Below are 54,688 nucleotides of genomic sequence, written 5' to 3'. Positions count from 1 at the left end.
GTCGTCGACCCCGAGCGCGCCGTGCTGACCGACCTGTTCACCTCCGGGCTCACCGAGGCCGAGAAGGCCGCGATCCCCCACCTGCCCGACGGCCGCTCCGGCCTGCTCGGTGCCCTGATCACCGATCCGCGCCCGCTCGTGCTGGAGGACCTCTCCCAGGACCCCCGCGCGGCCGGCTTCCCGCCCGGACACCCTCCGATGCGCAGCTTCCTCGGCGTCCCGATCCGGGTCCACACCGAGGTCTTCGGCAACCTCTACCTCACCGAGAAGCGCGGCGGCGGCCCCTTCACGGACGAGGACCTCGCGCTGGTGCGCGTACTGGCCTCGCAGGCGGGCATAGCGATCGGCAACTCCCGGCTGTACGAGACCGCGCGCCGCCGGGAGCGCTGGATCGAGGGCGCCGCCGCCGTGACCACCACCCTGCTCGCGGGCCGGCCCGCGGCCGACGCGCTGATGTGCGTGGCCGAACGGGCCCGGCTGCTGGCGGACGCGGCGGCCGGGGTCGTCCTGCAGCCGACCCCCGAGGGCGGCATGGAGATCGTGGCCGCCTCGACGCACGGGGACCCCGGGGACCTGGTGGGCACGGCCATCGCGCCGGGCTCGGCGGTGCTGGAACAACTCCTGGGCGGCGAACCGGTCTTCATAGAGGACTCGGCGACGGACCCCCGGATGACCACGCACGTGCGCGAGCGCTTCGGCCCGAGCATGATGCTGCCGCTGCAGAGCGGCGGTCAGCTGATCGGCACCCTCGCCCTGCCCCGCGCCCGCGGCGGGCCCCCGTACGACGCGGTCGACCGGCTGCTGGCCTCGCAGTTCGCCTCCCAGGCCGCGCTGGCGCTCGTCCTGGCGGACGCGCAGCACGACCGCGAGCAGCTGGCCGTCTACGAGGACCGCGACCGCATCGCCCGGGACCTGCACGACCTGGTGGTGCAGCGGCTGTTCGCGACGGAGATGATGCTGGAGAGCACCCGGCGCCGCTCCTCCAACGCGCCCAGCGGGGACACCGTCGGCGAGGAACTGAGCCGGGCGGTCGACGAGCTCGACTCCACCATCCAGGAGGTCCGCACGGCGATCTTCGCCCTCCAGCAGCCGCCGACGGACGCCCCGACGACCTTCCGCGGCCGGGTCCTGCGGGAGACCGGCGGGGCGGCGGTCCTGTTCGGCTTCCAGCCTTCGGTCCACTTCGCGGGAACGGTGGACGCGCTGCTGTCGGAGCCGGTCGCCGCCGATCTCCTCGCCACGCTGCGCGGGGCACTGGCGGCCGCGCACCGCCGCCCGGAGGTCACCTCCATCGACGTCGAAGTCGACGCCGTCCCCTCGCGCGTCCGCCTCACCGTCTCCGACGACGGCCGCACGGAAGCGGGCACCCGGGGCACGACCCTGACGTGGGAGTCCCCGCTCTAGGAGACGCCGGGAGGGGCCCGGCAACCGTGCCGCAAGGAGGCCGCGAGCGCGGGGGCCCTAGGCTGGCCGCGTGACGAACCGCCTCTCGGCCCGCGCGGCCATCGCCTCCGTGACCGACTCCGGCAGCTTCGCCGAACTCTCCGCCCCGTCAAGGGAATCCGGCCCCGACGGCCCCCTCGGCTGGGCGGGTTACGACGAGTCCCGCGCCCGCGCCGCGCAGCGGACCGGCGAGGAGGAGTCCGTCGTCGCCGGCACCGCCCTCATCGGCGGCCGGCCGGCCGTGGTGATCGCCTTCGAGTTCGGCTTCCTCGGCGGTTCCCTGGGGCAGCGCACCGGCGACCGGCTCGAATCCGCCTACTCCCACGCCCGCGACCACGGCCTCCCCCTGGTCTCGCTCATCGCCACCGGCGGCTCCCGCATGCAGGAGGGCATGCTCGCGCTGACCCAACTCCAGCGCGTGGCCCGCCAGTCCGCCCTCACCCGCGCCGCCGGGCTGCCGCAGATCGCCGTCCTGCGCGATCCCACCACCGGCGGCGGCTGGGCCACGCTCGGAGCGGGGGCCGACGTGATCCTCGCGCTGCCCGGGGCGCAGGTCGGTTTCGCCGGGTCCCGGGTGCGGCCGGCGGACGCGGACCCGGCCGCCTACACCGCCGAGGGGCAGTACGCCGCCGGGCACGTCGACGCGGTCGTCCCCGCCGGGGAGCTGCCCGCGGCCCTCGCCGCCTGGCTCCGGGTGCTCGCCGCGCCCCGCTCCCCCGAGCCCGAAGCGCCCCCCGCCGCGCTGGCCTCCGTACCGCTTCCGGACACCGGCTGGGACGCCGTCCGTCAGGCCCGGGACCCCGGCCGGCCGCGCGCGGAGCGGTACCTGGACGCGTACTTCGAGCTCCGGCTGCCCCTGTCCGGCGACCGGGCCGGCGCCGCCGACCCCGGGATGCTGTGCGGTTTCGGGCTCCGGGAGGGCCGGGCCGTGGCCTACGCCGCCCAGTGCGGCACCGCCACCCGCCCGGCGGGCTACCGCACCGCGGCGCGTGTCGTACGGCTCGCGGACCGGCTCGGCGTGCCGGTGCTCACCCTGGTGGACACCCCGGGCGCCGCCAACGACGCCGCCGCCGAACACGCGGGCGCCGGCGCGGCCATCGCGGACGCCTTCGCGGCGCTCGCCTCGGCGACGGTCCCCGTCACCACCCTGCTGATCGGCGAGGGCGGCTCGGGCGGCGCGCTGGCCCTCGCGGCCCCGGGCAACACCTGGGTCACTCCGGACAGCTACTTCTCGGTGATCGCCCCGGAGCTGGCGGCGGCCATCCTCAAGCGCCCCGCGGAGTCGGCCCCGGCGACGGCGGACCAACTGCGGGTCCGCCCCCAGGACCTGGTGGCCCTGGGGGTCGCCCGCGGCATCGTCGCCCCGGCTGATCCGAAAGACAGGCCCTAGCGGCGCCGACCCCGGCCACGGCGGTGGGGAAGAGAGGCCGCGGCTCAGGCCTGGGGATCGCGCGCGTCGTAGCGGGCGAAGCCCGGCCACCGCAGGGCCAGCAGCCCCAGTACGAGGACGCACCCGAGCCCGCCGCCGGTGATCGCGACGGTCGGGGAGCTGAGGTCGGCGACGGTTCCGGCGAGGAAGTCCCCGAGCCGGGGCCCGCCCGCGACGACCACGATGAAGACGCCCTGGAGACGGCCCCGCATGTCGTCGGGGGTGGCCGCCTGGAGCATGGTGGTGCGGAACACCATCGAGATGGTGTCGGCGCAGCCTGCCAGGGCGAGGAAGAACAGCCCGAGCCAGAGGTTGCGCGTCAGCCCGAAGACGGCGATGGCCAGCCCCCACGCGGCGACGGAGAGCAGGATCGCCACCCCGTGCCGGCGGATGCGCCCCTGCCAGCCGGAGAACAGCCCGCCGAGCAGCGCGCCCACGGCGGGGGCGGACACCATCAGTCCGACCGTCTTGGCGTCGCCCGCGAACCAGAGCACGGCCACGGCCGGGAACAGCGCCTTCGGCTGGGCCAGCACCATGGCGGCCATGTCGGAGAAGAAGGTCATCCGGATGTTGGGCCGGGTCCCGAGGAAGCGCAGGCCGTCGGTGACGGAGGCCCGCCCCTTCCCGCCCTCTTCCCGTTCGGGCTTCATCGACGGCAGCCGCCACACCGAGTAGATGGCGGCGCTGAAGGTGACCGCGTCGATCAGGTAGGCGGCCTGGTAGCCCCACCAGCCGACGATGACCCCGCCCAGCATCGGGCCGGCCGTCATGCCGAAGGTCATGGTCACGGAGTTCAGGGCGTTGGCGGCGGGCAGCTGCTCGACGGGCAGCAGCCGCGGGATCATCGCTGAGCGGGCCGGCCCGTTGAGCGCCCCGCAGAGGGACTGCAGTGCGACGACGGCGTACAGCAGCCAGACCCGGTGGTAGTCGAGCAGCGCGGCGCCGGCCAGCGCGATCGACAGGGCGGCCAGCCCCAGCGAGCTGTAGAGCCCGAGCTTGCGGCGGTCGACGGTGTCGGCGATGGCACCGCCGTAGAGCCCGAAGGCGACCAGCGGGACCAGCGAGCAGAGGCCGACCAGTCCGACGGAGAAGCTGGACCGGGTGATCTCGTAGACCTGGAGCGAGATCGCGAGTGCGGTCATCGCCTGGCCCAGCCAGGAAATGGTCCCGCCGATCCAGAGCCGGCGGTAGTCCGGGGAGGTCTTCAGCGGGGTGAGGTCGGCGAATATCCGGCGCCTCGGACGGGTGGGAGGCCGGGAAGCGGCGGTACGGGTCACAACGGATATTAACCAGCCTCCCGGCCGCGGCCCGGTGGACCGGACTCCCTTCACGCACCCGCAACAGTCGCCCCACGCCGATCCGGCGCCCCAGCTCGGGAGGGCTCCTTACCGGTAACCCGCCACTATCACCGGACATTTGACCGAATAGACGTGCGCTCCTCGCCCAGGGTTCAGCTCATGATGAAAAGACTCGTATGTCCAGGGAGGCGCAGTGATCGAACCTGGCACCAGCACCACGAGCACCGGCACCCCGAGCGCGATCGACGAGCTGTTCCCGCTCACCGTGGGCGTCGAGGAGGAGTTCCTCCTGATCGACGCCAGAACCCTGCGGGTGGTCCCGGCCGCCCCTCTCGTCCTGTCGACCGCCGCCGGGCTCCCCCACGAACTGCACGCGGAGGGCACCCGCTACCAGGTGGAGATCTCCACCCCCGTCGCCGATTCGGCCGTGACCCTGCGCAGGGAGCTGGCCGGACTGCGGCGCACCCTCGCGCGGGCGGCCCGCGCCCACGGCTGCCGGCTGCTGGCCGCGCCCTCACCGGTGATCGCCGTGGAGGGCCCGCTCCATCTGACCGACGACGAACCGCGCCAGCGCGAGCAGCACCGGCGGTTCGGCGCGCTCACCGACACCCTCGTCAGCTGCGGCCGGCACATCCACATCGGCACCCTCGACGTGGACACGGCGGTGGCGGTGTCCAACCGGGTCAGGCCCTGGCTGCCCACGCTGATCGCGCTGGCGGCCAACTCCCCCTTCTGGGGCGGCCGCGATACCGGGCACGCCAGTTGGCGGGCGATGGCCTGGTCGGGCTGGCCCTCGGCCGGCCCGCCCCCGCACTTCACCTCGACGGCGCACTTCCGGCGCTCGGTGCAGACCCTGCTCGGCTCCGGGGCCGCCCTGGACACCAAGATGGTCTACTGGGACCTGCGCCCCTCGGGGAACTGGCCGACGCTCGAATTCCGGGCGCCCGACATGTCCCCGGACATCGACACGGCCGTTCTGCAGGCCGAGCTGGCCCGCGCCCTCGTGGCGACGGCCCTGCGCGAGATCTCCGAGCACCGGCCCGACCCGCCCGTACGGGACGACGTACTGCGCCTCGCGCGCTGGCGGGCGGCCCACGACGGCCTGGAGGGGTTCGGCCTGGACCCGTACACCGGCGCCGAACTCCCGGCGGCGGACCTGGCGGAGGCCCTGCTCGACCTGGTGGCCCCCGAACTGGCCGCCTCCGGCGACCTCGACCACGCGGCCAAGACCATGGCGGGCCTGCTCCGCGACGGTTCGGGCGCCCACCGCCAGCGGGCGGCCTTCGCCCGCCGCGGGGACCTGATGGACGTCCTGCGCCACCTGGCGGACGAGACGGAGGCCTTCTGAACGGCGGGAGCCGCGGGAAGACGGCCCGGCCGTCACGTGCGAAGCCCGGCCGGTGTCCACCGGCCGGGCTTCGTACGTACGTCGGCTGCTGCCGGTCCCGTCAGCCTCCGGACCTCGTCAGCAGGAACCCGCCGCACGGATCATCGGGTTCGATGTACACGCAGAGGGAGAGCTTCCCCTCCTCCGTGTGGGAGACGAGGTCGATCGGTATCGGTTCGAGTTCGCCTTCCGGCTCGTCGAACCTCAGCTTCAGACCGGTGTGCCCGGCGTTGCCGTTGCCGTTCAGCTCCCAGCGTCCGCCGCGCGCCGCGTCACCCGTGATGAGGGCTCCGGAGGCGGGGACGGCGTTCGTCGAGAACCTGCCGTCCGCCTCCACCGAGAGGGACACCTTGCCGGTGGCCTCCCACGTTCCCGCGACGCTCTCGGCCGTCAGCTCGGGACCGCTGCGCGGCAGGTTTCCCGCGCAGGAGGTGCAGAGCAGCGCGGCCGGTACCGCGAGCAGGGCCGCGAGCCTGTGCTTCATCGTTCTCATCAGCGGCCGAAGGTCCTGTTCATGTCGTAGACCTGTGTGAAGTACACGTGTTGCGTGATGGACGCACCGCGGCCGGTCGTCGTGTCGGACAGCGGGATGTTCTTCCCCGGGATGTTGTCACAGAGGGTGTCGTGGCAGAACGAGGTCCATCCGGTGACGTTCTTCACGTGGAAGTTGACCATCAGCTTCTTGTCGACCCGGTCGGCCTTCACCACCTGGTACTCGAGGTTGTAGCTGCCGAACACGGCATCGACGCGGCTCGCCCCGTCACTGCCCCACAGTCCCCCCGCCAGGCCGCTCGCGTCGAAGGGGCCGTACTTCAGTCCCTTCAGGTCGACTCCCTCCAGCCCGAACGCTCCGATGGCATCGAGGGGGCCGTTGTCGGCGGGCCCCCCGGACCGGTTCTCCGTGACCCACTCCCCTTCCGGGGAGAGCCCGCCGTGCTTGAAGGCGTAGTTCAGCTCCTTCTGGATCTCCTTCAGGTGGTTGTCGCTCGAGAGCATCGCCGCGATCTGGGAGTCGGACCCGAACAGCAGCGTCGGGGTCTGCTCGCCCGCACCGGCCCACCACATGTTGACGATGTCCTCGGGCGTGAGCGCCTTCGTGGCGTCCCCGGCGAGGTACGGGGTGACGACGGCTTCCACGACACCCTGGTAGGAGGCCGCCGGCGCGCAGTCGTACCCGATGGTCTTCACCTTGGTGTAAGTGTTGCCGCTGCACGCCTTGTTGCTGATGTGGTTCTTGTTGCGCCGGGCGAAGTAGCGCTCCGTCTCCTCGTTCGCCGCGTCGATGATGGCGATGTTCTGGGCCACGCACGCGGCGTCGCAGTTGTCGGGACCGTCGTCGGTACGCAGGCCCGTCGGGTCCGAGTTGCCCACCGGGTTGCTGCTGGCATAGGTGTAACCACCGAGCTGCTGCGGGTCGTTGGGATCGAAGACCGGGTCGGCGCTGATGAACCGGCCGAGCGCCGGGTCGTACTTGCGCGCGCCGACGTCGGTGTAGCCGGTCGTGGGGCTGACCGGCATGCCGAGGAACCCCCGGGTGGGGTCGGGCCAGCCGGTACTGGTTCCGCGTTCCTGGCCGTAGGGGGTGTACTGCTTGCGGACCGCCTTCTGGGTGCCGGTCTCCATGGTCAGGCTCAGGGTGTTGTGCGGGTCCACGACCATGTAGTTGACGCCGCCGCCCGGCATCGACGAGGCCATCGCGACGGCCTTGCCGCCCAGCGTGTAGGTACGGGTCGCACCGAGCAGGACGTTCGGGGTGACCGAGGTGTTGACCACGATCTGGGTGTCGCCCACGAACAGGGTGGTGCGTCCCTGGCCGACGTCCCGCCGGATCAGCTGGGTGCCGTCCGCGTCGTAGACGTACTTGGTGACGTTCGTCCCCTCGGTGATCGTGGCGAGCCGGCCCTCGGAGTCCCAGGTCAGCGACTGCGCGGCCCCGCTGCTCGGCTTGCGGTCGGTCGTGGCGCCGGTCTTGCCGAAGGTGTAGGAGGTGCTGCCGCTCCCCGACGGGCCGGTGGTGGCGGTCTTGGTCAGGGTGTGCGGCTGCGCCCCGCCCGGGCACTGGGTGGCGTTGCCGGTGCAGCCGTTGGTGTAGGTGGTGGTCGTGTCTCCGGCCTGGCCGTTGACCGCGTGCTCCACCGACCCGACGCGGTTGCCGATCACGTCGTAGGAGAAGGACTGCCAGTACGCGGCCGGACCCGTCGCCACCGTGGCGGCGGTCGGGTTGACTCCGGCTGCCGGGCAGGCTCCCTTGGCGGTCCACGCCTGGGCCAGACGGCGCATCGCGTCGTACTGGTAGCACTGCGTGTCGGTGGTCGTCGCACCCGTCTCGGACTGCTTGTCCACCGTCGAGACCGGATTGCCCGAGGCGTCGTAGGTGTAGGTGATGTCGTCGACCACCGGGCCGGGCGACTGGTAGCGGCTGGTCTGCACCCGGTTGAGCTGACGCGTCTGGTCGTCGTAACTGTAGGTCGACCAGGCCGGGTTGTTCGACGGCCCGTAGGTCAGCTGCGCGACCTCCCCGTAGTTGGTGTAGGCGATGGGGCCGACGTACGCGTTGACGCTCTGCGCGCTGAGCGGCCTGCCGAGGACGTTGTAGCCGTAGGTGATGTCCTCGGTCAGCAGCCCGGCCACACCCGGGTCCCGCTGGGAGATCAGCTGCTGCGTCGTCGGCGAGTACGCGAGCGACGTGGTGTAGGTGGTCGGCAGCGGCGCCTCGGAGGCGGGCAGCGTGATCTTCGTTCCCGTGGGGTTGCCCAGGCTGGTGTAGCCCGTCACCTGGTTCACGTACGCGCCGGTGACGCCCGGCACGTAGCGGGCCGAGTAGGTGAGCTTGCCCGCCTGGAGCGTGTCGTACTTCCACACGCCGAACTTGAAGTTCCCGTTGGTCTTGTCCACCGCGGTGAGCTTGCGGCCCAGCAGGTCGTACGTGAAGTTCAGCTCGGTCCCCCGGGCGTCGGTGGACGTGACCTGGTTGCCGGCGTCGTCGAAGGTGTACGTGCTGGTGCCGGCGTCCGGGTCGCTCTGGCCGACCTTGCGGTCCAGCAGGTCGTAGGTCGAGGTCCAGACCGTGTTGTCCGCGGCCGTGACCGTGCTGGGCTTGCCCGTCCCGGTGTATCCGTACTTGGTGACGGCGCTGGTGCCGCCGGTCGCCGTCCAGCCGGCCGTCGCCGAGCCGGTGAGCGTCGGCGGCGTCGCGTACTGGTGCACCTCGGTCTTCTGCCCGCGGGCGTTGGTCACCTCCCGGCTGACGATGCCGCCGGACATGGGCACCGTGAGGACGCTGTCACCGGTGTGGACGGTCGCCGTGGTCATCCCGGGCGTCGTGACGCCGTTGTGCTCCTCCTGGGTGGAGGTCGCCCGGCCCATCGCGTCGTGATCGGTCACCGTGGTGGCCGGCACGTTGATCTGGGCCACCGACACCAGGCCGGTGCCGGGCGCGCCCGCCACGTTGTACGCGTTGTTGGTGAGCACCGTCCAGCCGTGCGAGTCGTACTGGGTGTCCGAGACCGTCATGGACGAGTTCTCGGCGGTCACCTGCGTCTGGCGGGACCGCAGGAGCGCGTCGTACAGCGTCACGGACGAGGAGTACGAGCCGTTCTCCAGCAGCTTCAGCGAGGTGATCGAGGACGGTCCGGTGGCGGACACCGCGTAGGAGTACTTCATGGTCGGCTGCTGGCCGGCGGCCTTCGACTGCGTCGGCAGCCAGACGGCCAGCGACCGGCCCAGGCTGTCGTAGGTGAGCGAAGTCCTCAGGTTCGCCGGGTCGGTCTTCTCCAGGGGCAGACCGCGGGCCGCGGACAGCGTCGCGGTCGAGGTGTGGAAGGTGGGCGTGGCGCCCGCCGTCACCTGGTACTTGGTCTCCACGCCCGTGGGCAGCGCACCGGCCGCGGGCGTGTAGGTCGTGGTCGTGCTCTGGGCGAGGCTGCTGCCGTCGGGCGCCGTCGAATCGGGCGTCCGGACCGTCGTGACGGCACGACCGTACGAGTCGTAGCTCGTCCTGCTCACCGCGACGAAGGCGGAGGCGGTGGCGCCGGAGGCGGCGGAGGCGACCTCGCTCAGCGTCGGCTCGCCCTTCGTGGGGGCGGTGCCGCCGCCGGAGCCGTACCAGGTGAAGGCGTTGCCGTCGTAGGAGGTACGGGAGTCCGTGATCACCGCGCCGCTCTGGGTGGCACCCGCGGTCGGGCAGTCCTGGGCATTGGTCCGGATCTCGGCCGGCAGCGCCATCGCCTTGGCCTCGTTGACCGCGTACCTGGTCCACGTGCACGTGGCGAGGTTGCCCGCCGCCGTCGGCTCACCGCGGTCGGCGGCCTGGACCGGCATACCGGTGGTGGGCTGGCCGAGCGTCGTGTTGTAGAAGGTGGCGTTCTCGGTCTCGCGCCAGCCGTAGGACACGGCCTCGCGCTTGTGGACCGCACCGTCGCGGATCATCTGCGCGTTCAGCGGCCGCAGACCCGTACGGGCGCGGGTGGCCGTCGGGCCGATGACCGTGGGCTCCGTGACGGTCGCGCTGCTGATCGTGCCGCCGTCCCGGGTGTAGGTGTCCGACTCGAAGACCCGTCCCGCGAACTCGTTCCTGTCCTCGACGCTGTACTTGCCGTCCTGCGAGGTCAGGTTGACGACCGTGCCGCCCGTACCGTCCAGCGTGTTGCGGGACATGCCGCGGAAGAACCGGCTGACCGTCAGGGACAGCTGGTCGTTGACCTTGGCCCCGTTGGTCGTGTGGAACACGGAGGTGTCACCGCTGCGGGTCTCCACTGCCCCGTAGCCGCGGAACTGCGAGTACGTCCGGTCCTCCGACTTGGTGAACTCGCCGTCGTCGTAGTGCCATGCGGCTCCGCCGACGTACTTGTAGCTGGTCAGCTGCGTGGGATAGGTGCCGTCCTGGTTGGCGTTGCGCAGGTCGTCCGTGCGCACGCTGGCGACGGTGTACTTGTGGAACCAGTCCTTCTGCTGCGTCGAGTAGCCCGGCGGGATCCACAGCACCGGGAAACAGGCCTTCGTGTTGGCGGCCGGATCCGACGGCACGTTCGCCGGGGTGCACTCCGCCGGGTTGTAGGTGACCGTGATCTGCGCGCCCGTCTCGGTGACGATGTTCTGGATCCGGTCGTGGTACATCACGGCCTGGTTGGTGATCGTCCCGACCCGGTTGGGCTTCTGGGCCGGCGGGTCGAAGCTGGTCACCGGCAGCGACAGGAGCTCGTCGCCGCCGCCGGCGCTCGTGTCCAGGCCCGTCCGCTTGATGTTGCTCAGCCACAGGGTCGGCGCGTGGTCGCCCCCGTCGGGGAAGGACTGCGCGAAGGAGTACTTGTCGACCTGCTGGGTGGCGCCGCCGACCTGCACCTGCGTGGTGATCGAGGCCAGCCGCTTGCGCGACCAGAAGGACGGGCCGTGGCTCGTGCAGGACGCGCCCTGGGCGCAGTTCTGGTCCAGGGGCACGTCCGGCCACCACGACGCGTTCGCCGCCGTGAAGTGCGCGTCGTCGCAGACCGCGCCCGCCGGGCTCCCCGGAACGCACCGCTCGGTCACCTCGAAGACGATCTGCTCCGGCGCCGTTCCCGCGTAGACGGTGGACGCGGTCATCCCGTAGTCGATGCGCGAGAGGTGACCGCCGCGCGTGTAGGCCACGCCCGTGTTCTGGCCGTTGGCCCCGTAGTAGTTCGTCTCGGGCGCGTAGTAGTAGGCGATGGCGTTGTCGTGGGTGTCGACCACGTAGTCGAGGTTCCACCGGTAGCCCTGCACGCACGACGAGGCGGCGTACGTCGCCGCGTGGCACGGGTCGCCGGTGTGCGCGCCGTACACCGGCACCGTGAAGACGGAGTTCGTCTCCTGCTTGCCCGAGGTGAAGCCGGGCAGCCGGTTCAGGCCGAAGTAGTACTGGACGCCGTTCTCGGTGACACGGAAGTACTCGCCGTTGTACGTGCCGTTCGCCGCGCCGCCCGACAGGAAGAGCCGCTCGACCTTCTCCGTGGCCGAGTCCGCCGCGGGGCGGAACGTGGTCCCGTCGTAGACGATCTGCGTCGAGGACCCGTTGAGGGAGAGCGTCAGGACCTGGCCCGCCCAGCAGCGGTCCAGCGCTCCGACGGGCGCGCCGGAGGTCTTGTCGTCCGCGCAGCCCTTGTACGTCCGCTCGATGAAGGACTCGTTCGAGGACCAGCCGTCACCCACCCAGGAGGACTGGTTGTTCGTCCCCGAGGTCCGGCCGTCCTGCGAGGAGGAGTCGTAGCCGAGGGACACGTCGGGCGTCGAACCGCCGATCGCGGTGGGCACCTTCACGGGGTAGGAGTAGTTCAACGCGCCCGTGCTGCCGCCGCCCGACCAGGTTCCGGCCGGGGAGAGCGAAGTCGCCGAGTACGATCCCGCCGCGCCGTCCGGCGCCGAGGTCGCCGCCAGTACCGTCGCGCCCGAGGAGCCGGAGGGCGGGGCCGCCATCGGCGCGGCCGCCGGGGAGTTCGTCAGGGAGGACTTCGCCGAGGAGCCCTCGGCCGGCGCGGAGCCCGTGGCCTTCGCGGAGCCCTCGGCCCGCGCGGGAGCCGTGGCCAGGCTCACCTCGGCCGAGAGCGCCGAGCCCTCCACCGTCTCCACGGGCGTCTGGACCTGGCATGCGGGCAGCGCGGGAGTGGTCAGCGCACAGGCCGGCAGCCGGACCAGGCGCAGGCGTGCGGCGTAGTCGCCGCCGAACGCGGAACCGAAGGACGACGGGTCCACGGTCACCACCGTGGACCCGCCCGGGCCCGCGTCCGCGCCCCCGGCGCCCTCCGCTCCGACGGAGAAGAGCACGCCGTGCACGCCGGCGGCCTGGGCCGTCTTCTGATCCGCCACGGACACCCGGACCTTGGAGGGCGCACCCGCCGAAGGCCCACCCGCCGCGGACGCGGCCGGCCCCTTGGAACCGGCGGCCGGCTTCAGCAGCACCGGGAGGTCCCCGGCCCGTACCGGCTTCGGCTCGGTGCGCACGAGCACGGACTTCGCCGCGTCGGCGGAGGCCGGCACCGAGGACGCCGGCGAGGAGGCGGACGTCAGGTCGACGACGGCCGATCCCGCCCCGGGCAGCTTGGAGGCCACCCTCGGGTCGTACTTGGCGAAGGGGACCTCTGCCCTGCCCTTCCCGGGGGTCGCCCGGGTGAAGGGGATCTTCTTCTCCTTCGTGACGGCCGGCGCCTTCGGCTTCGGCTTCCCCGCCGCCGCGGCCTGCGCGATGTCGGGTATCGCCCCGCCCATCAGAAGGCTGCCTACGAGGACCGCCACGCCGTAGCGGGACAACCTCCCCGAAGATCTGGATCTCGCTCTGTGGAACAGTCCTGCCCGCACTGAAACCCCATCCTTGACACGGTAGACGCACGTGTGTGCGACGTCATCGTGACGGGCGGACGGTCCGGAACGAGCCAACTTCCGATCACCTAGGGGTTGGTCAACAGCCCCCCTACTCAAGGGAATTCAAGCCTTCAGAATGCTCCCGAACGGCATCCGATCGCGGTGCCCTCAGGGGATGAGGACTCGGCCAGATGGCCCTCTTTTCGCATGCCCGCGGCCACACGTCGCGAGGCTCAAGACCGGCACGCGCGTGGGCGGCCACCGCGACGGCGTTCGCCCTGGCCGCAGGGCTCGTCACCGGAATCGCCCTCCCGGCCCAAGCGGCCTCCGCGCCGGCCGTACCGGCCGATCTGAAGCAGGCGCCGCAGGTGGACGTCGCGCTGCTCCGGGCCCAGCAGGCCGCCGCGACCCAGGCGAAGAAGAACGGGAAGGCCGTCGTCGTCGACGCGCTGACCACGGAGAACGCGCAGACCGTCGCCAATCCGGACGGCACGTTCACCCTCAGCCAGGACGCCGGTCCCGTGCGCGCCCGCAAGAACGACGCGTGGGTGCCGGTGGACACGAAGCTGGCCCGGCGCGCCGACGGCACCTTCGCCCCCGGGGCCACCGACGCCGACGTCGCGTTCTCGGGCGGCGGCACCGGCCCGCTGGTCACCATGGTCCGCGAGGGCAAGGCCGTCTCCCTCACCTGGCCCACCGCGCTGCCCGAGCCCACCGTGAGCGGCAACACCGCGACCTACCCGGCGGTGCTGCCCGACGTCGACCTCACCGTCAGCGCGCACGCGGACGGTTTCAGCCAGGTCCTCGTCGTCAAGACCCCCGAGGCCGCCGCCAACCCGGCCCTCACCAGTCTGAAACTGGCCACCAGGACCGACGGCCTGACACTGGGCCAGTCGGGCTCCGGCGACGCCGAGGCCAAGGACGCCTCCGGCAGGACCGTCTTCCGCGCCGACCCGCCGCTCGTCTGGGACTCGGCCGACAACGCCGCGCCCGCCGCTTCGGCCGCCCCCAAGGCCAAGGACCCCAAGGACGCGAAGGCCGGCAGGGCCCCGTCCGTCCTGCTGCGCGAGGCCCCCGCCTCCGCCCTCGCCCCCGCACCCGCCCCCTCCGTCCCCGCTCCTACGCCCGGCACCAAGGCCGCCGACCCGAAGAGGTCCAGCACCGCGGGTCCCGGTGCCGGCGCCCACACCACCCGCATGGGCATGACGGTGGGCAAGGGCGACATCACCATCACCCCCGACAAGGAGGTCCTGACCGGCAAGGACACGGTCTACCCGCTCTACATCGACCCCGCCTGGTCGGGCAATCCCAGCGTGGTCGCCTGGGCCTCCATCAACAGCGGCGGCTGGAAGGCCACCACCGGCAACGAGGCCCGCGTCGGTTACCTCGGCAACTGGAGCGGCTGCGGCAGCTACTGCTACACCACCGCGCGCTCCTACTTCGAGATGAACGCCGACGGGTTCCGCGGGGCGAACGTCACCAACGCCACCTTCCGGCCCTACTTCACCTGGGCCGCCGACTCCGCGCAGCAGCCGACCGAGATCTGGGTCGACCCCGACTTCCCCGGCGACCTCAACTGGAACAACAAGCCCTCCAGCGGTTCGTCGAACTACGTCACCGCCGTGTCCTCCTGCATCGGCCACTACACCGCCTCGGGCTGCGACCAGGGCACCGTCGACTTCAACGTCACCTCGGCGGCTCAGGGTGCGGCGAACTGGGGCTGGCGCAACTTCGAGGTCGACGCGAAGGACGAGTCCAACCAGTACCAGTGGAAGAAGATCGACCCCACCAGGACCTCCTGGACGGTCACCTACTACCGCGCCCCGTACCTGGACGGCCAGGACGCCACCACGCCGACCGTGACCGGCCCCGGCGGCACCTTCGTCAACTCGCACGACGTGACCATGAAGGCCACCGGCGGCAACACCGCCGGCGAGCAGGTCCAGAGCGGCTACGAGATCTGGAACTGGGCCAACGGCACGAACGGCTCCGCGGTCGTCGGCGGCCTGTTCTCCCCGTACACCGCGACCGGCGGCGCGTACACCTACTCCGGTCTGCCCGACGGCAGTTACGCCTGGCGCGGGGTCACCCACAGCCAGGAGGGCGGGCTGTGGTCCGGCTGGAGCGCGTGGCACCCGTTCACCGTCGACACCACCGCCCCGCCGACCCCCAACGTCAGCTCCCCGGAGTTCCCGGCCGGCCAGTTCGGCGCCGCCTACTTCGACCAGGGCACCTTCGGCTTCACCACCAACGGCCGTGACAACGTCGCGGGTTACCTCTTCGCCCTCGACGCGGACCTCGGCTCCACCGTCTGGAGCCAGCAGTCCCCGCCCCCGGCCTGGACCCCCGGCCAGGCGATCGTCCGGGGCCGGCAGTACTGGACGCCGTCCACCAACACGCTGGCCAGCGTCCGCTTCGCCCCGGACCTGGTCGGTCCGCACCGCCTGTACGTCAAGGCCGTCGACCAGGCGGGCCTCGCCTCCGCCCAGGCCACGCATGCGTTCTGGGCCGGCCTGACCGAACCGGCGTACGTGCCCGGCGGCTCACTGTTCGAGGGCTACACGGCCGTCAACGACGACTCCAGCAAGACCGTGCTCCCGGCCGCCACCGCCTCCACCACCGGCAGCCTGGGCATCCAGAACTCCTGCTGCTACGTGAAGTGGATGGGTGACCGGCAGGCCATGCTCGCCAACGGCCCCAACCCGATCACGGTCAACGACTCGGCGAAGTTCAACTTCGCGGTACCGCACTCCGGTTACTGGAACCTGGGCGCCAGCCTCACCACCTCGTACGACTACGGCCGGCTCCGCTTCGTCCTCGACGCCGGCACGCCGTCCGCGATCACCCTTCCCGGTCCGACGCCCACGACCGACTGGGACACGTACTCCGCCAACGTCAACCTGATGTACGCGGACTTCGGCCTGCCGAAGAACGCCTCCGGCACCCCCGTGGAGCTGTCCCAGGGCGCCCACACCCTGACCGTGACCGTGGTGGGCAAGAACGCCTCCTCCGCCGGCCTCCAGTTCGGCATCGACGCCCTGCGGCTGGCCCCGGCGAGCGCCACCTGCAAGCTCAGCAACCTCACCGACTGCCGCAACAACATCGCGATCAGCTCGGACGCCAACCACGACGCCGCCGACGCCGACGGCAGCACCAGCAGCTTCTCCGCGGGGCAGCTCGCGGCGGCCGGCTGGACCCCGGGCGCGAAGATCACCGTCAACGGCGCTCCCATGACCGTGCCCGACTACGCGGTGGGCAAGGCCGACAACATCCTCTCCAGCGGCCAGACCGTCACCGTGGACGCCACGGGTACGGCCAACAGCCCCAACTCGGTGGTCTTCCTGGCCTTCGCCACCGGCGGCGACGCCTTCAACGCCACCGGCACCATCACCTATCCGAAGAAGGCGGACGGCACCACCACCTGCGGCAGCGGCACCAACACCACCTACCCGTACGCGCTCGACAGCGTGCCGAGCTGGATCAGCACCGCCGCCGCCCCGGCACCGTCCATCACTTTCCCCGGCCGCAACCGACCCGGCACCACCACCGACACCAAGGCGCCGCAGGCCTACGCGATCTCCGTCCCGGTGCCGTGCCCCGGCGTCCCGATCGCCTCCATCAGCCTCCCGGTCGTGACGGCCAAGGCGCTCCCCGGCAACCACGCCGTCCACGTCCTCGGAGTCGGCCTGCGCCAGTCCTCGTACGAGAACGGCAGCACCAGCCCCAACTGGACCGGCACCTGGGCCGCGCGCCAGGACTCCAACCTGGGTACCTGGACCGACCAGACCGTCCGGATCCCCGCGAAGGTCACCATCGGCAACACCCCGGGCGGCAAGGTCCGCATCCGGCTCTCCAACGCCCTCGGCACGACGCCGGCCACCTTCCCGCACGTCTCCGTCGCCCCGCAGGCGGCCGCGGGCGGCGCCACCGCGGCCTCCGCGCCGCTGCCGCTGACCTTCGGCGGCTCGGCCTCGGTCACCATCCCGGCGGGCGGTGAGGTCCTCAGCGACCCAGTCGCCCTCACGGTGCCGGAGAAGTCCACCCTGCTGGTCAGCATCCAGCTCGCCGGCGCGATCCCCAACGTCTCCGCCCACGGAGCCCCGCAGGCCTCGATCTGGGCCACCCCGCAGGGCACCGGCAACCACACCGCGGACACGGCCTCCACCGGGTTCACCGTGAGCGTCCCCGGCATCCCCTACCTGGCCGGTGTGGACGTCACCCCGGCCGCCCACAGCACCGGCGCCCTGGTGCTCTACGGCGACCAGACGGTCAACAGCGACACCACCACGGGCGACAACGCCCACCACCTGTCGGACCTCATCTACGAGCGCGTGGCCGCCGACCACGCGGCCGACGAGATCACCAACCCCGCCCCCGGCGGAGTCCTCAACGCGGGCCGCAACAGCTGGACCCCCGCCAACAACTACCTGGCGCCGATCTCCGCAAGCAGCACCCCGCTGAGCCCCACCAGCGCGGGCAACCCGGTCGACCGGGCCGTGCTCGACAACAGCAACGTCCGCACCGTCCTGGTCTCCACGGGAGCCGCCGACATCCAGAACAACGTCGGCGCCACGGACGTCCAGAACCGGCTGACGGCCCTGGTCCAGCAGATGCGCAAGTTCCGCACCGACGAGGACCCGACCGGCTGGACCTTCATCAAGGTCCACGTCGCGACCGTCCCGGCCTGGCCCGGCATGACCGCCGCCCAGGACACCGTCCGCAAGACCGTCAACAACTACATCCGCTGCGGAGCGTCCAACCCCGCCGACAACTCCTGCCCGAACGGGAACAACAACCCGCTGAACGGCAGCGCCGACCTGGCCGTGGACTTCGCCGCGGCGGTATCGGTGGGCAACACCACGGGCGGCGCCCTCGACCTGGCCGCCTACACCTACACGGACACCAACGGAAAGGTCCTCCCGAACCAGTCCTACTACCAGGCCCTGGCCAACCGCTACGCGTCCACGGCGCGCTGACGCCCGCCCGCCCTACCCGGACGGCCGGCCCCCACCCGGGAGCCGGCCGTCCGCCGTGTCCCACGGCACCCGGGCATGAAAGAACCCGGGCCAGACCCAGGAACCGGTGGGGCGGGTGGGAATCGAACCCACCGAAGTGACCGGCCTCACCTGCGGTTTCCAAAGGACCCGGATAGATGGTCGTTCTCTATCCTGCTGGACCCTGCTGGATTCGACTTTGCGAGGCGATCACCTCACCGTCTTCTGCCCCCCATGGAGCCAAGGACGTGAAGGACTCTCGCCGCCGTGCCCAGCGGGCGGCCCTCGCCCAAGCAGAGACTGCCAGGGAGCGAAGCGACGACCTCTACAAAGCCTTCCTCGGCCTCGCCTCCTGCCCCATCACTCGCCGTCGCGCCTTTGTTGGGGCCGAACACCCACCGCGACTGCGACTTCGACGCACGGCAGGCCGACCCGCCCCGCGAGCTCTCAGCCGCGGAGGTAGGCGTGGATCGCCGATGCTATGGCCGTCCCCAGCGGGATCGGAACGGCGTTCCCGATCTGGGTTGCGATCTCGGTCTTCGATCCACACCAACGGAATTCGTTCGGGAATCCCTGAATTCTGGCGGCTTCGTAGTGGGTGATCGGGCGGGGCAGGGTCGGATGGAGGTAGCGACCCTTCTCCGGCTTGAAGAATTCCGTCCGGATGGTGACGGACGGCTCACCCTCGCGGAGCCGACCCATGACATCACCGCTCCCGTTGTTGTGCCTGTCCCAGCTCGCCGTCGAGAGGTAGGAGACCGGCGTGCTCACGCCCGGAGGGTTCGGAACGGAGAAGAATTCGAATTTCCCGGTCGCATTGACCGTGTACCACGTGTCACGCAGGTTCTTGCGGTTCCCGCCCGGCGGGATGGCCTCGTAACGGGCTTTGGAAAGCTCTTCAGGATTGCGCCCGAAATGAAGATCCTTGGTCTTGAAGAATCCGGGGATCATGGCATCGATCTCGGCGACGTGTTCCTTGCCGTCCGGCAGCTCGGTTCCGCGGAGCGCGATTCGGGAGGACTCCTCGAATACGCTGTCGACGGGCAGCCAGTGAAGAGCCCCCTCGTCGATTCCGTCAAGCGGCTGCATGGAGGTCTTCTTCGAGCTGTTCGTACCCTTCGGCGCCCGCGTCCGGGTCGCGATCGGGTAGGCCATCTCCCGATCATTCGACTCGCTGCGCAGGACTCCGATGACGATGGCCCGTCTACGCGCCTGAACGGCGCCGTAGTTGGCGGCGTTCAGGAGGTACCGCTTGTTGCGCTCCTCCGGCGTGTCGGAGGGCAGGAAGCCGGGAGGGTCGACGAGGCGGTAGTCCTCCAGCAGCCCACCCTCCTGCACCTCACCGAGCAGATTGGCGAATTCGTCCGACTTCAGAAAGCGGTCGACGTTCTCGATCACGAAGACCTTCGGCCGAACACGCCTGACGATGCGAACGTACTCTTCCCAGAGCCGGTTTCGGTGGCTTCCCTTCTTCGTGCGATTCAGGGCCGAGAATCCCTGACACGGAGGACCTCCGACCACCACGTCCGCGTGGAGTGCCTCCGGCGTCGGATGCCATTCTTCGATGTCCCCCACGTATACGCGGGCCGGCAAGACATCCGCCTCCAGCCGTGCGCTGCCGAAGTTCGCGGCATACGTCGCAGCCGCGGCCTTGTTGTGCTCGACCGCCGCGATGCTGCGGAAGACGGGCCCCCCGTCGGATCCGCCCTCGGGACGGAACTCGTGGAACCCCTGGGTGAAGCCGCCACAGCCGGAAAACAGATCGACGACGGTGATGGGCTCGGAGGTCTTGGGGCTGCGCGCGTGCATGAGCTGATCCTATCCGTGCAGGGCCGCTGCGATCGCCCGTCCGACCGCCTCCGCGAGGGGCGGAGGCATCGCGTGTCCGATCTGCCGATATCTGGAGGTCTTGCCACCGAAGAACCTCCACTGCTCCGGGATGGCCTGGATCAGCGCGGCCTGGTCCACGGTCAGCCTCGGTACGGCATCGACAGGGAACTGCGCGTCCGGCGCGCTGTCTCCCAGACTGATGCCATTGACACCGAGCGCGGCCCACGCATTCTTGCTGCCGGTGGGACCGAGGTCCGCGCCACCCCGACGGTCGGACCCTCCGACCACCGCGGGTGCGATGCGATCGGCACCCTTGATCCAGCGTTCGACCCCTGGCCAACCGTGTGCGGCCATGGACGGGCCGAGAACCTCGCCCACGGTCGGAGGGGGAAGCTCGTGCGGTTCCGGCCAGTGGAATCCGGGGAAATCCGCTTCTCTCAACGCGACGAGAAATCCGCTGCTGCGATTCTGCGGCACCCCGAAATCTGCGGCGTTCAGCACACGCCAAGCCGTTCGATAGCCCAGAGCCCCGAGATCGGCCTCGATCTCTTTTCTGTCCTCCTCGAAGTTCTGCCCCTCGACGAGTTCGGGAAGATTCTCCAGCAGCACGGCTCTGGGCTTGATCTCTCGCGCCAACGCGATCGCGGCCTTGAGTACGTGACGTTCCTCGTTGTCCTCCGGACGGCTGACGGCAGCCTGGGCCTTCACCCGGGGAAGACCCCCACTGAGCAGATCGACCCCCACCGTTTCCGGCCGCATGCTCGGATGGAATTGCGTCACGTCCATGCAGACGACCTCCCAATCCGGACGATTGAGGTCGATCGTGAAGCAGGCGTCCGCTTTGCTGTCGATGAGGAGGACCGGGTCGAACCCGGCCAGCTCGAGGCCGAGCGCCTGGGCTCCCGCCCCGGCGCACAGCTCCACCGATGTGAAGCGACGCAGCTCCACCGGGGAGGTAGGGGGCACGGGAACGGAGACCCCGATCCGGGGATCCGTCCCCGACGCCGATTCGGTCGCGGTGTAAGGGGAAACGGATGTGACCGCGGCCGACAGCCCGGACGCACGCCGCTGCGCGTCCACGGACTCCCCGGCAACACTGAGCAGTTCCTCGACCAGCGCGTGTTCCTCCACGCCGTCGAACAGGACGAACGGTGCGAGCCGGAGCAGTCTCTTGAGGAAATCGCGGAGGGTGTCTCGCTCGTTCAGCCCAGTGAGGTCCAGCCGGCTCCAGACGTGCAGGATGGCCCGCACCAGATGGGGGCTGCCTCCCAGGGCCGCACGGCGCGCGTAGATCTGGTCGAACGCCGCCTCCCCGAGGATCTTCAGGGCTTCGTACGGCTCCAGAGCGTCCGAGGAGTGCACGAGCTGCGCCCTCCACCACAGGCGGCCGAAAACGTGCCGGGTCAGGTCCGTACCGAGAACACGGTCCGCGGGGGGCTTGGGGTAACGCCAGAACGCGACGTCCGGGAGGAGGACGACCGCGAGAAATACCCACACGTCACGCGACGCGGCCTCGGCCGGCACCATGCCCGTCTCGGCGTGCAACAAGGCCGCGAGACGGAGGTCGAACTCCGCGTTTCGGGCGCGATCGGTGCCGTCGGGGAAACCGGACCGCCGGGCCAGGTCGAGGATGGCGACACGCAGTTCCAGGAGCCGAGCGGCGGAGACCCGATCCCCTCCCGTGGCCACGTAGACCGCCGACTCATGGGACGAGTCCACTCGCCCGGTGAGTTCGGAAACGGTCAGATTCCGGTACTCCTCGAAGAGGGGCTTGGCCTGGTCGGCGAGGAGCCGAGGATAGAGAAAGCTCATCACGACACCTCGAAGATTCTGACCGCCGCCTGAAGGTCCGAGGCGAACAGGGCCGGCGACTGTCGCTGGCGCAGCCGCATGTCGGTGACCGATCGTCCCGGAAAGAGCCGATCGAAAAGACTCATCAGGGTGGCGCCCAGCGACCCGTCGGGGAAGTCGACGTCCTCGACGAAGTCGTCGTTGTGAAGAGCGTGCTCGATCATGATGCGGGCGGTGTCCGCGTACACCGCCGACAGCACGATCCGATCGACCGCCCGGGGCTTGCTCGCGTTCCGGAACGCGGTGGCGGTCACGGTGTTCCGCTCGTTGACCAGCAACAACAGGGAGCCCATAGTGGCGCTCTCCAACCCTCCGCTGATCTGCAGGTGCCAGGCCGCGTCATCGGGGAAGGAGGTACGAGCGAAGTCGATCACCGCCATGGGGAACTGAGGAGCGTCTCCCTGCAAACGCAGCGACCGGCGGTCGCTCCACAGTACGGAGCCCGCTCTACGAGGGGCGGACGGACGGGCGTCACCCAGCCGCTCGGCCAGCACGAGGGCCGTGTCGAGCAGGAGCAGCCCTCCCAGGTCGGCACCGCGGAGTCGCACGTCGAGCACGAGATCGACGACTCCGGTACCGGTCAGCCGCAGGTGTCGGGCCGGCCCACTGAGGTTGGAGCCCGTGGCGGTCCAGACGACCGAAAGCATGAGCGCCGCGTTCGCAGGGAGACCCGACTCCGACCTCGCTCGGTCCAGATCCACCCGCACAGCCCTCCGCAACGGAAGGTCCATCCGATAGTCCCAGTCCGAAAGGGCCTCAGAAAGGGCCACCTCCCCGTCCTCGGTCACCAAATGCCATGCATCGGCGCCGACGACGTCCTCGGAGGGGACGCGATAGGGAAGAACACGTCGGGTCACGAACCCACCACCGCCTCGACCTTGATGCCGATCTCGGTCATGGTGTCCGCCGCCGGCCGTACGACGGCACGCCAGACGGCGTCGCCTCCCTCGATCACGCAGGTCTCGGAGGTGTACAGAAGCCCGTCCCCGCTCTCCCAGCCGACAAGCCGGGGCATGCTCGCGCCCAGCGGGGGGTCCGTCTCTCGCCCGCCGGAACCCGGAAGTACGACGGCCAGGTCGATCCGAACGCGTTGAGGCCCTCGCACGGGCAGGCGGAAGTTCTGGACCAGCACGGAGTCGTCGTCGTGATCGTCGTAGTAGGGGTCGCCCAGGTACTCCACGCGCGGTCGACGGCGTGGCACGCCCGCTACGCCGTGCCCGGCGCCCTCCGCCCTCGGGGCGCCGCCGGAGGCCGCCGTGTCGTCGTCGAGGCGGTCCGGCTTCGGGCCGGACGCGGCTCCCCTCTCCTTTACGGACTTGGAGGCGCGAGTGGCCGTGCTGCCGGGCTTCGCGTAGGCGGTGGCTCCGCCGATCCCCCACGCTCCGCCGACCAATCCGGAGAAGAACGCGCTCGCCGCGCCCAACGGGACACTGCTCGTCCCGGCTTTGGCAACGCCGCCGAGAGTGAGCAGCCCGTCCAAAGCCTCGTTGATGCGCCGGAACGTCGTCTGCACGAACGTACTCTCGGGCCTTTCGAGCGACTGGGGGTTCCAGGCGTCGTGCGTCGGCGGTTCGGCCTTCGCGTAGATCTCGTCCATGGTCTCGTCGGCTCGGAAGACCCCGGCGTAGCCCTGGTTCTCGCTCGGGGGTTTCGGACCGGAGAAGTACGTGACGACGAGTTCGGCGGGGCGCATGAGACACACGTGATGGACGAGATCCTCGATGTCCAACATGCGGGATGCTCGTGTCGGTTCCAGCGGCGGGATGATCCGCTTCACCAGCCCGAGGCGCCCCAGGTGTCGCTTGGGGTTCTTGCATTCCAGTTCGGCGCCGTCCGGGCCGGCCATCGCTTCGTAGGCGGCGACGAACATGTCGAGGGGACGGGTCTCCCTGGGGTCCGGCACCGCGTGCTCGACCCCGTCACAGGTGACGGAGAACCGCATGGCGGGCTCCCGGCCTCCGGTCGCGATCGCCTTGGGCCAAAGGTGCCAGGTGATGGACTCGGCGAGGTAGTCGGCGGCCTCCGATGTCGTGAGCCCATCCAGGATCGGGTCGATGACGACCACGGTCGTCCCCGTCTCGTCGGGGCCGAACGGCTTCAAGCCCAACCGGTGGGCAGCTGCCTCCGCCTCCCGTCCGAGCAAAGGCTCCACCACATCTCCCGAGGTGTCGCCCCACCAGTGCCGGCCGGTGAAGCGGCGGCCCGCGTGTGGCCCCACGCCTTCGTAGCTCTTCCAGAGAGTGCACCCGATGAGACGCGTTTCGGCTCCGCCCTGCTCCGTGCGGCACCGAGAGTGCACCAGGACGGTTCCGGACCTCGACAACAGGTAGAAGATGCCCTTGCCGAAGCCGTAGGTGCCTCCGCCCAGAGCCGTGCTGCGCGGTTCCCCGATGTTGCGGACGAAGGAGACGAAGTCACGGTCGGGGCCAACGGCTGTGTCGGCGCGAGTCGGTCCTCCGAGCCCGCGCGTGCCCCGGTCGGAGACGGCCAGCACGCGGATCGCCCCCTGCTTGACGGTCTCGCGCAACGGAAAGTTGTTCGCCCCGGCGGGAGCTCCGTCGAGCAGCAGTCGACGCCAGGACTCCGTGTGGGCCGGACCGACCGTCCACATGTCGATGCCGTAGTCGACGGGCTCGGGGGAGTCCGGGAACCGGGCGTCCCAGCTGTTCTGGGCGGATTCCCTCACCAAGATCGTCAACAGATCGAGTTCGGGACGCCCCAACTGGTTACGAATGCCCTCCGCGGCGCTCGCACCTTCCGGCGGGTAGGGCTGGGAGACCCATCGTGGCGCCGTCACACGGACTCCTGAATCAGCTCGTCGACCGTCCGCGACACCTCGCCGGGCCCCATGGTCCCGATCGTCTCGCCCGACAGGTCGATGGTGTACGAAACGTCCGAGACCAGGGCCGGAACTCCGGCGACGAGGCTCTGCCCCGTCAACCTGGGGAAGTCGGCATCGACTCGGTACCAGCGCTCCTCGCCGATCACGAAGCGCACGTCCCGGTACTGCTCCACGTCGAGGGGCAGGTATCCGACTCGAGCCAGCAGCGCGAGGAGAGCCTTCTCGTCGTCACACATGTGCACCAGTCGGTCGATCAACTCCACGAGGGCGACACCCTTGCTGTCCGAGGTGGTGCGTCGCAGGCCGAACCACGCCAGGCTGAGCGTCCCGGCCGACGGCGCCTCGAGCTGGGCGAACCCGTGAATCCGTGGCCGCCGGCCCGTATCGGCCGTGCTCGACTTCACCTCGACGGCGGTGGTCCCGTTGGAGAAGTCGTGGGGGTGGCCCTGCGGGCCGCGCCACAGGCGATGCGCGCTCGGGTCCTTCGCGAGCAGCCGCTCCAGTACCAGGAGCTCGCCGAAGAGGCCCGCGATCTGGTCCGGACCGAGCCGCGTTCCCCGTGTCCGGAAGAGTGCCCTCCAACGATCCAGAACCCGGTAGAGCGCCTTGACCGGGTTCGCCGGCAGGTCTTCGGTCTCGCCGAGAACGTCCACGCACAGCTCGGTGAAGAGATCGTCCAGATCCTCGCCCCGACAGGCCAGGTCGGCGTAGACCTGGTACGTCTCCTCGCCCTCGAGTGCACGTCGGCGGAGCTGGAGGCCGGGACCGTCGAGGCCGGTACGGAGCTTTCGGTTGGCCTGGATCGGCACGAGGACGTGCCGATGCCCCTCGCGGTCGACGGCCACGGCCAGCGGGCCTTGGTCCACCACTACAGGCAACTCGGCGACCCTCAGGCTGCGTTCGCCCGCGGTCTGCTCCGCTTCGAGCTCGGTCCAGCGTTCCTGTATGAGTTCGCGCAGCACTTCTTCGTTCATGCGTCGTCACTGTCGAGGAAGCTGAAGTCCTCGTCCTCGATGGAGACGTTGGGGAGCTTCGCCGAGATGTACTTCTCCACCGTGCTGTCGCCGTCCCGCGGCGCCGGAAAGACCAGTCCCACACCGATCACGTGTTCTTCGGCGTTCAAGGACGTACGCAGCTTCTTCGAAGGGATCGGCTCCGAGACCTTGTCGATCGGGTAGAGGACCAGCAGGCCGGTGTCCGGAGCCTGGACACGACGCAGCTCCATGATCCCCTTCTCGGTCAGCTTTGCCGTCTCTCCGATCAAGTCCACGGCGGCATCCCGACGGCTCATGAGCGTCTTGATGTCGGCGGAGCCGGGCGTTGGGTTGGTGACAGCGAGCCGTGCACGCAGGTTCCGTCCGACCGTCACGCCTGGAGCAAACGTGAAGTCCCGGTCTCCTGCCGAGTTGCCGATGACGGCGACGTTCCATCGTCCCAACGAGCCCGCGGATGCGATGCGCTTGCGAATGTAGCCGATGATCAGCTCGGGGTCGTTCTCCGGAGAGTTCTCGTGGAACTTGTAGGTCGAAAGGAACCGGGTGACCACCTCGTGCGGGACGTCGCGGAAGACGTGCCGTCCGTCTTCGGGACGCTGATCGGCGCGGACGGCGTTGGCGACCGAGGCCTCCACCAGCGAACGTGCGGCCGCGATGTTGCCGCTCAGCCAGTCACGGTCGGTGTGGAAGAAGTGCGTCTGGACCCGCTTGCCACCGTAGGAGGAAGCCGCTGTGACAGCGTCGCGCATCTTGGCGGCGGCCGTCACGCGCAGGGCCGGATGCGTGCGCAGACGCACGGCGAAGGTGAGGGGGGTCTCGTCCTCTGTCATGTAGACGTCGATGTCCCTGCGCATCTCGGTCTCGACCGTGGCCAGGTGCCGGAACCACTCGGCGAGCTCGTCGGTCATCCAAATCCGGGGAAGGTCGGCGTACCCGTTGCGGAAGCCGAACCATCGGCCCATCTGCAGGAGCGTGTCATAGGCGGACACAGCACGAACGAAGTAGCTGACGGACAGGCCTTCGAGGGTGAGACCCCGCGAGAGGGTGTTGCCTCCCACGGCGATCGCCACGACCGGGCCGTTCTCGTAGTCGAGACGGTCCTCGCTGCTGGAGTTGTCCATGATGACCCGGCATTTGCGAAGGACCGCCGGTAGCTCGTGCACCAGTTGTTCGAAGGGCACGCGCGTCTCGCCGAAGTCCTCCGCGGGTACCTTTGCGGTCTCCTCCTCCCAGAGAAGACGCAGCCGGTCGAGGTAGTCGGCATCCGTGAGGGATTGCACCGCCTGCTCGCAGAGGTGCTGAAGGGGGCGCTTGAAGCTGTTGTGCACGGAGGTGTTGACGCTGGTGTGGATCAGCATCGTGTTGTGCGGATTGCCGGATCCGCGCGCACGCCGGGCCGCCGTGACGAGCCAGAAGTACTGGACCGCCCTGCGCAGGGTGTCGGTGATGAAGGGCTCGAACCCTTCTACATCCGCCTTCTTCTCGGGACGCACGCACGCGACGTCGTCCTCAGGAACGGACCGGATCATGTCGTATCCGTCGTCGACCTGAGCCGGGTCCTCGCCGTCGAGCGCGTATCGTCCGAAGAGCACCTCGGTACCGAAGTGCCCGTGCGGCTTCGGTAGATTGACGACGAAGTCCTTGGGGTAGAGGTCCTGGGCGCTCGGGTCGATCAGCAGGTTGGCGAAGGGCGAGGCCGTGTATCCGAGGTACGCGGACTTGGGCAGGCAGCCCATGATGTCCAGGATGAGCGGGTTGATCGACTTCGTCGCCACGGTGGCCTGATCAGCCTCGTCGTCGATGATCAGCGCCGGACAGTCCACGAGGTAGTCGGACGCCTTCTCCAGCCATCGGGAGAGTTTGCGCAGGACCGTCGCGTTCTTCTTCACCACGCACAGCACGTGCGTCTTGTTGTTCTTCCCGAAGTAGGAGGCCGGGTTCTCCTGCGGAGTGAAGTCCTTGTCGAGCCCTGTGAGCTGCGACCACATCGCAGGGTTGGGCATCACCAGCTGCTGTTCCAGTCGGGCCTGCGTCTGGCGCCGAAGACCGTTGTGGATGCCCGCAAGGACGATGAACAGCTTGTAGCCGCGGTCAGCAGCCTTGGCCATGACCGAGGTGAAGTTGGTCGTCTTTCCCGACTGCACGTAGCCGACTACGAGTCCCCGGGTGGAGAAGGCCTTCTCCTTGGGGTGGTTCAGCAGGGACATGATGCGCGTGGAGGACTCGTCGAGACTCCGGATCGCCGGCTCGCGCGGCCAGCCGTCCTTGATCAGCAAGTCTTCGATCGCGGGCCAGCACTTGTCCTTGGCCCGCGGGCCCGTGTACCAGGTGTCGCGGTTGCCCAGGATCACCGCGTGCGGCTCCTCGAGCTCCTTGATCAGAATCGTCTTCTGCTCGTGCCTCTCACGGATCCGCTGTACGACGTCCGGACTGATACCGAACTGCTCCAGCCGCTTGACCGCCTCCGCGGGCGGGAACGAGTCCAGGATCGCCGTAAACGTCTCGTACATGGCGTCGAATTCGTCGCTCATAGGCTACGGCTACCCCCGACTCTCGTTCGCTGCGGCGGGAAGGGCCCTCGGAACACTTCCGAACCTGCGGTTTCGCGCAGCGAACGACATGGGCGCACCGAGGCACCCGCCATGTGACACCTCATACAACGTCACACAGTATGCAGCGGACTCAGCCCGCACACGGGGCGAAAGTCACGGTCCGCCGGCGGATCTCGACATCCGGACCATGACGGTGTCACCCCGTATCCGTCGAGGCCTCCGAACCCGGAGAACACGAAACACTCCGACGCCCCCGAGCGATCAGGGCCGGCCCGGCGACACCGGATGCGCCGACCATGCACAGCCTGGAACGACCGCCCCATGACCGCCTCCGACGAATGGCCGATTCTCGACCTCCACGACGACCGGTGGACGATCTTCGCGGATACACAAAGACACTCCCCGTTTTCCCCACACACAGGGCGCTGCTCGCGGTCCGCGGCGGCACCGGGAGGTCTGCTCGCCGCCCCGCGCTGACCTTCAGCAGGGTCTCTCGGCTGCAAGGGTCGCCCGAAGTCCTCCGACTGTTAGCGGGTCCTGCGGGGTTGAGGCACTGAATGACCTGGGGGCCGGGTCCGGGAGCAATGAAGTATCAAGGCGTGGATCCCGGCGTGTTTCGTCCCCGCTCGGATCCCGCCGAGGGTCGAACCCCCGGGCACGGGGAGGGCGGAGCGGCCGCCGGTACCGGCACCGAGAAGGCCTTCATGGGCCACCCTCGTGGACTGGCCGACCTGCGTCATGGCCGAGATGTGGGAGCGTTACAGCTTCTACGGCATGAGGCGCAGCTCGTGCTCCCAGGGCGGGCTCGCCATCAACGGGGCGACTGCAACGCGATGGTCCACCTACTCGCCCCGACCATCCTGTGCATCGCTCCGGCGGAACCTCGACACAAGGGGGAGCAGCCGAACCTGAACGACCGTTTCCACCGTGGACGTCACCCCCGACAACATCTCCGGCCATGGGCATCACCGACATCCGGAGCGTCGACACCAACGGAGCCAACAGCTCACCCAGGGGATTGCCGCCCCACCCCAAGAGGCAACGACGGCGGCTGAAGCACGTCCAAGGCCTTGAGGCGAGCCCAGGCCCAAGCACTCGGCGTGAAGGCGGCAGAGAACACCTCTCGCCACACGCTCGCCACGCCGATCCGAGGCACGCGAGGCGACCGAAGGAGCCTTTTCGCAGGTCAGAACGCTCTCCTGACCTGTCGTGGTGGGGCGGGTGGGACTCGAACCCATTGGCGTGACGCGTCTCACCTGCGATTTTCTTAGAAAGGCGGACCGTTGCCCAGGATGTGATCCTGCCGAATCCTGTCCCACGCTCCTCAACCGACGGTGGTGCAGCGATCGCCGCACCGCCGGTGCTGGGAAATCAGCGGTTGAGTGCAACCCGGCCCCGGACGCGAAGGGCATCCACCCCCTCCCACCCGGGGCGGCGGACCGACCGGAAGGTGCGACGATCCTCGCGCCGACCTCCCGTCACCGCATGTGATGAAGCTCGACGAGCTCGCCACCGCGCGGAGGCCGTCCGCGAGCTCGATGTCTCCCTGAGGATCTCGTCGGCGATCTTGGGGTCAACGCTGCTGGGGTCATCAGGTGCGCAGTCGACTGTTGGGGCCGTCCTGATCGCCGGCACCCTCGTCGTTGAACCAGTAGTCACCGGCCGCCAGATACCGGAAGGAATGCGCGCTCCCGCTCGGCAGCTCGACCGTGACGGCCCGCTTCCCGTCTTTGCGCGGCCGCAGGGCGTGGGCACCGGGCTGCCGGCCGTTGAAGTCGCCCACCACGCCGACCGGGCCGGGTGGGGTGTCGGCGGGCAGGACGAAGGTGACCTCCGGGGCCGGACGTCACCCACATGCCTCGCTCCGTAGTCGAGATGATGCGGATCGTCACTGTGCGTGTCAGCGTGGTCCGGGAGGAATCCGTACCCCACCCCACACGTCAAGAGGAGTCGCCGTCATGGACGGTAGGCAGGACAAGGGCAAGGAGCCGGGCAAGGGCCGCGAGGCGCAGGAGCACCATCGTCCCGGAGACCCCGCGCGCACCCAGCCGGGCAAGCCGTCCCGCGAGCGGGGACAGAAGCCCGGCGAGAAGGAGACCTCACGGCGCCGCGAGGACGATCTGCTGCGCGAAGAGGACCTGCACGACGAGACGTTCTGACCAGAGCACCACGCGCCCCCACGCCCAGAGCCCGGCCGGTCCCCAGTCACCCCGGCCGGGCTCTGTCACGTCCCGCCCGGTCGCGGGGGTGTCAGTGCTGGACCCGGGCGATGAGCAGGGCGACGTCGTCGTGGTCGCCGGGGTGGCGCAGTGCGTGGAGGAGCATGTCGCAGGTCTCCTCCAGGGTTCGGGGCGGCTTTTCGAGGAGGGCGAGGAGGGCGTTCAGGCATTCGTCGATGGCCTGGTCGCGGGTTTCGACCAGGCCATCGGTATAGAGGACCAGTTGGTCGCCGCGGTACAGGTCGAACGTGGTGGTGTGGAAGAGGACGTCGCCGACGCCGAGAGGGACTCCGGTGGGTAGTTCCAATAGTTCGGGTGGTCGTCCGGGACGCATCAACACAGGTGGCAGGTGCCCCGCGTTGGAGATGAGGCATCGGGTGTGGTGGGGGTCGTAGACGGCGTAGACGCAGGTCGTGATGGTCTGCCCCATGGGGTCGGCCAGGCGGTCGAGGTGACGCAGTACCTGGGCGGGGTCGAGGTCGAGGTCGGCAAGTGTGCGGGTGGCGGTGCGGAGCTGACCCATCGTCGCGGCGGCGCTGATGCCGCTGCCCATGACGTCGCCGACGACGAGGGCGGTCTTGTCGCCCGTCAGGGGAATGACGTCGAACCAGTCGCCGCCGACCTCGTCCGCCGCTTGGGCGGGCTGATAGCGGTAGGCGATCTCCAGGCCGGGCGGGTCCGGTGGTTCCTGAGGGAGGAGGCTGCGCTGGAGGGTGAGGGCGGTGTTGCGTGCCTGCCGGTACCAGCGGGCGTTGTCGATGCACACGGCTGCGCGCGCGGCCAGCTCGCCGGCCAGGACCTCGTCGTCGGCGGTGAACGGTTCCGGATTGCGCAGGCGCTTGAGGTCGAGGGCGCCGAGGACTTCGCCGCGGGCGATCAGCGGCACGGCCAGGTAGGAGTGGAGTCCCGCGGCGGCCAGCATGCCGACGGCTTCGGGGCTGCGGGCGATGCGGATCAGGGCATCGGCGTCCACGTGGGGCACGCGGACCGGGCGGCCGGTGTTCACGCACTGGGTGACCAGCCGGTCGGCGTCGTAGCGCGCCACCTCGCCCGGCGGGTCAGCCGCACCCACCGCCTCGCTGGGGTGCGCGGCAGCCACGGCCAGGGCCCTGAATACCGCTGACCCTTCGTGTACGGCAGCGGCCGCGCGGCTGTGCAGGATGCTGTCGAGCACGTCCACCGCGGCCACGTCGGCCAGTTCCGGCACGGAGACCTCGGCGAGTTCGCGGGCGGTCTGGTCGAGGTCGAGCGTGGTCCCGATGCGCAGGGAGGCGTCGGCCACCAGGGCGAGGCGCTGCCGGGCCCTGGCGGCCTCGGCCGTGGCACGATGCCGCTCGCTCACGTCGACGACGGAGGTCGCGACCCCGAGCACCCTCCCGTTGGAAGCCTCCAGCCGGTAGAAGGACACCGACCACACGTGCTCACGGTCCGGATCGGCCGGGGTGCGCCCCGTGGACTCTCGGTCGAGGATCGGGATTCCGGTGGCCAGGACCTCACGCATCGCGGACTCGATGGCCCCGGTGTCCAGAAAGGGCAGTGCCTCGCGGATGTTGCGGCCGACGTGCTCGGCAGCCGGCAGACCGTTGATGCGTTCCAGCGCCGGATTGACGGTCACGTACCGCAGATCGGTGTCCACCATCGCCAGCCCGATCGGGGACTGCGAAATCAGCCGGGTGGACAGCGCCAGATCCCGCTCCACCTGCCGCAACGTCGCCTGGTCGGTGGCCAGGCCCAGGGCATAGACGCCCTTCCGGCCGTCCTCCAGCCGCATGTTCCGGAACTCCACCAGCCGCGTGGCGCCGTCCTTGTGCCGCACGGGGAACACGCCCGCCCAGCTTCCCCCGCCCGCCATGACCCGCGCGAACAGGTCGACCACCAGCTCCAGGTGCTGCTCGTGGACCAGCAGCCGGCCCGCGAACCGGCCGAGGGCCTCATCCGCGGTGTATCCGAACAGTTCCTCGGCCTGCGGACTCCACAGCGTGATCCGCCCCTCCGCGTCGAGCACCACGGCGGCGACCTTCAGGACGTCCAGCAGACCCCCCGGCTCAGGTGAACCACCGTCCGAGGGCCGGCCGGGGTGGGCCGGGAAGGATTCGGCAGCTCGCATCCCATGGCTCCTTCCACGCCCGTCACCGCTGGTGACCAGTACTCTCCTCGTCAGCGGAGTCGATGGGTGCCGGAGCGGCACCAGGAAGAGCAGCCCGTCGGCGACGGCGCCGATGACCGTACGGACCCGCTGGCTGCCGCACTCCCAGCCTGCCCCCGGCTGCCGGTCGACACCAGCCCAGGGACGTCGGCTTCCTGGCCCCAGTTCGCCATCGGACCGGAAAATACCTGGTCAGAACCGGCTTCCGGGGCCGTGGACCGGAGTACGGTGGAGGGACCGGGAGTATTTCGTGCGTCTGCTTCCACGCGGACGCCGTTTCCGGCGATCACTGCACCGGGCCGTACGCGAACAGCCCGGGGACGGGTCCGCGCCATGACTGCGACCATTGACCGCGCGGCGTCCCGCGTCCAGGCTCCCGCTCTTTCGGCACGCCTGTCGCTCACGCCCAAGACCACGCTCGCAGGCCGGCTGGACGGTGCCTGGTGGCCACGCTCCCGTGACCTCACCGCCGAGCTTCCGTTGCTGGCCGGCGCGTTGGAGGAGCCCTGGGGGCGTGTCACCCGTGTCACGGTGAACCCCACCCGCTGGCCTCTCGTCCCGCACACGGTGCCTGCCGGCGGCCACACCCTGCACGTGGGCTGGTTCACCGAACAGCACCCCGACACGCTGATCCTGCTCTCCTACACCGTCGGCCGCTGGGACCTGCTGGTGATCCCGCCCGAGACCGAGCCCGCTGCCGCGGCCCGGCTGATGGCCGCCGCCGCGATCCCGGGCAGCGTCCTCACCGCCGGCGACCTGATGGCCAACGAAGCCGGCATCGGCCGTGGCCTACGGGACTCGCGAAGCCGCGTGGACGACTGGGAGGCCGAAGGCGGGGCGTGCATGTCGCCCTTCGGGAACCTGCTCGGGTCACGGGCTCTGCCCCTGCCCGGGAGCACATGGAGGTGAGGAGCGTGGAGACCGTCGTCCTCATCGCAGCGGTCATCCTCATGACCGGTATCGGAATGCGCCTGATCCACCTGCTCGACGCACAGCAAGACGCGCGGATCACCGCCTACCTCTTCAGCGACCCCCTGCCCCGGCTTCGGCCCTGGTGACCGGCCGGCCCAGCGGGTGGACGCCCGCGCCCACCCGCCGACTCTTCTCTGCCCGCTCCGAAGGGAGCACGCCAACGTGAAGCACATCGAGACCCGGATACTGCCGTCGCTCGGACAAGCCCGAGCCGAGGTGCGGATCATCGCGCACACCCCCGAAGCCGCCCGAGCCGTCGCGGAGGTGCTTCGTCACTGCTTCGACGGCGCGGAACAGCGCAGCTACCCCGGTCTCGACGGCGACACCCGCCTCCACCTCACCGTGGACACGGCGACACCGGCCGGCCCCGCCCGTTCCTGGCTGGCCGCCAGCAGAACCCCCGTCGGCGCCGGCACCCACTCCGACGAGACCTGAGAGCCAGGGCCCGGAAGCCCACCCACCCCGCACACGAGAGGACGCGGTCATGGCCACCCTGCACGAACGCAAGACCTACCGCGATCAGGTGCTCCGGGTCCTGTACGAAGCCGTCGAAGGCAATCGTCTTCTGGGGATCACCGGAGCCCAGCTCCGGCACGACCTCCACGTGCCGGAGCAGGACCTGGCCGCCGCCTGCACCTACCTGGCGGGCGAGGGCTTGATCACGGTCGACTGGGAGCCGGGCAACACCCCGGCGATGGTCACCCTCACCCACGAAGGAATCCGGCGCATGGAGGCCGAGGAGGAAGAACGCGGCTGAGCGGTCCTGCCACGCCACGGCCACCGGCCGGGCGGCCGGGCGGACTTGGCGCGCTACAGGACGACCGGGCGCCCGAGGCCCGGAGTCATGGCGTCGCCTGGTACTGGTGGCCGACCTCGCGTACGAGGTCCAGCCCGAGGACGCGGTCGAGAAAGGCGAACGTCTCGAACTTGGCACCGGCCGGCACCTCGGCCCGTGTCGCCATCCCGGACAGCATGTCCAGGACGGCGAGGACGCCGAGATCGTCGGCGATCGCGGCCTGAGCCTGCCGCAGCTCGTCGGCAGGAATCGGCCTGGACGGCTGCTGCGCCCAGTCGGCCACCCGCTGCCGCCAGTGCGTCAGCGTCCGCCGGGCCTCGTCGAGCGCGGAGCCGGTGACCGTGACCGGCATGCCATGGGCATGGCCGAGCAACAGCATCCTCACAGCCAGCGGATCGGTCCCCGCCGGGGCGAATCCTTCCGGGGGCGGCGGGCCGACCTGGCCCACCTCGACCCGGACTCCGCCGACCGCGTCCGGCAGGACGGCTCCGTACGCGAGGACGTGCACGTCGGCGGCCGCGCAGAACGTCTCGGTCAGCTGGTGGACACCCATGGTGCCGGGCGGGTGGATGCCGAGAGCAGCCATGGCTCGATCGAGCGCCTGGGTCTGCTCATGCGGCAGGTCCGGCGTGGTGAGGGCCGTGAGGGACTGCAGTCCCTGCAACTCCGCGGCGCGCGCGAGCACGTCGCCGACCAGAGGCGCCCGCAGATGCGCCAAACCGATCCCCGTGTCGATGACCGGCACGTGGACGCAGATGCGCAGCAGGTGCCGGTGGGCGGAAGGAATCTCCACGAACCGGCCGGTGCGGGTGTCGGCGATACGCAGCATGGTGCGGAGGCTAGTCCTGGAAACCTCCGGTACCGGGGAGGACTTGCCAGGACACCAACGTTGCGAAGTCCGACCCGCATCCTTGATGTGCGCCACGCCGACAAGCCTGCGAGGGCCCGGCGCAGCGAAGGAAACGTTTCGGCAGGTCAGAAGGATTCTTCTGACCTGCCGTGGTGGGGCGGGTGGGACTCGAACCCACGGCCGACGGATTATGAGTCCGCTGCTCTAACCGGCTGAGCTACCGCCCCTTCACGGCGTGGCGCGTACATGTGTGCGCGCCGTCTGCCGCAGCATAGCCGCTCATACGATCTCCTGCCTCGGATGCCTCGCATGATCGGCTTCGCCTGCCCAGAGAGACCGCGTCGGGCGCTGCCCGGTTCCGCACGCAGGGCAATAAAAAGAAAAAGGACCCACCCGGGGTCCTCGTTCTCTCTTGCTCCCCCGACTGGACTCGAACCAGTAACCTGCCGATTAACAGTCGGCTGCTCTGCCAATTGAGCTACAGGGGACCGCGCTCCCCCGACTGGACTCGAACCAGTAACCTGCCGATTAACAGTCGGCTGCTCTGCCAATTGAGCTACAGGGGATTGCTGCGTTGCACCGAACAGCCCACCTCCGGCCTGGCCGGGGGGCGAGTGCCCGTTGCGAGTCATAGATTAGCGCAAGCAGGGGGGTGCTCCGCCAATCGGTATCGCCAGCAGGCCGGGCACCACACGACGAAGGGTGGCAGGCATGCGGTACAAGGTCACGTTCGCGGTCGGACTGGCCCTCGGGTACGTGCTCGGGACCCGGGCCGGGCGCGAGCGATATGAACAGTTGAAGAAGTCCGCGCGCGAGCTCGCGCAGAACCCGGTGGTGCGCAACGCCGCCGAAAGCGCCGGTCAGAGCGGGCGCGAGTTCGCGGGCAAGGCCTTCGCCGCGGTGAGCGACAGGGTCGGCGACTCCGTGCCGGACGCCCTCGCTGGGCGGGTACGGGGCCTGCGCGCCCGGGTCTCCGGCAACGGTCAGGTCGACGACGACTGGGGCACCAGCAACACCTGACCGGTTCGCGGGGCGCCGTACCGGCCGGTTCTCCCCGGGTCCTCCCCCGGTACTCCCGAGGGCCGCGCGCCGGCCACGCAAGGTCTCCGCGCGGTCCGGGGCGGAGGAGATCGTCCCGGCGTGCGGCAGAATTCTCCGCATGGGGATAGTCGCCGGGCTGGACAGCTCTTCCGCGTTCACACGCATCGTCGTCTGTGACACCGAGACGGGCGCCGTGCTGCGCCAGGGGTACGCCCCCCATCCGCAGCCCGCCGGCGAGGCCCTGCCTCACGAAACCGATCCGCAGGCCTGGCTGCTCTCGCTCGGCGAGGCCGCCGGCGGAGGGCTCCTCGAAGGGGTCCAGGCCATCGGCGTCTCCGCCCAGCAGCACGGACTGCTGCCGCTGGACGCGCAGGGCGGCCTCGTCCGCCCCGCCCTGGTCGGCAACGACAAGCGCGGCCAGGTCGCCGCGGCGGACCTGATCGAGTCCTTCGGCGGCCGGCAGGCCTGGGTCGAGGCCGTGGGCTCTGTCCCCCATTCGGCGCAGCCGCTGGCGAAGCTCGCCTGGCTGGCCCGCAACGAGCCCGAGGCGGCCCGGCGGATCGCCGTCCTGATGTCCCCGCACGACTGGCTCGTCTGGCAGCTCCTGGGCCGCCCGGCGCGGCGGACCACCGACCGGGGCGGCGCCTCCGGCACCGGGTACTGGTCGGCGGCCACCGGAAACTACCGCCCCGACCTGGTCGAGCTCGCGCTCGGGCACCGGGCGCTGCTGCCCGAGGTGCTCGGCCCCGCCGACGCCGCCGGGACCACGCCCGAGGGGCTGCTGATCTCCGCCGGGACCGGCGAGACCATGGCCGCCGCGCTCGGGCTGGGCATGGGCCCCGGCGACGCGGTGGTCTCCCTCGGCGCTTCCGGGTCGGTGATGGCGGTGCACCACGAGGCGCTGTCGGAGCCGGGCGGCCTGATCACCTCGCTGGCCGACGCCTCCGGGATGCACCTGCCGGTGGTGAACACCCTGAACGCCGTACGGGCCCTGCGCGGCACCGCCGAGCTGCTGGGCACCGATCTGGAGGGGCTGAGCGCGCTCGCCCTGAAGTCGACCCCGGGCGCCCACGGACTCGTACTCCTGCCGTACCTGGAGGGCGAGCGGACGCCGAACCTGCCGCACACCGCCGGCACCCTGGCGGGGCTGCGCCGGGACTCCATGAAGCCGGAGCACCTGGCGCGGGCCGCCTTCGAGGGCATGCTCTGCGGGCTGGTGGACGCCCTCGACGTGCTGCGCAGCCGCGGTGTGGAGATCCGCCGGGTGTTCCTGCTGGGCGCGGCGGCCGAGCTGCCCGCCGTGCAGGCCTTCGCTCCCGGACTCTTCGGCACGCAGGTCGTCGTACCGGCTCCGGCGGACTACGCGGCGCTGGGCGCGGCCCGGCAGGCGGCGTGGGCGCTCGGTGTGGCGCAGGGCACGCTGGCCCCGCACACCCCGCCGGTGTGGCCGGCTCAGGCGGCGCAGGTCTTCGAGCCGGACGAGGAGTACCCGGCCTGGCAGGGCGTGCGCCAGCAGTACATCGCGACGCGGGAACAGATCCACCCGGGGGCGTTCCAGCCCGGGGCGTAGGTCCCGGACCGACCCGACTACTCCTTTTGACCGGGCTTTGCGAAAACCGGTGGGGATCGGGCCATCCGTTGGCAGAAGATGGGGTGAACCCCCTCGATCATGCCGACCGGAGCCTGCGCGTGCTCATACGACTTCTGCGGACCCACCTCGGTCCGTACCGGAAACCGATCGCCGTGCTGGTCCTGCTGCAACTGCTGCAGACCAGCGCGAGCCTCTACCTCCCCACGCTGAACGCCGACATCATCGACAACGGTGTCGTCAACGGCGACACCGGCTACATCCTGCGCTTCGGCGCGCTCATGCTCGGCGTCTCGCTGGTCCAGCTCGTCTGCAACGTCGGCGCCGTCTTCTTCGGCGCCCGCACCGCGGCGGCCCTCGGCCGTGACGTCCGGGCCGCGGTCTTCGACCGCGTACAGAGCTTCTCCGCGCGCGAGCTCGGCCAGTTCGGCGCCCCGTCGCTGATCACCCGTACGACGAACGACGTGCAGCAGATCCAGATGCTCGTGCTGATGACCTTCACCCTGATGGTCTCGGCGCCGATCATGTGCGTCGGCGGCATCTTCATGGCGCTCTCGCTGGACGTGAAGCTGTCGGGCGTGCTGCTCGCGGTGGTCCCCGTCCTCGGCCTGTCGGTCGGGGCGATCGTGCTGAAGACGCGCCCCCTGTTCCGGGCGATGCAGGTGCGGCTGGACACCGTGAACCGGGTCCTGCGCGAGCAGATCACCGGCAACCGGGTGATCCGCGCCTTCATCCGCGACGACTACGAGAAGGAACGCTTCCGCGAGGCCAACGCCGACCTGACCGGCGTCTCGCTGGCCGCCGGCAAGCTGCTCGCGCTGATGTTCCCGACCGTCATCGTGGTCGTGAACATCTCCAGCGTCGCCGTCATCTGGTTCGGCGCGATGCGCATCGACAGCGGCGGCATGGAGATCGGCCAGCTCACGGCCTTCCTCGCCTACCTGATGCAGATCGTCATGGCCGTGATGATGGCCACCTTCATGTTCATGATGGTGCCGCGCGCCGAGGTCTGCGCCGAGCGCGTCCAGGAGGTCCTGGACACCGACTCCAGCGTGGTCCCGCCCGCCGAGCCCGTCCGCGAGCTCTCCCGCCACGGCCTGCTGGAGCTGCGCGGCGCCGACTTCCGCTACCCGGGCGCCGAGGCCCCGGTCCTGCGCGCGGTGGACCTGGTGGCCCGCCCCGGCGAGACCACCGCGGTCATCGGCTCCACCGGCAGCGGCAAGTCCACGCTGCTGGGCCTGGTCCCCCGGCTGTTCGACGCGACCGGCGGCGAGGTGCTCGTCGACGGCGAGGACGTGCGCCGCCTCGACCCGGACCTGCTCGCCAGGACCGTCGGCATGGTCCCGCAGAAGCCGTACCTGTTCTCCGGGACCGTCGCCAGCAACCTGCGCTACGGGCGTCCCGACGCCACCGACGAGGAGCTGTGGCACGCGCTGGAGGTGGCGCAGGCCAAGGGCTTCGTCTCCGAACTGGAGGGCGGGCTCGACGCGCCCATCGCCCAGGGCGGCACCAACGTCTCCGGCGGGCAGCGCCAGCGCCTCGCGATCGCGCGCACGCTCGTACAGCGCCCGGAGATCTACCTCTTCGACGACTCCTTCTCGGCCCTGGACTACGCGACGGACGCGGCGCTGCGCGCGGCGCTCGCCCGCGAGACCGAGGACGCGACCGTGGTCATCGTCGCCCAGCGGGTCTCCACGATCCGCGATGCCGACCGGATCATCGTCCTCGACGAGGGGCAGGTGGTGGGCGAGGGGCTCCACCACGAACTGATGGCCGGCAACGAGACCTACCGGGAGATCGTGCTCTCCCAGCTGACGGAGGCGGAGGCCGCATGAGTGGGCCCGGAGGACGGATGATGGGGCCGCCGGTGACGCGGACCATGGACTTCAAGGGCTCGGGCAAGCGGCTGCTGCGCCAGCTGGCGCACGACCGGGCCAAGCTGTGGGGCATGATCCTCGCGGTCGTGGGCAGCGTCGCCGCCTCGGTGACCGGCCCCAAGATCCTCGGCGAGGCCACCGACCTGGTGTTCGCGGGGATCGTCGGCCGGGAGATCGGCCAGAAGATGCCCGGTGCCACCAAGGAGCAGGCGCTGGCGGCGATGCGCGCCGATGGCCAGGGCGGCATGGCGGACATGCTGTCGGGGACGGACTTCACCCCGGGCAAGGGCATCGACTTCGGCGCGGTCGGGGCGGTGGCACTGTGGGCGCTGGTCGTGTTCACGGCCGCCGGTCTGCTGATGCTGGTCGCGACGCGGCTGTCGAACCACATCATGAACGGCACCGTGTACCGGATGCGCGAGGAGCTCCAGGCGAAGCTGTCGCGGCTGCCGCTGTCGTACTTCGACCGGCAGAAGCGCGGCGAGGTGCTCAGCCGGGCCACGAACGACATCGACAACATCGGGCAGACGCTCCAGCAGACGATGGGGCAGCTGCTCAACTCGATCCTGACGATCGTCGGCGTGCTGGCGATGATGTTCTGGATCTCGTGGGTGCTGGCGCTGGTCGCGCTGGTGACGATCCCGGTCTCGGGGTACGTCGCCGCGAGGATCGGCAAGAAGTCGCAGCCGCAGTTCGTGGCGCAGTGGAAGTCCACGGGCGCCCTGAACGCGCACGTCGAGGAGATGTACTCGGGCCACACCCTGGTCAAGGTCTTCGGCCGGCAGAAGGAGTCCGCGGCCCTCTTCGCCGAGCAGAACGAGGCGCTGTACCGGGCCTCGTTCAAGGCGCAGCTGGTCAGCGGGATCATGCAGCCGGTGATGCTGTTCATCTCGAACATCAACTACGTGCTCGTCGCGGTCGTCGGCGGTCTCAAGGTCGCCTCCGGCACCCTGTCGATCGGTGACGTGCAGGCCTTCATCCAGTACTCGCGCCAGTTCTCGATGCCGCTGACGCAGGTCGCCTCCATGGCGAACCTGGTGCAGTCCGGCGTCGCGTCGGCGGAGCGGGTCTACGAGCTGCTGGACGCGGCGGAGCAGGAGCCGGACGCCGAGGTCCCGGAGCGTCCCGAGGAGCTGCGCGGCCAGGTCACCTTCGACAAGGTCGCCTTCCGCTACGAGCCGGACAAGCCGCTGATCGAGAACCTCTCGCTCACCGTCGACCCCGGCAACACGGTCGCGATCGTCGGCCCGACCGGCGCCGGCAAGACCACGCTGGTCAACCTGCTGATGCGGTTCTACGAGGTCACGGGCGGCGAGATCGCCCTCGACGGCGTGGACATCGCGAAGATGACCCGCGAGGAACTGCGCGGCGGCATCGGCATGGTGCTCCAGGACACCTGGCTGTTCGGCGGCACCATCGCGGAGAACATCGCGTACGGAGCCTCGCGCGAGGTCACGCGCGCCGAGATCGAGGAGGCCGCCCGGGCGGCCCACGCCGACCGGTTCGTCCGCACCCTGCCCGAGGGCTACGACACCGTGCTGGACGACGAGGGCGCGGGAGTCAGCGCGGGCGAGAAGCAGCTGATCACCATCGCGCGGGCGTTCCTGTCCGACCCGGTGATCCTGGTCCTCGACGAGGCGACGAGCTCGGTGGACACCCGTACCGAGGTGCTGATCCAGAAGGCGATGGCGCGCCTCGCGCACGGGCGCACGTCCTTCGTGATCGCGCACCGGCTGTCCACGATCCGCGACGCCGACGTGATCCTGGTGATGGAGAGCGGCTCGATCGTGGAACAGGGCACGCACGAGGAGCTGCTGGGCTCGGGCGGCGCGTACGCGCGGCTGTACGCGGCGCAGTTCGCGCAGGCGGTGGCCGAGGTCGACTAGGCCCGCGGCCGGCCGCGGCCGGAGCGGGGTGGGGGCGCCGTCCGGGGCGCCCCCTTCCGCATGTCCGGGCCGGCCGGCATGACGGGCCGGTCAGCAGGTCGGGCCGGTCAGCATGTCGGGCCGGTCAGTCGAGGTAGCCGCGCAGCTGGTCGGCGAAGGCGTGGTCGCGCAGTTTGTTCAGCGTCTTCGACTCGATCTGCCGGATCCGCTCGCGGGTCACCCCGAAGATCCGTCCGATCTCCTCCAGGGTGCGCGGCCGCCCGTCGGCGAGCCCGTAGCGCAGCTGGACGACCTTGCGCTCCCGCTCCCCGAGGGTCGACAGGACCGCCTCCAGGTGCTCGCGGAGCAGGAAGAACGCGGCCGACTCCACGGGCGAGGCGGCGTCGCCGTCCTCGATGAGGTCGCCGAGCGCGACGTCGTCCTCCTCGCCCACGGGCGCGTGCAGCGAGACCGGCTCCTGCGCGAGGCGCAGCACCTCCAGGACCCGTTCCGGAGTCAACTCCAGGTGGACGGCGACCTCTTCGGCCGTCGGCTCGTACCCGCGCTCCTGGAGCATGCGCCGCTGGACGCGGACGACGCGGTTGATCAGCTCGACGACGTGGACGGGCACGCGGATGGTGCGGGCCTGGTCGGCCAGCGCCCTGGACATCGCCTGGCGGATCCACCAGGTGGCGTAGGTGGAGAACTTGTAGCCGCGGGCGTAGTCGAACTTCTCGACGGCCCGGATCAGTCCGAGGTTGCCCTCCTGGACCAGGTCGAGCATGGTCAGCCCGCGACCGACGTAGCGCTTGGCGACGGAGACGACGAGCCGCAGGTTCGACTCGATGAGGCGGCGCTTGGCCATGCGCCCCATGACGACGAGCTTGTCCAGGTCGAGCGTGAGCTGCAGGTCGAGCTCGACGCCGCTGCCGAGCTTCTCCTCGGCGAACAGTCCCGCTTCCACGCGCCGCGCGAGCTCCACTTCCTCGACGGCGGTGAGCAGCGGGATCCTGCCTATCTCGCGCAGGTACTGCCGGAAGAGGTCGGCGGACGGACCCGCCCCGGCGGAGCCCTCGGCCGCGCGCTTGCGCTGCGCGGGCACGTGCTCGATCAGCTCCGGAGCCTCGGGCTCCTCCTCCTCGTCCACGGCGTCGGCCTCGGGCTCTTCGGCCGCGGCGGCTTCGACGTCACCCGCGGCGCTTCCGGGCGGACTGACGCTGACGGTCAAGCTCTGGGTCTGCACGGGGGCGACCTCCACAGGGCTCCGAGGACGGGGGCACCGGACTTCAGTGTGGCGTACGGCACATCGCTGCCACGAGGGGCGTGCGAGCACTTTCTGAGTCCGTCGCGTGACCCATCGTTACCCCCGGACGAGAACCCCGATGCGGATCGGACGCATGTCCGAGAAGATCGCTGTCATGTCCGAGTACGAAACTCACGTCACGGTGCGCTGCGCCGACCCTGCCGAGCTGGCACGACTCGAAACCTGGGCCGGTGAACGTGAGTTGAGGGTGACGCACATCGTGCTGGCCCGGGGCCGGATGGCCTCGCAGCCGATGCTGACCCTGCCGGACCGCGACGGCCACGCGCGGCTGGTGCCCGCGCTGCGCTCGGCCGGCTTCGACCCGGTCCGGGTCAAGGTGGAGACCGTCCCGTGGAGCGAGGAGCAACCCGGTCCCGGCGGCGGCTACTTCGAGCACCACGTGAAGCTGCGGCTCCCCGCCGACTACGACCGGGCGGCCCTGGAGTCCCTCGCGGTCCGTCACGCGGCGCACGTGTCGTGGAACGCCCGCCGGGTCCTGTCCGGGTCCCGCCACGAACGCTTCGTGACCCAGCGCTGCCGGGGCACGGCGGAGGCGGCGGGCCGCGCGTGCGATGGGCTCGTCGCCGCGCTGGTGGGTGCGGGGTACGAAATCCGCTCCGAGGAGCGGGAGTTCGTGCTGTACGACAGCGACCTGTCGGTGGACGACGGGTGGATCGAGGAGGGGGACGTTCGATGACGTGGGAGAAGTTCGGGTGGCAGTCCGAGGAACTGCCCAGGGGGCCGCTGGACGAGGAGACGCGCAGGGAGCACGACCTGCCCAGGACGCTGCGGACGGTGACCGGGGACGACGTCCGCCAGCGGTCCGTCTTCGACCCGGCGCTGAAGCAGTTCCAGAACGCGTACCGGGCCGGGGACCCGGTCTTCGACGACCCGGAGCGCACCGCCTCCTGGCGGACGGCACGGCGGGCCGCGCTGGACGCCGTGCTCCTGGCGGTGTCGGAGTCCCGGTGGGGGGACTCACTGGTGCTGCGCGGGAGCGTGCTGCTCGCCGACTGGTTCGGGGAGGCGGCCCGGGAACCGGGAGACCTCGACTTCGTGGTCGTGCCGCGGAGCTGGAACATCGACGACGGGCGGACGACGCGGATGCTGGAGGAGATCGCCGCCGGTGCGGCCGGCCGGGCCGGGATCAAGGACTCGGGTGCGGTCTGCGAGGGCATCTGGACGTACGAACGGGTGCCGGGGATGAGGATGATGCTGCCGTGGCAGGTACCGGGGCTGCCGGCCGGACACGTCCAGCTCGACTTCGTGTTCAACGAGCGGCTGCCCGAGGAGCCCGAGCCGGTGGAACTCTCCTGCGGGGCCGTGGTCCTGGCCGCCTCCCCCGCCCTGTCCCTGGCCTGGAAGCTGCTGTGGCTGGTGAGCGACTCCTACCCGCAGGGGAAGGACCTCTACGACGCGGTCCTGCTGGCCGAGGCGTTCCCCCTGTCGTACGAGCTGCTGGACCAGGTGTTCCGGCTGGCGCCCGAACAGCCGCTGCCGAATCCGGGACTGACCCTGGAGGACATCGTCGCGTACGGGAACGTCGGCCACGAGTGGGACCACTTCGCGGCCGAGTACCCGCAACTCTCCGACTCGGAGGAGGACTACGCCCGGCGGCTGGTCGCGGCGCTGGCGCCGACCTTCGCCGGGGCGCCGGACACGCCTAGGCCGGCTCGACGCGGACCGCGCAAACCTTGAACTCCGGCATCCGGGACACCGGGTCCAGCGCCGGGTTGGTCAGGGTGTTCGCACGGCCCTCGCCCGGCCAGTGGAAGGGCATGAAGACCGTGTCCGCGCGGATGGTGTCCGTGACGCGGGCCGGGGCGACCGCGCGGCCGCGCCGGGAGGTGACGGCCAGCGGGGCGCCGTCGACCGCGCCGATGCGGGCCGCGAGGCGGGGGTGGAGTTCCACGAAGGGGCCGGGGGCGGCTTCGTTGAGCTCCTCCACGCGGCGGGTCTGCGCGCCCGACTGGTACTGGGCGACCACCCGGCCGGTGGTGAGCAGCAGCGGGTACTCCGCGTCCGGCATCTCGGCGGCGTCCCGGTGGGAGACGGGCACGAAGCGGGCCCGCCCGTCCTCGGTGGCGAAGCGGTCGAGGAAGAGGCGGGGGGTGCCGGGGTGGGGCTCGCCGGGGGCGGAACCGCCCGGGCCGGGGCCGGGGCCGGGCTCCGCCGAAGCCGGCTCCCCCGCCTGCGGAGCCGAGGGGCAGGGCCAGAAGACGCCCTGTTCGGCTTCGATCCGGGCGTAGCTGATGCCCGAGTAGTCCGCCGGTCCGCCGGCCGAGGCGCGGCGCAGTTCCTCGAAGACCTCCTCGGGCGAGACCGGGAAGGCCTTCGGCATGCCCAGGCGGGAGGCCAGGCCGTGCAGGACCTGCAGGTCGGAGCGGACGCCCGGCGGCGGGGTCAGGGCCCGGCGGCGGAGCAGGACCCTGCCCTCCAGGTTGGTGGTGGTGCCGGTCTCCTCCGCCCACTGGGTGACCGGGAGGACGACGTCGGCCAGGGCGGCGGTCTCGGAGAGGACCACGTCCGCGACGGCGAGGAACTCCAGGGAGCGGATGCGTTCCTCGACGTGGGCGGCGCGGGGGGCCGAGACCACCGGGTTGGAGCCCATCAGGAGCAGGGCCTTGACCTCGGTGCCCAGTGCGTCGAGGAGTTCGTAGGCGCTGCGTCCGGGGCCGGGGAGCTCGTCGGGGTCGATGCCCCAGACCCCGGCCACGTGCGCCCGCGCCGCCGGGTCGGTGAGCTTGCGGTAGCCGGGGAGCTGGTCGGCCTTCTGGCCGTGCTCGCGGCCGCCCTGGCCGTTGCCCTGGCCGGTGAGGCATCCGTAGCCGGAGAGCGGGCGGCCGGCGCGGCCGGTGGCGAGGCACAGGTTGATCCAGGCGCCGACGGTGTCGGTGCCCTTGGACTGCTGCTCGGGGCCGCGGGCGGTGAGCACCATGGCGGCGGAGGGTTCGCAGAACATGCGGACGGCCTCGCGGAGTTTGGGCACGGGCACGCCCGTGATGCGCTCGACCAGCTCCGGCCAGTGCGCCATCGCCGCGGCGCGGGCCTCCTCCCAGCCCGTGGTACGCCCGGCGATGAACTCCTCGTCCGTGTGGCCCCCGGCGACCACCAGGTGCAGCAGGCCGAGCGCCAGCGCCAGGTCCGTGCCGGGGCGCGGTGCCAGGTGCAGGTCGGCCTGTTCGGCGGTCCGCGTGCGGCGCGGGTCCACGACGATCAACGTGCCGCCGTTCTCCCTGAGTTCCCGGAAGAAGCGCAGGGCGGGCGGCATGGTCTCGGCGGGGTTGGAGCCGACGAGGATGACGCAGCCGGTCCGGGGGATGTCCTCCAGCGGGAAGGGCAGCCCCCGGTCGAGCCCGAAGGCCCGCTGGTGCGCGGCGGCGGCCGAGGACATGCAGAACCGGCCGTTGTAGTCGATCTGCGAGGTCCCGAGGGCGACGCGGGCGAACTTGCCGAGGGCGTACGCCTTCTCGTTGGTCAGCCCGCCACCGCCGAACACCCCGACCGCGTCCGCCCCGTACGACCGCCGCGTGCGGGCGAGGCCCTCGGCGACGGCGTCGAGGGCCTCCTCCCAGGTGGCCGGTTCCAGCTGCCCGGCGTGGGTGCGGACGAGCGGCTGGGTCAGGCGCACCCGGGAGGAGAGCACGGCGGGAGCGGTGCGGCCCTTGCCGCACAGCGCGCCCCGGTTCACGGGGAAGTCCGCGCGCTCCTCCACCGTCACACCGGCTCCGCCCGGTCCGGGGCGGAGGTTCATCCCGCACTGCAGCGCGCAGTACGGGCAGTGCGTGGCGGTGACGGCGGAGGAGGCGGTGTCGGCCGGTGCGGCTCCCGGGGTGTGCATGCGCTTCACCATGCGACGCCGGTGTTACGCGAACGGCCGCCCCGCGTTACAACCCGGGGTGCTCCCCCTCAGCGCGAGCCGCCGGCTCCGGTGAGGCCCAGAGCATCGGAGGCCGGTCGAGGATCTCGACGTACACGATCCGGGCGTCGACGACGTCACGTACGAAGGGTGCGTCCTGTTCCACGGGGCGGACCGTAGCCCGGCGCCCCGACGGAGGGCACGCGCATATCCGCCGGGGCGCCGCGCGGGGTCACTGCCCGGTGAGGTACTTCACGGTCAGGCCCGCCGTCCAGCCGCCGTCCACGGCGAGTTCGGCGCCCGTCATGTAGCCGGCGGCGTCCGAGAGGAGGAAGGCGACCGCGGCGGCGATCTCCTCGGGGAGGCCCACGCGGCCGAGGGGGGCGCCGGGGTAGTTGCCCTCGCCGGCCTGGATGCCGATCGGGGCGGTCATCGGGGTCAGCGTCATGCCGGGGTGCACGGAGTTGACGCGGATCCTCGATTCGGCGAGCTCGACCGCGCCGACCTTGGACAGGCCGCGCACGCCCCACTTCGAGGCGCCGTAGCCGGCGGTCAGCGCGAGGCCGGTGAGGCCGGCCGCCGAGGAGATGTTGACGATGGAGCCGCCGCCGTTCGCGCGCAGCAGCGGGATCGCCGTCTTGATGCCGATGAACACGCCGGTCAGGTTGATGTCGACGACCCGGCGGAAGTGCTCGACGCTCTCGTGCTCCAGGAACTGGCCGGTGGAGATGCCGGCGTTGTTGACGAGGCCGTCGAGCCGGCCGAACTCGGCGAGGGCGTACGCCAGCGCCGCCTCCCAGTCGGCCTCGCTGGTCACATCGTGCCGCAGGAAGCGCACGGCGTCGCCGAGCTTCGCGGCCGTCTCGGCCCCCTCGGCCTCCAGGACGTCGGTGATCAATACCTTGCCGCCGCCGTCCACGACGGCCTGCGCGGCCGCTGCTCCGAGGCCGCGGGCCCCTCCGGTGACGACGACGACCTTGTCGCTCAGATCCACTGCAGCCACGGTTCCACACCCCTGACGAATGAGACAGACCGGCATATGACTAATCGGCATATGCCGACAGCGGCGTCAGTCTGCCAGAGCGGCCAGGGCCCGCGACACCCCCTCCTCCTTGGGGCCCAGGAACCGCGGCTCCGGCTTGAACACCGCGTCCAGCGCAGCCTTCCCCGAGGCGAAGACCTCCCGCGCGCCGCCGTAGTACCAGGTCACGTCGTGCACCTCGGCCACCCCGACCCCGTACACGTCCAGGCCCGCGGCCCGGCACAGGGCGACGGCCCGGCGGATGTGGAAGTCCTGGCTGATCAGCACCGCCCGGTGCACCCCGAAGATCTCCCGGGCCCGGACGCAGGAGTCCCACGAGTCGAAGCCGGCGTAGTCGCTGACGATGCGGGCGTCCGGCACGCCGTGCCCCGTCAGGTACGCGCGCATCGCGTCGGGTTCGTCGTACTCGGTGCGGCTGTTGTCGCCCGTGACGAGGACGACCTTGACCTTGCCGGTCCGGTAGAGCTCGGCGGCGGCGTCGAGGCGGCTCGCGAGGTAGGGGGTCGGCCGGCCGTTCAGCAGCCCGGCCCCGAAGACCACCGCCACCTCGGCGGCCGGCGCCGCGGCGGTGGTGCGGAGCCGGGGCGCGGCCGCCGTGTGCGTCCAGGCCGAGGGCAGCAGTGCGAGCACGCAGAGCGCCATCACGGCCTGTACCGCCCGGCGGCGGTCCCGTACGGTCCGGGGCATCCGGATCCGTACGGTCCCCAGCCGGTCCCGGGTCGCTCCGAGCAGGTCGCGTACCGCTGCGCGCTTCAATGCAATGCCCCTCTGATGGTCCTGTCGACTACGGACGCGTGTACGTGCCCGGCGGTTTCCCGGACCTGCGGGGGCTGTCCCCCACCCGCCCTTCGCCCGTTCCCCGGGCCGGCCCGGACCCGGTCCTCGAACGCCGGACGGGCTGGAAGGGTCCCGGGCTGCGCCCGGACCCCCCGGGGCTCCGCCCCGGACCCCGCGCCTCAAACGCCGGCGGGGCTGGATTCCCCCCGTCCGCAACCCCCCTGTGAGCAGGTGGAAAACACCCGTCACCCCGGCGCAACGCGTCGGCAACCTGCGGCGCGCAGGATCGGTGCATGACGGAGCCGGCGCACCCTCCCGAGTCCCTGCCCCTCCCGCCTCCCCTTCCGCCGGCCACCACGGCGGAGTTGCTGACCCGGATCACCGCCCAGCTCGGCACGCAGCTCAGCGGCCTGCGTCCCCGACACCACGGAGTCCCCCCATGCAGCCCACCCTCGTCGCCGTGGCCCACGGCAGCCGCGACCCGCGCGCCGTGCGCACCGTCGAAGCCCTCCTCGAGCGGGTCCGCGAGCTCCGCCCGCGCCTCGACGTCCGGCTCGGGCACATCGAGCTGAACCACCCCCTGCTGGACGACACCCTCGAACGGGCCGCCGGTTCGGCCGTCCTGGTGCCGCTGCTGCTGGGGCGCGGCACCCACGTCAAGCGGGACCTGCCGGCCTCCGCCGCCCGCGCCGGGCACCTGCGGACCCGGATCGCCGCCCCGCTGGGACCGCACCCGCTGCTCGTCGAGGCCCTGTACGAGCGGCTCCTGGAGGCCGGCTGGAGCGCCGGGTCCGCGGTGGTGCTGGCCTGCGCCGGATCGCGCGATCCGCAGTCCGCCGCCGATACCCGGGCCACCGCCGCCCTGCTCGGCGAACGGCTCGGCGGGGTGGTCGTCGTACCGGCCTACGCCTCGGCCGCCGCACCCACCGTGCCCGACGCGGTGCGGGCGCTGGCCGCCCGGGGCCACCGGGTCGCGGTCGCCTCGTACTTCACCGCCCCCGGCCGCTTCGCCGGCCAGAGCGCCGCCGCCGCGCCGGGACCGGCCGCCGAGCCTCTCGGGGACCATCCGGCGCTGGCCCGCCTCGTGCTGCAGCGCTACGACGAAGCCCTCCTGGCGCGGCACGAAGCCCCGTACGGCGAGCAGCACGGCGGACAGCTGGAACTGGCCACCGCCTGAGACCGTGTTGGTTCGGATTGCTCGGATTGTCTCGTCTTGTCGGCGGGTGCGGTTACCGTTCTGAGCATGGAAGGCATGGAAGGCACCACCGCACCCGTCCGCCCCGACCAGCCCGGCGATCCGTACGGGAGCGCCGACACCGAGCGCTGGGCCACCGAGCCCGACAAGAGGCCGGGCCGCACCGCCTTCCAGCGCGATCGCGCCCGCGTACTGCATTCCGCCGCCCTGCGCCGGCTCGCCGGGAAGACCCAGGTGGTCACCCCGGGCACGCGTTCGTACGACTGGGACGCCAGTCCCCGTACGCGCCTGACGCACTCCCTCGAATGCGCCCAGGTCGGCCGCGAGCTCGGTGCCGCGCTCGGCTGCGACCCCGATCTCGTCGAGGCGGCCTGCCTCTCGCACGACATGGGCCACCCGCCCTTCGGCCACAACGGCGAGGAGGCCCTCAACGAGTTCGCCAAGGACTGCGGGGGCTTCGAGGGCAACGCCCAGTCGCTGCGCCTGCTGACCCGGCTGGAGCCCAAGCGGTTCGTCCCCGATCCGGAGAGCGGCGCACTTGTCAGCGTCGGACTGAACCTGACCCGGGCCTGCCTCGACGCGGCCACCAAGTACCCCTGGGCGCGCGGGGACCACCCGACCGAACCGGACTCGGTGAAGTTCGGCGCGTACGAGGACGACCTGCCGGTCTTCGCGTGGCTGCGCCGCGGCGCGCCCGCGGACCGCAAGTGCTTCGAGGCGCAGGTCATGGACTGGTCGGACGACGTGGCGTACTCCGTCCACGACTTCGAGGACGGCCTGCACGCCGGCCACCTCGACCCGAACCTGCTGTTCGCCGAGCCCGAGCGCACGGCGATCTGGCGGGTGGCCATCGGCCGGTACGTGCCCTCCGACACCGAGCCGGAAGAGCTGCGCGAGGCGCTGGACCGGCTGATGGAGCAGGAGTGGTGGCCGCACGGGTACGACGGCTCGGCCGTGGCCCAGGCCCGGCTGAAGGACGCCACCAGTCAGCTGATCGGCCGCTTCTGCCTGGCCGCCGAGGGGGCCACCCGGCAGGCGTACGGCACCGGCCGGCTGACCCGGTACGCGGCGGAGCTGGTGGTGCCGCGCGAGGCGCGCAACGAGTGCGCCGTGCTGAAGGCGGTCGCCGACCTGTACGTGATGCAGCGCGACGAGCAGGAGCGGATCCGAGCCGATCAGCGCATCGTCCTGGCCGAGCTCGCGGAGGCGCTCAGCGCCCGCGCGCCCGAGGGCCTGGACCCGCAGTTCCGGGCGGTCTTCGACGAGGCGCCGGACGACAAGGCCCGCAAACGCGCGGTCGTCGACCAGATCGCGGCGCTCACGGACGCCTCCGCGCGCTCCCTGCACGCCCGCCTCACGCTGCGCACGCGACGCGCCGAAGGGTGAGCCGATCGGGCCACTCCCCCTTCACGCGGCAGGCTCAGTGCGGGACGCTCGCATGTGGTCGCATGTGGCGGAGAGGTTATGAGGAGGCATCAGGTGGTCGACGCACACCGGACATTCGTCATCGTCGGCGCAGGGCTCGCCGGGGCCAAGGCAGCCGAGACGCTGCGGTCCGAGGGGTTCACGGGACGGGTGATCCTGATCGGCGACGAGCGCGAGCATCCCTACGAGCGGCCCCCGCTCTCCAAGGGCTACCTGGCGGGCAAGGAGGAGCGCGACAGCGTCTTCGTCCACGAGCCGTCCTGGTACGCGGCCTCCGACATCGAGCTGCACCTCGGCCAGCCCGCGGTCCAGCTGGACCGGGAGGCCAAGAAGGTGGTCCTCGGCGACGGCACGGCGCTGCCCTACGACAAGCTGCTCCTCGCCACCGGCGCCGAACCGCGCCGGCTCGACATCCCGGGCACCGGGCTGGTCGGGGTGCACCACCTGCGCCGGCTCGCGCACGCCGAGCGGCTGCGCGGCGCCCTCGCGGGCCTGGGCCGGGACAACGGGCACCTGCTGATCGCGGGCGCCGGCTGGATCGGCCTGGAGGTCGCCGCGGCGGCCCGCGGGTACGGGGCCGAGGTCACCGTGATCGAGCCGGCGCCGACCCCGCTGCACGCGGTGCTCGGCCCGGAGGTCGGCCGGCTCTTCGCCGACCTGCACACCGAGCACGGGGTCCGCTTCCACTTCGGCTCCCATCTGACGGAGATCATCGGGCAGGACGGCATGGTGCTGGCGGCCCGTACGGACGACGGCGAGGAGCACCCGGCGCACGCGGTCCTCGCGGCGATCGGGGCCGCGCCGCGGACCGCGCTCGCGGAGACCTCGGGCCTGGCCCTGGTGGACCGGGAGCACGGCGGCGGCATCGCCGTGGACGCCTCGCTGCGCACCTCCGACCCGGACGTCTTCGCGGTCGGTGACGTGGCGGCCGCGCACCACCCGGTGCTGGGGACCCGGCTGCGGGTGGAGCACTGGGCGAACGCCCTCAACGGGGGCCCGGCCGCCGCGCGGGCGATGCTCGGGCAGGAGGTCTCGTACGACCGGGTTCCGTACTTCTTCTCCGACCAGTACGACGTGGGCCTGGAGTACTCGGGGTACGCCCCGGCGGGCGGCTACGACCAGGTGCTGATCCGCGGGGACGTGGGCAAGCGGGAGTTCATCGCCTTCTGGCTCTCGGACGGGCGGGTGCTGGCCGGAATGAACGTGAACGTGTGGGACGTCACCGATCAGATCCAGGCCCTGATCAGGTCGAAGGCGCCCGTGGACCGCGAGAAGCTGGCGGACCCCTCCGTTCCGCTTTCCGCCCTGCTACCGGCCGAGGGTGCCTGACGGGACTGTCGGTCCGCGGCCGTAGACTGGCGCGTGTGGCAGGACGGATCAACGACGACGACGTGAAGGCGGTACGGGACGCGGTCCCGATCGACGCCGTGGTCTCCGACTACCTCCAGCTGCGCAACGCGGGCGGCGGCAACCTCAAGGGCCTGTGCCCCTTCCACGACGAGAAGTCCCCGTCCTTCCAGGTCAGCCCCAGCAAGGGTCTCTACCACTGCTTCGGCTGCCAGGCGGGCGGGGACACCCTCGACTTCATCATGAAGATCGACCACCTCTCCTTCTCGGAGGCGGTCGAGCGGCTCGCGGGCCAGGCCGGCATCACCCTGCGGTACGAAGAGGGCGGCTACACCGCCGGCACCAGCGGCCGCGGCGAGCGCATCCGGCTCGTCGAGGCGCACAAGGCCGCGGCCGACTTCTACATGGAGCAGCTCGGCAGCGCCGAAGCCGAGATCGGCCGCAAGTTCCTGGCCGAGCGCGGCTTCGACCAGGCCGCCGCCGCGCACTTCAGCGTCGGCTACAGCCCGGCAGGCTGGGACCACCTGACCCGCTTCCTGCGCGGCAAGGGCTTCACCGACAAGGAACTGATCACCTCCGGCCTGTCCCAGGACAGCCGCAGCGGAAAGCCCATCGACCGCTTCCGCGGGCGGCTCATGTGGCCCATCCGCGACATCAGCGGCGAGGTCGTCGGCTTCGGCGCGCGCAAGCTGCGCGAGGACGACAACGGGCCCAAGTACCTGAACACGCCCGAGACCTCGATCTACAAGAAGTCCCAGGTGCTGTACGGCATCGACCTGGCCAAGAAGGAGATCGCCAAGACCTCCCGGGCCGTCGTCGTCGAGGGCTACACCGACGTGATGGCCTGCCACATGGCCGGGGTCACGACCGCGATCGCCACCTGTGGCACGGCCTTCGGCGGCGACCACATCAAGATCCTGCGCCGGCTGCTCATGGACAACGCGACCGCCGAGGTGATCTTCACCTTCGACGGGGACGCGGCCGGGCAGAAGGCCGCGCTGCGCGCCTTCGAGGACGACCAGAAGTTCGCCGCCGAAACCTCCATCACCATCGCCCCGGGCGGCATGGACCCCTGCGACCTGCGCCTGGCCCAGGGCGACGCGGCCGTGGCCGGGCTGGTCGAGGCCCGCACCCCGCTGTTCGAGTTCGCGCTGCGGCACATCGTCGCCCGGCACAACCTGGAGAACCCGGCGGGCCGTGCGGCCGCGCTGGACGAGGCCGCCCCGGTCGTCGCCAACATCAAGAACATCGCGATCCAGCACGAGTCGGCGGTCCAGCTGGCCGGCATGCTCGGCATCCGCGACGAGCAGTTCGTGGTCAAGCGGGTCGCGCAGCTCGCCCGCTGGGCGCGCGACCGCGGCCAGGGCCAGGGCCAGGGCGGCCCCGGCGGCGGGCCGCAGCAGGGCCGCGGCCGGTCCTCGTACGAGGCCGCGCCCGCGCCCTCCGCCACCCCGGCGGGCGGTCCCGCGCTGAACCTGCGCAGCCCGGCCCACCGCACCGAGCGCGAGCTGCTCAAGCTGGCCCTGCAGCGGCCGGCCCTGGTCTCCCCCGCCTTCGACGCGTACGGGATCGACGAGTTCACCGCCCCGCCCTACCAGGCCGTCCGCCAGGCCGTGCAGGACGCCGGGGGTGCCTCGCTGGGCACCGAGGACTACCTGACCCGGGTCCGCGAGGCCGCGCCCAACGACACCGTCCGCGCGCTGGTCACCGAGCTCGCGGTCGAGGCCATCCACGCGAAGACGGTCGACGAGGTCTACGCCGGGGTCCAGCTGGTCCAGGTCCGGCTCCGCGCGGTCGACCGCCGGGTGCACGAGATCCAGGGCACGATGGCCCGCCTCGGCCCGCAGGCCCCGCCGGAACAGCTGGCGGCGGTCCAGGAGGAACTCTGGGTCCTCCAGCAGTACGGCCAACGCCTGCGCAACCGCGGCGCGGAAGGCCTGTAACCGGCCCCGGAGCCCACACACCCGTCCACGGTCCGGACCCGGGCCCGGCAGATGCCCGTCCGGGTCAGCGGCGCAGCCAGTCGCCGCTCGGGATCTCCGTGCCGGAGCGGGCCAGGCTGCGGGCCAGTGGGGGCGCGGCCAGGTAGACCCAGGCGCGGACCGGGGTGCCGTCGGGGCGCAGGGCCTCGCGGGCGATCCGGTCGTAGATGTTGCCGGGGCTGCCGGGGCCCTCGTACTCCTCCAGCAGATCGAGCGCGACGAGGAGTTCCCGGTAGGCCCCCGGGGCCGGGGTGATCAGCTCGCCGGCCACATCGGAGCCCGCGCGGTCCACGGCGTAGGGGTAGCCGGGGCCGTCGTACAGGGCCGCGTCCGGCAGCCGGGCGGGCTCCTCGGCGGCCGTGCGGCCGCGCAGGAACAGGTCGTGGTTGACCTCGCCCGGGCGCAGGGTCCCGTAGACGAAGAAGGGCAGTTCCTCCGGCGGCACCTCCGCCGGCCCCTCCGGGGATTCCTC

Annotated in this window: 37 protein-coding genes and 3 tRNA genes; 19 read left to right on the top strand and 21 right to left on the bottom strand. The window is 70.9% G+C overall.

The annotated features are described in order from the left end of the window. Window positions 1-1,404, top strand: a 1,404-nt coding sequence (locus tag ACWGDE_RS05020; protein WP_453387576.1) for a sensor histidine kinase, incomplete at its 5' end; no start/stop codon positions are given. 70 nt (window positions 1,405-1,474) lie between these two features. Then, window positions 1,475-2,833, top strand: a complete 1,359-nt coding sequence (locus ACWGDE_RS05015) for a carboxyl transferase domain-containing protein (protein WP_453387575.1) — start codon at window positions 1,475-1,477, stop codon at window positions 2,831-2,833. A gap of 44 nt (window positions 2,834-2,877) precedes the next feature. Here ACWGDE_RS05015 and ACWGDE_RS05010 read toward each other — a convergent pair whose 3' ends face one another. Continuing rightward, the gene (locus ACWGDE_RS05010; protein WP_453387574.1) at window positions 2,878-4,149 is read right to left on the bottom strand and encodes an MFS transporter; all 1,272 of its coding nucleotides are present in this window, start codon (window positions 4,147-4,149) and stop codon (window positions 2,878-2,880) included. A 214-nt stretch (window positions 4,150-4,363) separates the two neighbouring features. Between ACWGDE_RS05010 and ACWGDE_RS05005 the strand changes: the two genes are divergently transcribed. Continuing rightward, window positions 4,364-5,518 carry a carboxylate-amine ligase gene (locus ACWGDE_RS05005; RefSeq protein ID WP_453387573.1) on the top strand — a complete coding sequence of 385 codons (1,155 nt, stop codon included), beginning with the start codon at window positions 4,364-4,366 and terminating at the stop codon, window positions 5,516-5,518. Between the two features lie 100 nt (window positions 5,519-5,618). Here ACWGDE_RS05005 and ACWGDE_RS05000 read toward each other — a convergent pair whose 3' ends face one another. Together ACWGDE_RS05000 and ACWGDE_RS04995 are read right to left on the bottom strand one after the other, a co-directional pair. Further along, complete coding sequence (locus ACWGDE_RS05000; RefSeq protein ID WP_453387572.1) at window positions 5,619-6,041, bottom strand: hypothetical protein; 423 nt, start codon at window positions 6,039-6,041, stop codon at window positions 5,619-5,621. A gap of 8 nt (window positions 6,042-6,049) precedes the next feature. Further along, window positions 6,050-12,802 carry an RHS repeat domain-containing protein gene (locus ACWGDE_RS04995; protein ID WP_453387571.1) on the bottom strand — a complete coding sequence of 2,251 codons (6,753 nt, stop codon included), beginning with the start codon at window positions 12,800-12,802 and terminating at the stop codon, window positions 6,050-6,052. Window positions 12,803-13,059: 257 nt separating this feature from the next. Between ACWGDE_RS04995 and ACWGDE_RS04990 the strand changes: the two genes are divergently transcribed. Further along, complete coding sequence (locus ACWGDE_RS04990; RefSeq protein WP_453387570.1) at window positions 13,060-17,844, top strand: hypothetical protein; 4,785 nt, start codon at window positions 13,060-13,062, stop codon at window positions 17,842-17,844. 465 nt (window positions 17,845-18,309) lie between these two features. On the opposite strand, the gene ACWGDE_RS04985 is transcribed toward ACWGDE_RS04990, so the two are convergent. The 7 genes from ACWGDE_RS04985 to ACWGDE_RS04955 all read right to left on the bottom strand — a co-directional run bounded on the left by ACWGDE_RS04985 (window position 18,310) and on the right by ACWGDE_RS04955 (window position 29,715). Then, window positions 18,310-19,671, bottom strand: coding sequence for a DNA cytosine methyltransferase (locus ACWGDE_RS04985; protein ID WP_453387569.1), 1,362 nt, complete (start codon window positions 19,669-19,671; stop codon window positions 18,310-18,312). A gap of 9 nt (window positions 19,672-19,680) precedes the next feature. After that, a complete protein-coding gene (locus ACWGDE_RS04980; RefSeq protein ID WP_453387568.1) occupies window positions 19,681-21,504 on the bottom strand; it encodes a DUF6339 family protein in 1,824 nt (607 codons plus the stop codon). Beyond that, a complete protein-coding gene (locus ACWGDE_RS04975; RefSeq protein ID WP_453387567.1) occupies window positions 21,504-22,400 on the bottom strand; it encodes a hypothetical protein in 897 nt (298 codons plus the stop codon). The genes ACWGDE_RS04980 and ACWGDE_RS04975 overlap by 1 nt, the downstream gene beginning before the upstream one ends. After that, window positions 22,397-24,340, bottom strand: a complete 1,944-nt coding sequence (locus ACWGDE_RS04970) for a hypothetical protein (protein ID WP_453387566.1) — start codon at window positions 24,338-24,340, stop codon at window positions 22,397-22,399. The genes ACWGDE_RS04975 and ACWGDE_RS04970 overlap by 4 nt, the downstream gene beginning before the upstream one ends. After that, window positions 24,337-25,359, bottom strand: coding sequence for a PD-(D/E)XK motif protein (locus tag ACWGDE_RS04965; RefSeq protein ID WP_453387565.1), 1,023 nt, complete (start codon window positions 25,357-25,359; stop codon window positions 24,337-24,339). Before ACWGDE_RS04965 ends, ACWGDE_RS04970 begins: the two co-directional genes overlap by 4 nt. After that, window positions 25,356-27,911 (bottom strand): Z1 domain-containing protein, encoded by a 2,556-nt coding sequence (locus ACWGDE_RS04960; RefSeq protein ID WP_453387564.1) that lies wholly within the window; start codon window positions 27,909-27,911, stop codon window positions 25,356-25,358. The genes ACWGDE_RS04965 and ACWGDE_RS04960 overlap by 4 nt, the downstream gene beginning before the upstream one ends. A gap of 1,612 nt (window positions 27,912-29,523) precedes the next feature. Next, on the bottom strand, window positions 29,524-29,715 hold the full coding sequence (locus ACWGDE_RS04955) for a hypothetical protein (protein WP_453387563.1): 192 nt from the start codon (window positions 29,713-29,715) through the stop codon (window positions 29,524-29,526). A 175-nt stretch (window positions 29,716-29,890) separates the two neighbouring features. Here ACWGDE_RS04955 and ACWGDE_RS04950 point away from each other — a divergent pair, with 175 nt between their 5' ends. Next, complete coding sequence (locus tag ACWGDE_RS04950; RefSeq protein ID WP_453387562.1) at window positions 29,891-30,091, top strand: hypothetical protein; 201 nt, start codon at window positions 29,891-29,893, stop codon at window positions 30,089-30,091. Between the two features lie 91 nt (window positions 30,092-30,182). On the opposite strand, the gene ACWGDE_RS04945 is transcribed toward ACWGDE_RS04950, so the two are convergent. After that, entirely contained in the window at window positions 30,183-32,258 is a 2,076-nt protein-coding gene (locus ACWGDE_RS04945; protein WP_453387561.1) for a SpoIIE family protein phosphatase, read from the bottom strand. 372 nt (window positions 32,259-32,630) lie between these two features. Here ACWGDE_RS04945 and ACWGDE_RS04940 point away from each other — a divergent pair, with 372 nt between their 5' ends. The 4 genes from ACWGDE_RS04940 (at window position 32,631) to ACWGDE_RS04925 (ending at window position 34,026) form a co-directional block, all read left to right on the top strand. Continuing rightward, a complete protein-coding gene (locus tag ACWGDE_RS04940; RefSeq protein ID WP_453387560.1) occupies window positions 32,631-33,206 on the top strand; it encodes a DUF5994 family protein in 576 nt (191 codons plus the stop codon). A 5-nt stretch (window positions 33,207-33,211) separates the two neighbouring features. Next, the gene (locus tag ACWGDE_RS04935) at window positions 33,212-33,355 is read left to right on the top strand and encodes a hypothetical protein (protein ID WP_453387559.1); all 144 of its coding nucleotides are present in this window, start codon (window positions 33,212-33,214) and stop codon (window positions 33,353-33,355) included. Between the two features lie 76 nt (window positions 33,356-33,431). Beyond that, window positions 33,432-33,704 carry a hypothetical protein gene (locus tag ACWGDE_RS04930; protein ID WP_453387558.1) on the top strand — a complete coding sequence of 91 codons (273 nt, stop codon included), beginning with the start codon at window positions 33,432-33,434 and terminating at the stop codon, window positions 33,702-33,704. A 49-nt stretch (window positions 33,705-33,753) separates the two neighbouring features. After that, window positions 33,754-34,026, top strand: coding sequence for a hypothetical protein (locus tag ACWGDE_RS04925; RefSeq protein ID WP_254381625.1), 273 nt, complete (start codon window positions 33,754-33,756; stop codon window positions 34,024-34,026). Between the two features lie 85 nt (window positions 34,027-34,111). On the opposite strand, the gene ACWGDE_RS04920 is transcribed toward ACWGDE_RS04925, so the two are convergent. From ACWGDE_RS04920 to ACWGDE_RS04905, 4 genes are all read right to left on the bottom strand, one after another. Then, window positions 34,112-34,894: a hypothetical protein gene (locus ACWGDE_RS04920; RefSeq protein ID WP_453387557.1), complete on the bottom strand. Its 783-nt coding sequence runs from the start codon at window positions 34,892-34,894 to the stop codon at window positions 34,112-34,114. 171 nt (window positions 34,895-35,065) lie between these two features. After that, window positions 35,066-35,142: transfer RNA gene (locus ACWGDE_RS04915), tRNA-Ile, on the bottom strand. Window positions 35,143-35,330: 188 nt separating this feature from the next. Next, window positions 35,331-35,403: transfer RNA gene (locus ACWGDE_RS04910), tRNA-Asn, on the bottom strand. 5 nt (window positions 35,404-35,408) lie between these two features. Further along, window positions 35,409-35,481, bottom strand: a tRNA-Asn gene (locus ACWGDE_RS04905). Between the two features lie 145 nt (window positions 35,482-35,626). Here ACWGDE_RS04905 and ACWGDE_RS04900 point away from each other — a divergent pair. The 4 genes from ACWGDE_RS04900 to ACWGDE_RS04885 all read left to right on the top strand — a co-directional run bounded on the left by ACWGDE_RS04900 (window position 35,627) and on the right by ACWGDE_RS04885 (window position 41,307). Next, window positions 35,627-35,935, top strand: a complete 309-nt coding sequence (locus ACWGDE_RS04900) for a YtxH domain-containing protein (protein WP_453387556.1) — start codon at window positions 35,627-35,629, stop codon at window positions 35,933-35,935. Window positions 35,936-36,074: 139 nt separating this feature from the next. Then, on the top strand, window positions 36,075-37,526 hold the full coding sequence (locus ACWGDE_RS04895; protein WP_453387555.1) for an FGGY family carbohydrate kinase: 1,452 nt from the start codon (window positions 36,075-36,077) through the stop codon (window positions 37,524-37,526). A gap of 119 nt (window positions 37,527-37,645) precedes the next feature. Continuing rightward, window positions 37,646-39,379, top strand: a complete 1,734-nt coding sequence (locus tag ACWGDE_RS04890) for an ABC transporter ATP-binding protein (RefSeq protein ID WP_453387554.1) — start codon at window positions 37,646-37,648, stop codon at window positions 39,377-39,379. Then, entirely contained in the window at window positions 39,376-41,307 is a 1,932-nt protein-coding gene (locus ACWGDE_RS04885; RefSeq protein ID WP_453387553.1) for an ABC transporter ATP-binding protein, read from the top strand. The genes ACWGDE_RS04890 and ACWGDE_RS04885 overlap by 4 nt, the downstream gene beginning before the upstream one ends. A 124-nt stretch (window positions 41,308-41,431) precedes the next feature. Here the strand turns inward: ACWGDE_RS04885 and ACWGDE_RS04880 are convergent, their stop codons facing one another. Continuing rightward, the gene (locus ACWGDE_RS04880; protein WP_453387552.1) at window positions 41,432-42,619 is read right to left on the bottom strand and encodes an RNA polymerase sigma factor; all 1,188 of its coding nucleotides are present in this window, start codon (window positions 42,617-42,619) and stop codon (window positions 41,432-41,434) included. Between the two features lie 64 nt (window positions 42,620-42,683). Here ACWGDE_RS04880 and ACWGDE_RS04875 point away from each other — a divergent pair, with 64 nt between their 5' ends. Together ACWGDE_RS04875 and ACWGDE_RS04870 are read left to right on the top strand one after the other, a co-directional pair. Then, window positions 42,684-43,286, top strand: coding sequence for a hypothetical protein (locus tag ACWGDE_RS04875; protein ID WP_453387551.1), 603 nt, complete (start codon window positions 42,684-42,686; stop codon window positions 43,284-43,286). Beyond that, on the top strand, window positions 43,283-44,287 hold the full coding sequence (locus ACWGDE_RS04870; RefSeq protein WP_453387550.1) for a nucleotidyl transferase AbiEii/AbiGii toxin family protein: 1,005 nt from the start codon (window positions 43,283-43,285) through the stop codon (window positions 44,285-44,287). The genes ACWGDE_RS04875 and ACWGDE_RS04870 overlap by 4 nt, the downstream gene beginning before the upstream one ends. On the opposite strand, the gene ACWGDE_RS04865 is transcribed toward ACWGDE_RS04870, so the two are convergent. The 4 genes from ACWGDE_RS04865 to ACWGDE_RS04850 form a co-directional block, all read right to left on the bottom strand. Further along, entirely contained in the window at window positions 44,253-46,430 is a 2,178-nt protein-coding gene (locus ACWGDE_RS04865; RefSeq protein ID WP_453387549.1) for a molybdopterin oxidoreductase family protein, read from the bottom strand. The two genes, ACWGDE_RS04870 and ACWGDE_RS04865, sit on opposite strands and share 35 nt — an antisense overlap. A 46-nt stretch (window positions 46,431-46,476) precedes the next feature. Beyond that, the gene (locus ACWGDE_RS04860) at window positions 46,477-46,614 is read right to left on the bottom strand and encodes a hypothetical protein (RefSeq protein WP_453387548.1); all 138 of its coding nucleotides are present in this window, start codon (window positions 46,612-46,614) and stop codon (window positions 46,477-46,479) included. A 66-nt stretch (window positions 46,615-46,680) separates the two neighbouring features. Continuing rightward, window positions 46,681-47,487, bottom strand: coding sequence for a glucose 1-dehydrogenase (locus tag ACWGDE_RS04855; protein ID WP_453387547.1), 807 nt, complete (start codon window positions 47,485-47,487; stop codon window positions 46,681-46,683). Between the two features lie 30 nt (window positions 47,488-47,517). Further along, window positions 47,518-48,177 carry a SanA/YdcF family protein gene (locus ACWGDE_RS04850; protein ID WP_453387578.1) on the bottom strand — a complete coding sequence of 220 codons (660 nt, stop codon included), beginning with the start codon at window positions 48,175-48,177 and terminating at the stop codon, window positions 47,518-47,520. 529 nt (window positions 48,178-48,706) lie between these two features. Here ACWGDE_RS04850 and ACWGDE_RS04845 point away from each other — a divergent pair. The 4 genes from ACWGDE_RS04845 to dnaG all read left to right on the top strand — a co-directional run bounded on the left by ACWGDE_RS04845 (window position 48,707) and on the right by dnaG (window position 54,177). Continuing rightward, window positions 48,707-49,444 (top strand): sirohydrochlorin chelatase, encoded by a 738-nt coding sequence (locus ACWGDE_RS04845; protein WP_453387546.1) that lies wholly within the window; start codon window positions 48,707-48,709, stop codon window positions 49,442-49,444. Between the two features lie 66 nt (window positions 49,445-49,510). Continuing rightward, window positions 49,511-50,848, top strand: coding sequence for a deoxyguanosinetriphosphate triphosphohydrolase (locus ACWGDE_RS04840; RefSeq protein ID WP_453387545.1), 1,338 nt, complete (start codon window positions 49,511-49,513; stop codon window positions 50,846-50,848). Between the two features lie 93 nt (window positions 50,849-50,941). Continuing rightward, entirely contained in the window at window positions 50,942-52,216 is a 1,275-nt protein-coding gene (locus ACWGDE_RS04835) for an NAD(P)/FAD-dependent oxidoreductase (RefSeq protein WP_453387544.1), read from the top strand. A gap of 35 nt (window positions 52,217-52,251) precedes the next feature. Further along, window positions 52,252-54,177, top strand: a complete 1,926-nt coding sequence (gene dnaG / locus ACWGDE_RS04830) for a DNA primase (protein ID WP_453387543.1) — start codon at window positions 52,252-52,254, stop codon at window positions 54,175-54,177. A gap of 64 nt (window positions 54,178-54,241) precedes the next feature. Here the strand turns inward: dnaG and ACWGDE_RS04825 are convergent, their stop codons facing one another. Further along, the gene (locus tag ACWGDE_RS04825; protein WP_453387577.1) at window positions 54,242-54,661 is read right to left on the bottom strand and encodes a gamma-glutamylcyclotransferase family protein; all 420 of its coding nucleotides are present in this window, start codon (window positions 54,659-54,661) and stop codon (window positions 54,242-54,244) included. Window positions 54,662-54,688 lie beyond the last annotated feature (27 nt).

The organism is Streptomyces sp. NPDC054956, from assembly GCF_053609185.1.
The sequence above is the reverse complement of the archived record's forward strand: the minus strand, read 5'-3'. Positions and strand labels throughout refer to the sequence as shown.

Coding starts and splice junctions, on each gene's coding strand:
- ACWGDE_RS05000 (WP_453387572.1), bottom strand. CDS start 6,041: ATGAAGCACAGGCTCGCGGCCCTGCTCGCGGTACCGGCCGCGCTGCTC.
- ACWGDE_RS04990 (WP_453387570.1), top strand. CDS start 13,060: ATGGCCCTCTTTTCGCATGCCCGCGGCCACACGTCGCGAGGCTCAAGA.
- ACWGDE_RS04985 (WP_453387569.1), bottom strand. CDS start 19,671: ATGCACGCGCGCAGCCCCAAGACCTCCGAGCCCATCACCGTCGTCGAT.
- ACWGDE_RS04980 (WP_453387568.1), bottom strand. CDS start 21,504: ATGAGCTTTCTCTATCCTCGGCTCCTCGCCGACCAGGCCAAGCCCCTC.
- ACWGDE_RS04965 (WP_453387565.1), bottom strand. CDS start 25,359: ATGAACGAAGAAGTGCTGCGCGAACTCATACAGGAACGCTGGACCGAG.
- ACWGDE_RS04960 (WP_453387564.1), bottom strand. CDS start 27,911: ATGAGCGACGAATTCGACGCCATGTACGAGACGTTTACGGCGATCCTG.
- ACWGDE_RS04950 (WP_453387562.1), top strand. CDS start 29,891: ATGGACGGTAGGCAGGACAAGGGCAAGGAGCCGGGCAAGGGCCGCGAG.
- ACWGDE_RS04945 (WP_453387561.1), bottom strand. CDS start 32,258: ATGCGAGCTGCCGAATCCTTCCCGGCCCACCCCGGCCGGCCCTCGGAC.
- ACWGDE_RS04940 (WP_453387560.1), top strand. CDS start 32,631: ATGACTGCGACCATTGACCGCGCGGCGTCCCGCGTCCAGGCTCCCGCT.
- ACWGDE_RS04925 (WP_254381625.1), top strand. CDS start 33,754: ATGGCCACCCTGCACGAACGCAAGACCTACCGCGATCAGGTGCTCCGG.
- ACWGDE_RS04920 (WP_453387557.1), bottom strand. CDS start 34,894: ATGCTGCGTATCGCCGACACCCGCACCGGCCGGTTCGTGGAGATTCCT.
- ACWGDE_RS04900 (WP_453387556.1), top strand. CDS start 35,627: ATGCGGTACAAGGTCACGTTCGCGGTCGGACTGGCCCTCGGGTACGTG.
- ACWGDE_RS04895 (WP_453387555.1), top strand. CDS start 36,075: ATGGGGATAGTCGCCGGGCTGGACAGCTCTTCCGCGTTCACACGCATC.
- ACWGDE_RS04885 (WP_453387553.1), top strand. CDS start 39,376: ATGAGTGGGCCCGGAGGACGGATGATGGGGCCGCCGGTGACGCGGACC.
- ACWGDE_RS04875 (WP_453387551.1), top strand. CDS start 42,684: ATGTCCGAGAAGATCGCTGTCATGTCCGAGTACGAAACTCACGTCACG.
- ACWGDE_RS04870 (WP_453387550.1), top strand. CDS start 43,283: ATGACGTGGGAGAAGTTCGGGTGGCAGTCCGAGGAACTGCCCAGGGGG.
- ACWGDE_RS04865 (WP_453387549.1), bottom strand. CDS start 46,430: ATGCACACCCCGGGAGCCGCACCGGCCGACACCGCCTCCTCCGCCGTC.
- ACWGDE_RS04855 (WP_453387547.1), bottom strand. CDS start 47,487: ATGCCGGTCTGTCTCATTCGTCAGGGGTGTGGAACCGTGGCTGCAGTG.
- ACWGDE_RS04850 (WP_453387578.1), bottom strand. CDS start 48,177: ATGCCCCGGACCGTACGGGACCGCCGCCGGGCGGTACAGGCCGTGATG.
- ACWGDE_RS04845 (WP_453387546.1), top strand. CDS start 48,707: ATGCAGCCCACCCTCGTCGCCGTGGCCCACGGCAGCCGCGACCCGCGC.
- ACWGDE_RS04840 (WP_453387545.1), top strand. CDS start 49,511: ATGGAAGGCATGGAAGGCACCACCGCACCCGTCCGCCCCGACCAGCCC.